This is a genomic window from Lutibacter sp. HS1-25 (genome assembly GCF_004121075.1).
Classification (GTDB): domain Bacteria; phylum Bacteroidota; class Bacteroidia; order Flavobacteriales; family Flavobacteriaceae; genus Lutibacter.
The window spans coordinates 57,672-115,342 of sequence record NZ_RHLN01000002.1; the positions used below are offsets into that span (position 1 = coordinate 57,672).

Annotated in this window: 55 protein-coding genes (2 of these 55 cut by a window edge); 40 read left to right on the forward strand and 15 right to left on the reverse strand. The window is 29.6% G+C overall.

What is annotated here, in order from left to right; translation table 11 throughout:
- The 6 genes from EC396_RS01695 to EC396_RS01720 all read left to right on the forward strand — a co-directional run.
- Nucleotides 1–323, forward strand: the 3' portion of a protein-coding gene (locus tag EC396_RS01695; RefSeq protein ID WP_129364972.1) for a MarR family winged helix-turn-helix transcriptional regulator. Its footprint begins 130 nt before the window's first position; only the last 323 of its 453 coding nucleotides appear in the window; its start codon lies off the left edge, out of view; its stop codon occupies nucleotides 321–323.
- Nucleotides 324–330: 7 nt separating this feature from the next.
- Nucleotides 331–2,730, forward strand: coding sequence for a 3-hydroxyacyl-CoA dehydrogenase/enoyl-CoA hydratase family protein (locus EC396_RS01700; RefSeq protein WP_129364973.1), 2,400 nt, complete (start codon nucleotides 331–333; stop codon nucleotides 2,728–2,730).
- 115 nt (nucleotides 2,731–2,845) lie between these two features.
- The gene (locus tag EC396_RS01705) at nucleotides 2,846–4,030 is read left to right on the forward strand and encodes an acetyl-CoA C-acyltransferase (RefSeq protein ID WP_129364974.1); all 1,185 of its coding nucleotides are present in this window, start codon (nucleotides 2,846–2,848) and stop codon (nucleotides 4,028–4,030) included.
- A 108-nt stretch (nucleotides 4,031–4,138) separates the two neighbouring features.
- Nucleotides 4,139–5,932, forward strand: a complete 1,794-nt coding sequence (locus EC396_RS01710; RefSeq protein WP_129364975.1) for an acyl-CoA dehydrogenase family protein — start codon at nucleotides 4,139–4,141, stop codon at nucleotides 5,930–5,932.
- 155 nt (nucleotides 5,933–6,087) lie between these two features.
- Nucleotides 6,088–6,495, forward strand: coding sequence for a hypothetical protein (locus EC396_RS01715; protein ID WP_129364976.1), 408 nt, complete (start codon nucleotides 6,088–6,090; stop codon nucleotides 6,493–6,495).
- A 62-nt stretch (nucleotides 6,496–6,557) separates the two neighbouring features.
- The gene (locus EC396_RS01720) at nucleotides 6,558–7,313 is read left to right on the forward strand and encodes an MBL fold metallo-hydrolase (RefSeq protein WP_129364977.1); all 756 of its coding nucleotides are present in this window, start codon (nucleotides 6,558–6,560) and stop codon (nucleotides 7,311–7,313) included.
- A gap of 362 nt (nucleotides 7,314–7,675) precedes the next feature.
- On the opposite strand, the gene EC396_RS01725 is transcribed toward EC396_RS01720, so the two are convergent.
- A complete protein-coding gene (locus EC396_RS01725; protein ID WP_129364978.1) occupies nucleotides 7,676–8,947 on the reverse strand; it encodes a DUF2851 family protein in 1,272 nt (423 codons plus the stop codon).
- Nucleotides 8,948–9,066: 119 nt separating this feature from the next.
- On the opposite strand from EC396_RS01725, the gene EC396_RS01730 reads away from it, so the two are divergent.
- The 11 genes from EC396_RS01730 to EC396_RS01780 all read left to right on the forward strand — a co-directional run bounded on the left by EC396_RS01730 (nucleotide 9,067) and on the right by EC396_RS01780 (nucleotide 19,030).
- Nucleotides 9,067–9,699, forward strand: coding sequence for an NAD(P)H-dependent oxidoreductase (locus EC396_RS01730; protein ID WP_129364979.1), 633 nt, complete (start codon nucleotides 9,067–9,069; stop codon nucleotides 9,697–9,699).
- A gap of 20 nt (nucleotides 9,700–9,719) precedes the next feature.
- A complete protein-coding gene (locus EC396_RS01735) occupies nucleotides 9,720–11,177 on the forward strand; it encodes an aminoacyl-histidine dipeptidase (protein WP_129364980.1) in 1,458 nt (485 codons plus the stop codon).
- 134 nt (nucleotides 11,178–11,311) lie between these two features.
- Nucleotides 11,312–12,091 carry a ParA family protein gene (locus EC396_RS01740; protein ID WP_129364981.1) on the forward strand — a complete coding sequence of 260 codons (780 nt, stop codon included), beginning with the start codon at nucleotides 11,312–11,314 and terminating at the stop codon, nucleotides 12,089–12,091.
- Nucleotides 12,075–12,974, forward strand: a complete 900-nt coding sequence (locus EC396_RS01745) for a ParB/RepB/Spo0J family partition protein (RefSeq protein WP_129364982.1) — start codon at nucleotides 12,075–12,077, stop codon at nucleotides 12,972–12,974. Before EC396_RS01740 ends, EC396_RS01745 begins: the two co-directional genes overlap by 17 nt.
- Entirely contained in the window at nucleotides 12,974–13,558 is a 585-nt protein-coding gene (locus EC396_RS01750; RefSeq protein ID WP_164975179.1) for a DUF5683 domain-containing protein, read from the forward strand. The genes EC396_RS01745 and EC396_RS01750 overlap by 1 nt, the downstream gene beginning before the upstream one ends.
- A 2-nt stretch (nucleotides 13,559–13,560) precedes the next feature.
- On the forward strand, nucleotides 13,561–14,265 hold the full coding sequence (gene dapB, locus EC396_RS01755; protein ID WP_129364983.1) for a 4-hydroxy-tetrahydrodipicolinate reductase: 705 nt from the start codon (nucleotides 13,561–13,563) through the stop codon (nucleotides 14,263–14,265).
- 15 nt (nucleotides 14,266–14,280) lie between these two features.
- Nucleotides 14,281–15,822, forward strand: a complete 1,542-nt coding sequence (gene lepB, locus EC396_RS01760; protein ID WP_129364984.1) for a signal peptidase I — start codon at nucleotides 14,281–14,283, stop codon at nucleotides 15,820–15,822.
- Nucleotides 15,823–15,888: 66 nt separating this feature from the next.
- Entirely contained in the window at nucleotides 15,889–16,503 is a 615-nt protein-coding gene (locus tag EC396_RS01765; protein ID WP_129364985.1) for a WbqC family protein, read from the forward strand.
- A gap of 2 nt (nucleotides 16,504–16,505) precedes the next feature.
- A complete protein-coding gene (locus tag EC396_RS01770) occupies nucleotides 16,506–16,823 on the forward strand; it encodes a DUF6122 family protein (protein ID WP_129364986.1) in 318 nt (105 codons plus the stop codon).
- 62 nt (nucleotides 16,824–16,885) lie between these two features.
- Nucleotides 16,886–17,563 (forward strand): iron-sulfur cluster repair di-iron protein, encoded by a 678-nt coding sequence (gene ric / locus EC396_RS01775; protein ID WP_129364987.1) that lies wholly within the window; start codon nucleotides 16,886–16,888, stop codon nucleotides 17,561–17,563.
- 171 nt (nucleotides 17,564–17,734) lie between these two features.
- Nucleotides 17,735–19,030 carry an MFS transporter gene (locus EC396_RS01780; protein ID WP_129364988.1) on the forward strand — a complete coding sequence of 432 codons (1,296 nt, stop codon included), beginning with the start codon at nucleotides 17,735–17,737 and terminating at the stop codon, nucleotides 19,028–19,030.
- Nucleotides 19,031–19,158: 128 nt separating this feature from the next.
- Here the strand turns inward: EC396_RS01780 and folE are convergent, their stop codons facing one another.
- Genes folE through EC396_RS01795 form a run of 3 tightly spaced genes read right to left on the reverse strand, consistent with a single transcriptional unit; the run spans nucleotide 19,159 to nucleotide 21,779 of the window.
- A complete protein-coding gene (gene folE / locus EC396_RS01785; protein ID WP_129364989.1) occupies nucleotides 19,159–19,851 on the reverse strand; it encodes a GTP cyclohydrolase I FolE in 693 nt (230 codons plus the stop codon).
- Nucleotides 19,852–19,885: 34 nt separating this feature from the next.
- Nucleotides 19,886–21,262 (reverse strand): histidine--tRNA ligase, encoded by a 1,377-nt coding sequence (hisS, locus tag EC396_RS01790; protein WP_129364990.1) that lies wholly within the window; start codon nucleotides 21,260–21,262, stop codon nucleotides 19,886–19,888.
- 43 nt (nucleotides 21,263–21,305) lie between these two features.
- Nucleotides 21,306–21,779, reverse strand: a complete 474-nt coding sequence (locus EC396_RS01795) for a hypothetical protein (protein ID WP_129364991.1) — start codon at nucleotides 21,777–21,779, stop codon at nucleotides 21,306–21,308.
- Nucleotides 21,780–22,212: 433 nt separating this feature from the next.
- On the opposite strand from EC396_RS01795, the gene EC396_RS01800 reads away from it, so the two are divergent.
- The 6 genes from EC396_RS01800 to EC396_RS01825 are packed head-to-tail and all read left to right on the forward strand — an operon-like array spanning nucleotide 22,213 to nucleotide 31,189.
- Nucleotides 22,213–24,540 (forward strand): ATP-binding protein, encoded by a 2,328-nt coding sequence (locus EC396_RS01800; RefSeq protein ID WP_129364992.1) that lies wholly within the window; start codon nucleotides 22,213–22,215, stop codon nucleotides 24,538–24,540.
- Entirely contained in the window at nucleotides 24,533–24,901 is a 369-nt protein-coding gene (locus tag EC396_RS01805) for a response regulator transcription factor (RefSeq protein WP_129364993.1), read from the forward strand. Before EC396_RS01800 ends, EC396_RS01805 begins: the two co-directional genes overlap by 8 nt.
- A 35-nt stretch (nucleotides 24,902–24,936) precedes the next feature.
- Nucleotides 24,937–26,040 carry a HEAT repeat domain-containing protein gene (locus EC396_RS01810; protein WP_129364994.1) on the forward strand — a complete coding sequence of 368 codons (1,104 nt, stop codon included), beginning with the start codon at nucleotides 24,937–24,939 and terminating at the stop codon, nucleotides 26,038–26,040.
- 3 nt (nucleotides 26,041–26,043) lie between these two features.
- Nucleotides 26,044–27,480 (forward strand): glycosyltransferase family 2 protein, encoded by a 1,437-nt coding sequence (locus tag EC396_RS01815; RefSeq protein ID WP_129364995.1) that lies wholly within the window; start codon nucleotides 26,044–26,046, stop codon nucleotides 27,478–27,480.
- 15 nt (nucleotides 27,481–27,495) lie between these two features.
- The gene (locus tag EC396_RS01820; RefSeq protein ID WP_129364996.1) at nucleotides 27,496–29,922 is read left to right on the forward strand and encodes an LTA synthase family protein; all 2,427 of its coding nucleotides are present in this window, start codon (nucleotides 27,496–27,498) and stop codon (nucleotides 29,920–29,922) included.
- A 1-nt stretch (nucleotide 29,923) separates the two neighbouring features.
- Nucleotides 29,924–31,189: a YaiO family outer membrane beta-barrel protein gene (locus EC396_RS01825; protein WP_129364997.1), complete on the forward strand. Its 1,266-nt coding sequence runs from the start codon at nucleotides 29,924–29,926 to the stop codon at nucleotides 31,187–31,189.
- Nucleotides 31,190–31,267: 78 nt separating this feature from the next.
- Here the strand turns inward: EC396_RS01825 and EC396_RS01830 are convergent, their stop codons facing one another.
- From EC396_RS01830 to EC396_RS17810, 3 genes are all read right to left on the reverse strand, one after another.
- On the reverse strand, nucleotides 31,268–32,032 hold the full coding sequence (locus tag EC396_RS01830; protein ID WP_129364998.1) for a hypothetical protein: 765 nt from the start codon (nucleotides 32,030–32,032) through the stop codon (nucleotides 31,268–31,270).
- Nucleotides 32,033–32,251: 219 nt separating this feature from the next.
- Nucleotides 32,252–33,943 carry an energy-dependent translational throttle protein EttA gene (gene ettA, locus EC396_RS01835; RefSeq protein WP_129364999.1) on the reverse strand — a complete coding sequence of 564 codons (1,692 nt, stop codon included), beginning with the start codon at nucleotides 33,941–33,943 and terminating at the stop codon, nucleotides 32,252–32,254.
- 79 nt (nucleotides 33,944–34,022) lie between these two features.
- A complete protein-coding gene (locus tag EC396_RS17810; RefSeq protein ID WP_164975180.1) occupies nucleotides 34,023–34,199 on the reverse strand; it encodes a CAL67264 family membrane protein in 177 nt (58 codons plus the stop codon).
- A 198-nt stretch (nucleotides 34,200–34,397) separates the two neighbouring features.
- Between EC396_RS17810 and EC396_RS01840 the strand changes: the two genes are divergently transcribed.
- The gene (locus tag EC396_RS01840; protein ID WP_129365000.1) at nucleotides 34,398–36,410 is read left to right on the forward strand and encodes an ATP-binding protein; all 2,013 of its coding nucleotides are present in this window, start codon (nucleotides 34,398–34,400) and stop codon (nucleotides 36,408–36,410) included.
- Nucleotides 36,411–36,455: 45 nt separating this feature from the next.
- Here the strand turns inward: EC396_RS01840 and EC396_RS01845 are convergent, their stop codons facing one another.
- Nucleotides 36,456–37,205 (reverse strand): hypothetical protein, encoded by a 750-nt coding sequence (locus EC396_RS01845; protein WP_129365001.1) that lies wholly within the window; start codon nucleotides 37,203–37,205, stop codon nucleotides 36,456–36,458.
- Nucleotides 37,206–37,614: 409 nt separating this feature from the next.
- Nucleotides 37,615–38,040, reverse strand: a complete 426-nt coding sequence (locus tag EC396_RS01850) for an HPP family protein (RefSeq protein ID WP_129365002.1) — start codon at nucleotides 38,038–38,040, stop codon at nucleotides 37,615–37,617.
- 123 nt (nucleotides 38,041–38,163) lie between these two features.
- Here EC396_RS01850 and EC396_RS01855 point away from each other — a divergent pair, with 123 nt between their 5' ends.
- Together EC396_RS01855 and EC396_RS01860 are read left to right on the forward strand one after the other, a co-directional pair.
- On the forward strand, nucleotides 38,164–38,535 hold the full coding sequence (locus EC396_RS01855; protein WP_129365003.1) for a hypothetical protein: 372 nt from the start codon (nucleotides 38,164–38,166) through the stop codon (nucleotides 38,533–38,535).
- Between the two features lies 1 nt (nucleotide 38,536).
- The gene (locus EC396_RS01860) at nucleotides 38,537–40,240 is read left to right on the forward strand and encodes an AarF/ABC1/UbiB kinase family protein (protein WP_129365004.1); all 1,704 of its coding nucleotides are present in this window, start codon (nucleotides 38,537–38,539) and stop codon (nucleotides 40,238–40,240) included.
- Between the two features lie 68 nt (nucleotides 40,241–40,308).
- On the opposite strand, the gene EC396_RS01865 is transcribed toward EC396_RS01860, so the two are convergent.
- The 5 genes from EC396_RS01865 to EC396_RS01885 form a co-directional block, all read right to left on the reverse strand.
- Nucleotides 40,309–40,911, reverse strand: coding sequence for a hypothetical protein (locus EC396_RS01865; RefSeq protein WP_129365005.1), 603 nt, complete (start codon nucleotides 40,909–40,911; stop codon nucleotides 40,309–40,311).
- A gap of 197 nt (nucleotides 40,912–41,108) precedes the next feature.
- Entirely contained in the window at nucleotides 41,109–41,549 is a 441-nt protein-coding gene (locus tag EC396_RS01870) for an Hsp20/alpha crystallin family protein (protein WP_129365006.1), read from the reverse strand.
- A 667-nt stretch (nucleotides 41,550–42,216) separates the two neighbouring features.
- On the reverse strand, nucleotides 42,217–42,423 hold the full coding sequence (locus tag EC396_RS01875; protein WP_129365007.1) for a dodecin family protein: 207 nt from the start codon (nucleotides 42,421–42,423) through the stop codon (nucleotides 42,217–42,219).
- A gap of 110 nt (nucleotides 42,424–42,533) precedes the next feature.
- Nucleotides 42,534–43,703, reverse strand: a complete 1,170-nt coding sequence (locus tag EC396_RS01880) for a hypothetical protein (protein ID WP_129365008.1) — start codon at nucleotides 43,701–43,703, stop codon at nucleotides 42,534–42,536.
- A gap of 98 nt (nucleotides 43,704–43,801) precedes the next feature.
- Complete coding sequence (locus tag EC396_RS01885; protein ID WP_129365009.1) at nucleotides 43,802–44,656, reverse strand: universal stress protein; 855 nt, start codon at nucleotides 44,654–44,656, stop codon at nucleotides 43,802–43,804.
- A gap of 171 nt (nucleotides 44,657–44,827) precedes the next feature.
- On the opposite strand from EC396_RS01885, the gene EC396_RS01890 reads away from it, so the two are divergent.
- From EC396_RS01890 to EC396_RS01945, 12 genes are all read left to right on the forward strand, one after another.
- Nucleotides 44,828–46,045 carry an efflux RND transporter periplasmic adaptor subunit gene (locus EC396_RS01890; RefSeq protein ID WP_129365010.1) on the forward strand — a complete coding sequence of 406 codons (1,218 nt, stop codon included), beginning with the start codon at nucleotides 44,828–44,830 and terminating at the stop codon, nucleotides 46,043–46,045.
- The gene (locus EC396_RS01895) at nucleotides 46,042–46,785 is read left to right on the forward strand and encodes an ABC transporter ATP-binding protein (RefSeq protein WP_129365011.1); all 744 of its coding nucleotides are present in this window, start codon (nucleotides 46,042–46,044) and stop codon (nucleotides 46,783–46,785) included. The genes EC396_RS01890 and EC396_RS01895 overlap by 4 nt, the downstream gene beginning before the upstream one ends.
- Nucleotides 46,786–46,796: 11 nt before the next feature.
- Nucleotides 46,797–48,014, forward strand: a complete 1,218-nt coding sequence (locus EC396_RS01900) for an ABC transporter permease (protein ID WP_129365012.1) — start codon at nucleotides 46,797–46,799, stop codon at nucleotides 48,012–48,014.
- Nucleotides 48,015–48,170: 156 nt separating this feature from the next.
- Nucleotides 48,171–48,680 carry a nicotinate-nucleotide adenylyltransferase gene (locus tag EC396_RS01905; protein ID WP_129365013.1) on the forward strand — a complete coding sequence of 170 codons (510 nt, stop codon included), beginning with the start codon at nucleotides 48,171–48,173 and terminating at the stop codon, nucleotides 48,678–48,680.
- A gap of 149 nt (nucleotides 48,681–48,829) precedes the next feature.
- The gene (locus tag EC396_RS01910; protein WP_129365014.1) at nucleotides 48,830–49,612 is read left to right on the forward strand and encodes an ABC transporter permease; all 783 of its coding nucleotides are present in this window, start codon (nucleotides 48,830–48,832) and stop codon (nucleotides 49,610–49,612) included.
- Between the two features lies 1 nt (nucleotide 49,613).
- Entirely contained in the window at nucleotides 49,614–50,354 is a 741-nt protein-coding gene (locus EC396_RS01915) for an ABC transporter ATP-binding protein (protein WP_129365015.1), read from the forward strand.
- Nucleotides 50,355–50,362: 8 nt separating this feature from the next.
- A complete protein-coding gene (locus tag EC396_RS01920; protein WP_129365016.1) occupies nucleotides 50,363–51,349 on the forward strand; it encodes an MlaD family protein in 987 nt (328 codons plus the stop codon).
- Nucleotides 51,350–51,400: 51 nt separating this feature from the next.
- Nucleotides 51,401–51,904 (forward strand): hypothetical protein, encoded by a 504-nt coding sequence (locus EC396_RS01925; protein ID WP_164975181.1) that lies wholly within the window; start codon nucleotides 51,401–51,403, stop codon nucleotides 51,902–51,904.
- Nucleotides 51,905–52,163: 259 nt separating this feature from the next.
- A complete protein-coding gene (locus EC396_RS01930; protein WP_129365018.1) occupies nucleotides 52,164–53,405 on the forward strand; it encodes an ATP-binding protein in 1,242 nt (413 codons plus the stop codon).
- Nucleotides 53,405–54,463 (forward strand): response regulator, encoded by a 1,059-nt coding sequence (locus EC396_RS01935; RefSeq protein ID WP_129365019.1) that lies wholly within the window; start codon nucleotides 53,405–53,407, stop codon nucleotides 54,461–54,463. The genes EC396_RS01930 and EC396_RS01935 overlap by 1 nt, the downstream gene beginning before the upstream one ends.
- A gap of 89 nt (nucleotides 54,464–54,552) precedes the next feature.
- Nucleotides 54,553–55,401, forward strand: a complete 849-nt coding sequence (locus EC396_RS01940; RefSeq protein WP_129365020.1) for a universal stress protein — start codon at nucleotides 54,553–54,555, stop codon at nucleotides 55,399–55,401.
- 3 nt (nucleotides 55,402–55,404) lie between these two features.
- Nucleotides 55,405–55,794, forward strand: coding sequence for a hypothetical protein (locus EC396_RS01945; protein ID WP_129365021.1), 390 nt, complete (start codon nucleotides 55,405–55,407; stop codon nucleotides 55,792–55,794).
- A gap of 274 nt (nucleotides 55,795–56,068) precedes the next feature.
- Here the strand turns inward: EC396_RS01945 and EC396_RS01950 are convergent, their stop codons facing one another.
- Complete coding sequence (locus EC396_RS01950; protein ID WP_129365022.1) at nucleotides 56,069–56,512, reverse strand: DUF2267 domain-containing protein; 444 nt, start codon at nucleotides 56,510–56,512, stop codon at nucleotides 56,069–56,071.
- A gap of 271 nt (nucleotides 56,513–56,783) precedes the next feature.
- Between EC396_RS01950 and EC396_RS01955 the strand changes: the two genes are divergently transcribed.
- Nucleotides 56,784–57,197, forward strand: coding sequence for a hypothetical protein (locus tag EC396_RS01955; RefSeq protein ID WP_129365023.1), 414 nt, complete (start codon nucleotides 56,784–56,786; stop codon nucleotides 57,195–57,197).
- Nucleotides 57,198–57,291: 94 nt separating this feature from the next.
- Nucleotides 57,292–57,671, forward strand: the 5' portion of a protein-coding gene (locus EC396_RS01960) for a hypothetical protein (RefSeq protein WP_129365024.1). The gene runs 58 nt beyond the window's last position; 380 of the gene's 438 nt are visible here — the first part of the coding sequence; it begins with the start codon at nucleotides 57,292–57,294; its stop codon lies beyond the right edge, outside the window.

Sequence of the window (57,671 nt, forward strand, 5' to 3'; positions counted from 1 at the left end):
TTGAACATGGAACACCTTCTACATCATTGGGTCCGCTTATGGGAATGGAGCCAACCAGCTTATCTCGAATTTTAAAAAACATGGAAGAAAAGGGCGCTATTTATAGAGAAAAAAACCCAAATGACGGCAGAGGTGTATTGATAAAGTTAACTGAATTTGGCATTGAAAAAAGAAACATTTCTAAAGCCCATGTATTGCAGTTTAATGAAAAAGTAAGAGAACATATTTCTGAAGAAAAAATAAATCACTTTTTTGAAGTGACACAAACTATTAATAAATTAATTGCAGATAAATCAATTTTTGAATTAGAAACTACTAAATAAATATAATATGAAACGACCAATTAAAAAAGTTGCAGTTATAGGTTCTGGAATTATGGGATCAGGTATTGCATGCCATTTTGCAAATATTGGTGTAGAAGTTTTGTTACTCGACATTGTTCCCCGTGAATTAAATGATGTTGAAAAAGCAAAAGGACTTACAATTGAAAGCAAAATTGTTCGCAATAGATTGGTGAACGACAGTTTAACCGCTGCACTAAAATCAAAACCTTCACCAATTTACAATCAAAAATTTACAGCTAGAATTACAACTGGAAATTTAGAAGACGATATACAAAACATTAAAAATGTTGACTGGATTATTGAGGTGGTTATTGAGCGTTTAGATATTAAAAAATCGGTTTTTGAAAAAATTGAAAAACACAGAACACCTGGTACTTTAATAACATCAAACACATCTGGTATTCCTATTAAATTTATGAATGAAGGTCGAAGTGAAGATTTTCAACAGCATTTTGCCGTAACTCATTTTTTTAACCCACCTCGTTATTTAAAATTATTTGAAGTAGTTCCTGGTCCAAATTGCAAAGCTGAAGTTACCGACTTTTTAATGAAATATGGTGAAAAGTTTTTGGGTAAAACGTCGGTTTTAGCAAAAGACACACCTGCTTTTATTGGAAACAGAGTAGGAATTTTTGGTATTATGAGTTTATTTCATCAGGTAAAAGAATTGGGTTTAACTGTTGAAGAAGTAGATAAATTAACCGGACCTGTTATTGGACGACCAAAATCTGCCACTTTTAGAACCGTTGATGTTGTTGGTTTAGATACCTTAGTTCATGTTGCAAACGGTATTTACGAAAATTGCCCAAATGACGAAGCCCATGAATTGTTTAAGCTCCCAACTTTCATTGATAAAATGATGGAAAACAAGTTATTGGGAAGTAAAACCAAACAAGGTTTTTACAAAATGGTTGTTGAAAACGGCAAAAAAAACATCCTTTCTTTAGATTTAGAAACCTTAACATATCGCTCAAATAAAAGAGCAAAATTTGCCACTTTAGAAATGACCAAAACCATTGATAAAGTTATTGACCGATTTAAAATTTTGATAAAAGGAAAAGACAAAGCTGGCGAATTTTACAGAAAGAATTTTGCAGCAATGTTTGGTTATGTTCAAAATAGAATTCCTGAAATTTCTGATGAATTGTACCGTTTAGATGATGCTATGAAAGCTGGTTTTGGCTGGGAACACGGACCTTTTCAAATTTGGGACGCCATTGGTGTTGAAAAAGGAATTGAACTCATGCAAGCCGAAAACATTCCTGTTGCCAATTGGGTAACTGAAATGTTGGCTGCAGGAAATAAATCGTTTTACACTGTTAAAGAAGGTGCTAAATATTATTATGCAATTCCTTCAAAAAAACAAGAAAAAATTCCTGGTCAGGATAGTTTTATTATTTTAGACAATATAAGAGAAGCCAAAACCATTTGGTCAAATGCAGGTGCTTCTATTCAACATTTAGGAAATGGTGTGTTAAATGTAGAATTTCAATCTAAAATGAACACTTTGGGTGGCGAAGTTTTACAAGCTATTAACAAAGGTATTGATTTAGCCGAAACCGAATATGATGCCGTAATTTTAGGAAATCAAGGTCCAAACTTCTCTGTTGGTGCCAACTTAGCCATGGCTTTTATGATGGCTGTTGAACAAGAATATGACGAATTAAATTTCTCTGTAAAATATTTTCAAGACACCGTAATGCGCCTGCGTTACTCATCTTGCCCTACTATTATTGCCCCACACGGATATACTTTTGGTGGTGCTTGTGAAATGAGTATGCACGCTGACAAAGTTATTGCGGCTGCCGAAACTTATATTGGTTTGGTTGAATTTGGGGTTGGAATTATTCCAGGTGGCGCTGGTTCAAAAGAAATGGCTTTAAGAGCTTCTGAAGGATTGTTAAAAGATGATGTTAAATTGAATAAACTACGTGATTATTTTATAAACGTAGCTATGGCAAAAGTAGCAACTTCGGCACATGAGGCTTATGATTTAGGATTTTTTAAAGAACATAAAGACATTGTAGTTGTTAATAAAGACCGACAAATTGCCACAGCAAAACGCCATGCAATTCAAATGTTGGAAGATGGTTATACCCAACCAACACCTAAAAAGGTATTGGTTTACGGTCAGCAAGCTTTGGGAATGTTTTTAGTGGGAACAGATAGTTTACAAAAAGGTCATTATGCATCTGAACACGATAAAAAAATAGCGAATAAATTAGGGTACGTTATGTCTGGTGGCGATTTATCCGAACCAACTTATGTATCTGAACAATATTTACTAGACCTAGAACGCGAAGCTTTTATGAGTTTAATGACTGAGCGAAAAACACTGGAACGTATTGAACATATGTTAAAAACAGGGAAACCGTTACGTAACTAAGTTTCCCATCCCAGCCTTCCCGAAGGGAAGGAGTTAATAAGGATATAATGTATAACTACTAAAAAAATAACCCATAAAATTCCCTTTCCTTAGGAAAGGGTTAGGGATAGGAAAGATGAAAACAGCATATATAGTACAAGGATACAGAACAGCAGTTGGCAAAGCGCCAAAAGGGGTTTTTAGGTTTAAAAGACCTGATGAACTGGCTGCTGAAACTATTGAATATTTATTAAAAGATTTTCCACAATTAGACAAAAAACGTATAGACGATGTTATTGTTGGAAACGCAATGCCTGAAGCTGAACAAGGCTTAAATATGGGGCGATTAGTTTCATTAATGGGATTAAAAATTGAGGATGTTCCAGGAATGACAGTCAATAGATATTGTGCTTCAGGATTGGAAACAGTTGCCATTGCAGCGGCTAAAATACAAAGCGGAATGGCAGATTGCATTATTGCAGGTGGGGTTGAAAGTATGAGTTATATTCCTATGGGTGGTTACCGCCCTGTTCCAAATTATAAATCGGCCAAAGAAGGACACGAAGATTATTATTGGGGAATGGGTTTAACAGCCGAAGCAGTTGCAAAACAATTCAATGTTTCTAGAGAAGATCAAGACGAATTTTCTTTTAAATCTCATATGAAAGCATTGGAAGCACAAGCCCAAAATAAATTTGAAAAGGATATTGTTCCAATTACTATTGAAAATATTTTTTTAGATGAAAACGGTAAAAAACAAACTAAAAATTATACTGTTTCTGTTGATGAAGGCCCAAGAAAAGGAACTTCATTAGAAGCATTGGCAAAATTAAGACCTGTTTTTGCTGCAGACGGAAGTGTAACTGCTGGAAACTCATCTCAAATGAGTGATGGCGCAGCCTTTTTATTGGTCATGAGCGAAGAAATGGTAAAGGAATTAAATATTGAACCTATTGCGCGTTTGGTTTCTTTTGCTGCAGTGGGTGTTGAGCCTCGTATTATGGGGATTGGTCCTGTAAAAGCCATTCCTAAGGCATTAAAACAAGCCAATTTAAATTTAAACGATATTGACTTAATTGAATTAAACGAAGCTTTTGCATCGCAATCACTGGCAGTTATACGCGAGTTAAATATCAACCTAGAAATTGTAAATGTTAATGGTGGCGCAATTGCCTTAGGGCATCCACTTGGTTGTACAGGTGCTAAATTATCGGTTCAGTTATTAAATGAAATGCGCAGACGCAAAAACAAATATGGTATTGTAACCATGTGTGTTGGAACGGGACAAGGCGCGGCTGGTGTTTATGAGTTGTTGAAATAATCCCACCCTAACCCTCCCAAAGGGAGGGAATTAAATAAAAGTCTAACTAAAAAAACTACTTTTCTCCTGTAGAAATTTTCCCAATTCGGGAATAAAAGGAGACTAAAAATGGCAACAATTAAAGGAGGAGAATTCCTAATCAAAGAAATTAAATCGGATCATATTTTTATTTCCGAAGATTTTACTGAAGAACAAAAAATGATGAAAGAAGCGGTCGTTGATTTTGTAGATCGTGAAATTTGGCCAAATAAAGAACGTTTTGAAAATAAAGATTATGCCCTAACTGAAGAAGTAATGCGTAAAGCTGGTGACATGGGCTTTTTGGGCGTTTCTATTCCTGAACAATATGGCGGCATTGGTATGGGATTTGTTTCAACAATTTTGGTTACAGATTATATTTCATCAGCAACAGGCTCTGTTGGTACAGCTTATGGCGCACATACAGGTATTGGAACTATGCCAATATTTTTATACGGTACTGAAGATCAAAAACAAAAATATTTGCCAATATTAACTGCTGGCCAAAAATTTGGTGCTTATTGTTTAACCGAACCTGGTGCTGGTAGCGATGCCAATTCTGGAAAAACCACTGCAACTTTAAGTGACGATGGGAAATCTTACAAAATTAACGGTCAAAAAATGTGGATTTCAAATGCTGGTTTTGCTGAAATTTTTATTGTTTTTGCACGTATTGAAAATGATAAAAATATTACTGCTTTTATTATGGAATTCGACAAAAACAATCCAAATGGTGTTACACTTGGCGAAGAAGAAAAAAAACTTGGTATTCACGCATCATCAACACGACAAGTATTTTTTAATGATACAGTAATTCCGGTTGAGAATATGTTATCAACACGTGGTCAAGGTTTTAAAATTGCCATGAACTCATTAAATGTTGGTCGTATAAAATTGGGAGCCGCTTGTTTAGATGCCAGCAGAAGAATTGTTACGCAATCGGTTAAATATGCCAATGAACGTAAACAATTTAACACTGCTATTGCTAGTTTTGGTGCTATTCAAAAAAAATTAGGCGAAATGAGTACAAAATCATTTACCATTGATGCAGGTGTTTACAGAGCAGCAAAAGACATACAAAATATGATTGATGCTTTATTAGCCGAAGGAAAACCACATCAAGAAGCTGAATTGGCCGCATTTCAAGAATATGCAATTGAGTGTGCCATTTTAAAAGTTTATGGTTCTGAAGTTTCTCAATTTGTTTCAGATGAAGGTATACAAATATTTGGAGGTATGGGATTTTCAAAAGATACTCCTATGGAAAGTGCCTGGAGAGATGCCCGTATCACAAGAATTTACGAAGGAACCAATGAAATAAACAGATTATTAACTGTTGGAATGTTACTTAAAAAAGCCATGAAAGGAGAAATGGATTTAATTACTCCTGCTATGGAAGTTGGTAAAAGTTTAATGGGAATACCATCATTTGATATACCTGATTTTTCAGAAGTACTTTCGGAAGAAAAGGCAATGATTGACAAATTGAAAAAGTTATTTTTAATGATTACTGGTAAAGCTGTTGAAAATTACGGAATGGATTTAGAAAATCATCAACAATTGGTATTGGCTTCCGCTGAAATTTTAATTGAGATTTACATGGCTGAATCTGCCATCTTAAAAGCTGAAAAATTAGCGAAATTAACTTCAGAAAAAGAAGCTGAATATCAAATTGCAATGGCTAAATTAAACTTATACAATGCTGTAGAAAAATCTGCAAATATGGGTAAAGAAGCTATTTTATACTTCTCAGAAGGAGATGAACAACGTATGTTACTTATGGGATTAAAACGTTTTACAAAATATGTAAACAATCCAAATCCAATAATTTTAAGAAATTTTATTGCACAAAAAGTTATTAGCGAAAACAAATATTGTTTTTAAAAAACAATTTAAAAATTCTTTAAAAAAAGGTTGTAACAAAATTGTTACAACCTTTTTTTAATTAACTAAAAATCAGTCGTTTTTTTTTGTAACTTTAATAAGCAGTTCAAGACCAAACTTTTACCTCAATTGTAAAATCATTAAAATCTTCAATTATGAAAAAAAATATTGGAATTTGGATAGACTCAAATCAAGCGATAATCGTAAAACTTTCATCAAAAGAACCTTCAATAAAAAAAATTGAATCTAACATTGATTTTAGAGAAAGAATTCCTGGCGAAAGCAAAAAATACGGAAGGTTTGGCGGGCAATACATTACTTATGAAAAAAACAAAGAGAATCGGCAAAAAGAGCAAACCAATTTGTATTTTAAAAATTTATTAAAAGAAATTTCCAATTGCAACTCGGTAGTACTTTTTGGACCTTCAACTATGAAAATTCAATTTCAAACAGAGATTCAAAACAACAAACAAATAGCCGATAAATTGTTAGGTGTTTTTAATTCAGACAGCATTTCTGAAAATCAAATAGTTGCTTGGGTAAAAGATTTTTATAATAACTAATTTTAATTTCAAACTTAAGTTTTTAAAAAAAAATCTATTTTAGTGAAAAATTACATCTTTTTATGAAAGCAATTTTCACTTTATTATTTTTATTTTCATTCAAATTTTTAATGCTTTCTCAAAATGTTAGTGTTTTAAATACAAAAAATGGAAGTGTTCAAATTCAACCAATTTTACATGGAAGTTTGGTTTTAACATACCAAAATACGACTATTTATATAGACCCATACGGAGGTGAAAAAAATTATGAAAACATCAAATCACCAGATATTATTTTAATAACAGACATTCACCGTGATCATTTAGATGAAACTACCTTAGATTCTATAGACACTTCAAAAACTATTTTTATTACACCACAGGCTGTTTATGATCAAATTTCTGAAAAATACAAATCGAAAATTACAGTTTTAAATAACGGTCAGGGTGTGCATAGATTTGATATTTTTATAGAAGCGCTGCCAATGTATAATTTACCCGAAAACCCACCAAGTAAAAAGCATCCGAAAGGACGAGGAAATGGATACATTTTAACCATAGACAATGCCAAAATTTACATTTCGGGCGATACAGAAGATATTATAGAAATGCGAAATTTACAAAATATTGATGTTGCTTTTGTTTGTATGAATTTACCTTATACAATGACAATTGAACAAGCTGCAAGTGCTGTTTTAGCATTTCAACCAAAAATTGTTTATCCATACCATTACCGAGGAAGCGATGGATTTAGCAATATTGAAGCATTTAAAAAAATGGTAAACGATCAAAACAAAAATATTGAAGTTAGATTAAGCGATTGGTATCCAAAAGGTTAGTTTTGGTTTTCACTTCAACAATGCTCAATTCAGCTCTTAAGATTGGACTTTTGTTAGCTATACTGAAAATTGATTTAGAACACTAAGGAACAGATCTCGCATCAAGTGCGAGATGACGTAGTTTTTGTTATTCTCTTTTAATTATTCATTTTTCATTAGTGATAGAGCCAAATGACACGTGGGTTAAAATTAGCACAAAACTTCAATTAAAAAGATCTCGCATCAAGTGCGAGATGACGGTGCTTTTCTTACTCTCTTTTAATCATTAATCATTAATTTTTCATTATTCATTATTCATTATTCACTATTGATAAGTATCACTTCAACTTAAGTCAACAGACTTCCTACTTCAAAAGTAAACCCTATCTTTCTAGCAACTCCTTACCTATTTCACATTCTAAACAAAGTTGATTGTTACAATATTCATTTTTTAATTGCAATAAAGCCTGCGTTTCAAAAGCACTTTTTGATTTAATTTTTAACTCATTAAAATTAGAAATAATCGTATTTTTTTCGGGTTTAATATGTTCTAAAACGGTTAGTAAATCGCTAAAATCTGTTTCACCCATTTTTTTTAAATACATAAATTTTATTGGAAGTATGGTATTTATCAATAGCAAATCAACAAAAGATTTAGATAATTTTTTGATACTTTTTTTAGATTCCTTCCCAAAAGTGTAATGCGTTTCCCAAAATGTAGAAGTTGAAACATTGAACAAACTGTAAAAATCGTCAATAGCTTTAACTTCAATTATTTTCGAAAATAAATTTTGTTGTAAATGGTATAATAACGCCAATTGAGACAACCTAATTGTTGGGAAATTTGGCGGTCGCAGTCTAAAAAATTGTATTTGTCCCTTTGCAATTGGTTTTAATTGAAATTTTACTTGTAAATATTCGTAATTGTATTTCAACTTTTTAAAATACTCCGATTCCACATTTTCTTGCAACAAACTTGCTTGTCCAAATAACAAAGCCTCTAACTGTGCTGGATCATTAGCCAGTTTTCTAACAATTGAAAAATCAAAAGAAGATGCAATATCATTAAAAGCTTCACCATTAATTTTTAATCCAAAATTTTTAGCCAACAATATAAACAATACAGCCTCCCAATTATTTTTTGTAATTTCTAAAAGTTGATTAATTCGTTCCGATTTTTGTTCTAAACGTTCAAAATACAAACGCTCATACCAATGAGAAAGCTTAAAATTATCAATACTAGAAATGGACGATTCACAAAACAACCATTTTTTATTTTTATTAAACAAATCGTTGTAATTTTCTAAAACCTTTTTTGAAATAATATTTTTTAACTCTAAAGTAGGCAAAGCCATATTTGATTTATTAAAAACAGCTACATCATGCTCCCAAACAACGTGTAAAATTACAGAATCATAATTTTCATCCATTTCGTGATTGTGCGCATACCAATCGGAAGAATTTATATGAATTTCTACATTTCCTGCCCAAAGTTGTCCATCAATTTCAATTTTGGCATTTAAAAAATCTGGACCAGAATTTAAATTGTGTAAACCCGCAGCAATTATATAAATACTTTTATTTTTTGTACATTGTAATTTGTTAGATGAAAACAATTGAAGTTTCCATATAAAATGAAGTAAATTTTCTTTCATAGCATTTAAATAACAAAATAAAGGTAGAAAATTACTTTAACTTACGAAAATAGTACCATAATTTTACTCAAATTTTATCATATTTAGCCTAAATTTGTAGGCTTAAATTATCAAAATAAATGAACATAATTAATTGCTTAGAATGGAGATATGCTACAAAAAAGTTTGACCCGTCTAAAACATTATCAAATCTACAAATTGAAACTTTAAAAAAAGCTTTTAATTTAACCGCAACCTCATTTGGTTTACAGCCCATAAAAATGATTGTAATTCAAAATAAAGAATTACAAGAAAAATTTGTTGAACATTGCTATTTTCAAGGTCAGGTTGCTAGTGCTTCTCATCTTTTGGTTTTATGTATTGAAAACGACACCACTTCCAAAGACATTAACAACTATTTTGATTTTGAAAAAGAAGTTAGAGGTGTAGATGAATCTACAATTGCAAATTTTAGAGCGCAATTGTTAGCTATGTATAACAACAAAACCATTGAAGATAAACAATTATCTGCCAAACACCAAGCGTATATTGCATTGGGAAATTTAATGACCGTTTGTGCTTTAGAAAAAATAGACTGTTGCCCACTAGAAGGCTTTGTGCCTGCTAAAATTGATGAATTATTAAATTTAACTGCCCAAAACTTAACTTCTGTTTTGTTACTACCTGTTGGGTTTAGAGCAAGCGATGATTTAATGAGCACCATGAAGAAAGTTAGAAAACCCCTTAATGAAACTGTGATAGAAATATCATAATAATTTTAAAGAATTAAAATATGAATAAAGAAATTCGTGCACTTGAACCAACAGCTCTTTGGAATAATTTTGCTGATTTAAATGCTGTTCCAAGAGGCTCAAAAAAGGAAGAAAAAGTAATACAGTTTATGGTTGACTTTGGAAAAAAGTTAAACCTTGAAACCATTGTTGACTCCGTTGGAAATGTTATTATAAAAAAACCTGCCTTTAAAGGTATGGAAAACCGAAAAACCATTGTATTGCAATCGCATTTAGACATGGTTCATCAAAAAAATTCAGATACTGTTTTTGATTTTGATACGCAAGGTATTGAAATGAAAATTGATGGTGAATGGGTAAAAGCTAAAGGAACTACACTTGGTGCAGACAACGGTTTGGGAGTTGCTGCAATTATGAGTATTTTAGAAGCTAAAGACATTAAACACCCTGCTATTGAAGCGCTATTTACCATTGATGAAGAAACTGGTATGACAGGTGCTATGGGACTACAAGCTGGTTATTTAAACGGCGAAATTTTATTAAATTTAGATACTGAAGATGATGATGAGATTGACATAGGTTGTGCCGGAGGTATTGATATTACTGCTAAAAACTCATTTAATGAAGTAAATACACCAACAAACAGCACTGGTTATACAATTGCTGTAACTGGTTTAAATGGCGGGCATTCTGGTATGGACATTCATAAAGGCTTAGGAAATGCCAACAAAATTATGAATCGTTTTTTATATGAAAATCAGGCATTTTTGCGCATTTCAGAAATAAATGGTGGCAGCCTTAGAAATGCTATTCCACGAGAAAGTTTCGCAATTATATCAGTGTACAATTCAACCAAATCTGCATTTTTAAAGAAAGCTAAAAATATTATTAAAGATATTAAAGCCGAATTAAAAACTGTAGATCCTAATGTAGAAATTACGATTACTGAGTGTAAAAACCCAGAAAAAGTAATGACAACTATTAGTCAAACAAATTTATTAAAAGTTATTTACTCGACTCATAATGGTGTTTATAGAATGAGTAATGACATGAAAGGATTGGTTGAAACTTCTAATAATTTAGCCAGAGTAATTGTAAATAATGAATTGATTGAGATTAAGTGTTTAACACGCTCATCCGTAGAATCGGGTAAAATGGATTTGGCAAATTCATTAACCGCCACTTTTGAATTAGCAGGTTATAGCGTAACAAAGGGAGGTTCATATCCTGGATGGAAACCAAATATAGACTCTCCTATTTTAAAAGTTTTAAGTAACTCTTACGAAAAACTTTTTGAAAACAAAGCAAATATTGTAGCTTGTCACGCTGGTTTAGAATGTGGAATTTTAGGAACTAATTATCCTGAAATGGACATGATTTCATTTGGACCAACCATAAAAGGAGCTCATTCTCCAGATGAAAGAGCAAATATTAAATCATCGCAAAAGTTTTGGAAATTTTTATTAGAAATTTTAGAAAATATTCCAGTAAAAAAATAAAAAAATCACTAAAAAGCTGCCTAAAACACTCAAAATTAAGGCAGCTTTTCTTTTATATCTTTGTTAACATAATTCCCTTTTAAAAACCATAAATAATTGTATTTTTACAGCTTAAAATAATTCGATAGAATTTTATGGGAAAAATTATTGCAATCGCCAATCAAAAAGGAGGAGTTGGTAAAACTACAACCACAGTAAATCTAGCTGCAGCCTTAGGTGTTTTGGAAAAAAAAGTATTATTAATTGATGCCGATCCACAAGCAAATGCAAGTTCTGGGTTGGGTATAATTGTTGATGAAGTTGAAATTGGAACCTATCAATTATTAGAACATGCTGCAACAGCAAAAGAAGCTATTGTTGCAACTACGTCTCCAAATGTAGATATTATTCCTGCGCATATTGATTTGGTAGCCATTGAAATTGAATTGGTTGACAAAAACAATAGAGAATTTATGCTTAAAGAAATATTGCAAGAAATTAAAGATGATTACGATTATATTTTAATTGATTGCGCCCCTTCTTTAGGCTTAATAACTTTAAATGCACTAGTTGCTGCAGACTCAGTTATTATTCCTATTCAATGCGAATATTTTGCTTTGGAAGGTTTGGGTAAATTGTTAAATACTATTAAAAGTATTCAAAAAATTCACAATCCAGATTTAGATATTGAAGGTTTGTTACTAACCATGTACGACTCTCGTTTACGTCTTTCAAACCAAGTTGTTGAAGAGGTATCTAAACATTTTCAAGATATGGTATTTAAAACCATTATTCAACGAAATGTACGTTTAAGCGAGGCTCCAAGTTATGGCGAAAGCATTATTGCCTACGATGCAACTAGTAAAGGTGCTGTTAATTATATTAATTTAGCAAACGAAATATTAAAACAAAATAGTAATGGCAAAGGCAATTAAAAAACAAGCTTTAGGAAGAGGATTATCTGCCTTATTAAGTGAAACTAAATCTGACATAACTTCAGCAAGCGATAAAAACGCCGATAAAGTTGTTGGAAATATTCTTGAAATTGAACTGGATTTTATTGAGGTAAACCCCTATCAACCAAGAACTTACTTTAACGAAGAAGCACTTAGAGAATTGGCTAGTTCTATTCAAGAGTTAGGTGTAATTCAACCAATTACCGTACGTAAATTAGAAGGAAATAGATTTCAGTTGGTTTCTGGAGAACGAAGATTTAGAGCTTCAAAATTAATTGGAAACACTACAATTCCTGCATATATTAGAATTGCCAACGACCAAGAAATGCTTGAAATGGCATTGGTTGAAAACATTCAACGTAAAGATTTAGACCCTATTGAAGTAGCGCTAACTTACCAACGTTTGATTGATGAAATTGATTTAACGCAAGAAGAAATGAGTAAGCGTGTTGGTAAAAAACGCTCAACAATAACCAACTATTTGCGTTTATTAAAATTAGATCCAATTGTACAAACTGGTATGAGAGATGGATTTTTGTCTATGGGACACGGTAGAGCAATTATTAATGTTGAAAATCCTGAAGACCAGTTAGCTGTTTACGAACAAATAATTGAACAAAAATTATCTGTTCGTCAAACCGAAGAATTGGTTAAAAACTTAAAAGAAGGAACCGTTGTTAAAGAGAAAAAAACTATTAAAGAAGTAAAAGTACCTGAATTTGTAAATACTGGTATCAAATCGTTTAGTGAGTATTTTGGACATAAAATTGACGTAAAATTATCGGGTAACGACAAGGGAAAAATTATCATTCCTTTTCATTCTGAAGAAGATTTTAACCGTCTAAAAAAATTATTGAAATAGTGTTAAAAAAACAACTATATCTATTTTTTATTGCAACTACTTTAGCTATTTTCAATTGCTTTTCTCAAGACAATTTAAAAATAAAAGTAAAAGACACCATTGCAAAAGTAAAAATAGCTCGAGAGTTTAATCCACTTTCACCAGCTAAAGCATCCTTTTATTCTGCTGTTTTACCTGGATTAGGACAAGCATATAACAGAAAATATTGGAAAATTCCAATTGTATATGCTGCCTTAGGAACTGGTGTTTATTTTGTTGTTTGGAACAACCAAAATTACGACAAGTACTACACTGCATACAAATTAAGACTTAATGGAAAACCTGATGATTATGATGGATTGAATGGAAATCCATTTTTATCGTCGTCTACACTAGAAAACGCACAAGAATCCTATAAAAGTGACCGAGATTTGTCAATTTTAATTACCATAGGTATGTACGTTTTACAAATTATTGAGGCAAGTGTAAACGCACATTTATTAATGCACAATATAGACGATAACTTATCATTTAGACCCGAATTAATAAAAAACGAGGTTACCAACAAAACAGTTGCAGGAGCCTCATTTAAATTTAAATTTTAAACATGAAAATAGCGTTATTAGGATACGGTAAAATGGGTAAAACAATTGAACAAATTGCTTTACAAAAAGGGCATGAAATTGTATTAAGAGTTGATGAAAACACAGAGAGTTACGACATTACTTTAGCCGATGTTGCCATAGATTTTAGTATCCCTTCAGTAGCTTTTAACAATATTTCAAATTGCTTAAAAAACAATGTACCCGTAGTAAGTGGAACAACAGGTTGGTTAGATAAATTTTCAGAAGCTACAGATTTGTGTAAACAAAATAATGGTGGTTTTATTTATGCTTCAAACTTTAGTTTGGGTGTAAATATCTTTTTTGAATTGAATGAATATTTGGCAAAAATGATGCGTAATTTAAGTCAGTATGAAATTTCAATGGAAGAAATTCATCATACACAAAAATTAGACGCACCAAGTGGTACTGCCATTACTTTAGCCGAAGGAATTATTGAAAACAGCAATAAAAAAGGTTGGGCTTTAGATGTAACAAATAACAATTCAGAGATACCAATAATTGCTAAACGTATTCCTGATGTTCCTGGAACACATACTGTTGAATACATTTCAGAAGTTGACACCATTGAAATTAAACATACCGCACACAACAGAAGTGGATTTGCCTTAGGTGCTGTAACAGCGGCCGAATGGTTGGTTGGAAAACACGGTATTTTTACAATGAGAGACGTTTTAGGCTTAAAATAATATTAAAAAAAAATTATGTCAGTAGTAGAATTATTTATCTTTTTTCTTGTTGTACAGCTAGTTCATTTTGCTGGAACGTGGAAATTATACCTAAAAGCAGGTAGAAAACCTTGGGAAGCAATTGTACCAATTTACAATGCAATTGTATTGATGAAAATAATTAACAGACCAACTTGGTGGGTTATTTTATTATTTATCCCTGTAATAAACCTACTGATGTTTCCTGTAATTTGGATAGAAACAGCCAGAAGTTTTGGAAAAAACTCTAGACTTGATACTGTTTTAGCTGTGGTAACTTTAGGATTTTACAATTACTATTTAAACTATGTAGCCAACGTTACTTATATTGAAGATCGAAGTTTAAAACCAAGAACTGAGTTGGGTGAATGGGTTAGCTCCATTGCATTTGCCATTATTGCAGCTACAATTGTGCACACTTATGTAATGCAACCATATACCATTCCTACTTCTTCTTTAGAAAAATCGTTGTTAATTGGTGATTTCTTATTTGTAAGTAAATTTCATTACGGAGCCAGAGCACCTATGACAACTATTGCTGCACCTATGGTTCATGATTCTTTGCCTTTTGTTGGTACAAAATCATATTTAAGCAAACCTCAACTTCCTTATTTTAGAATCCCTGGATTTCAAGATATTAAACGCAATGAAATAGTTGTATTTAACTGGCCTGTTGATACGGTTCGCTTTTTTAGAGACCGTTCTAAAATTCATATAGACAAGCCAATAGACAAAAAATCTAATTACGTAAAACGTTGTGTTGGAATTGCAGGTGATTCTTTAGAAATTAAAGATGGCTATATTTTTATCAACGGAAAACAAACCGTTTTACCAGATAGAACAAAAACGCAATACATTCATAAAGTTGTTACTGCAGAAGGACAACAATTAAGCCCTACTTTATTAAAAAGACTTGAAATTACTGAGGGCAGTTACCAAGCAGATTATTACATACTTAATTTAACCGATGAAAGTGCAGCAAAATTAAGAAACAATCCTGTTGTAAAAAGTGTTACAAAACAATTAACACCTGGAGGCGATTATGATGCTTCAATTTTCCCTCACGACCCACAATATCCGTGGTCTGTAGATAATTTTGGTCCAATTTATATTCCTGAAGCAGGTAAAACTGTTGCTTTAAATTCAAAATCATTGCCTTTTTATAAAAGAATTATTGAAGAATATGAAAAAAACGATTTAACTGTTAATGGCGATGAAATTTATATCAACGGAAAATTAGCAGATTCTTATACTTTTCAACAAAATTACTATTGGATGATGGGTGACAATCGTCACAACTCTGAAGATGCTCGTTATTGGGGATATGTACCTTTTGACCATGTTGTTGGAAAACCTGTATTTATTTGGTTTAGCTGGGATACAAATGGTGAAGGCATTGCAAATAAAATTAGATGGGATCGTATTTTTACAACTGTTCACGGCAGTGGAAAACCAGTATCGTATTTGTACTACTTTCTTGGTGCAATGATACTTTGGTACGGATTTAGCATTTACCGAAAACGTAAAAAAGGCGAATAAAACTATTTATTAAAACAGTTTCATTTTGAAAATACTTTCATTTTGAAACTGTTTTAAATTTTAATTATGACATTATTTCAACCAACTTATTTCCCTCCAATTATTCAGTATGTTGGCATTGCTAAATCTTCAGAAATAATTTTTGAAGTCGAAGACAATTTTCAAAAACAAACTTATAGAAATCGCTGTTATATTTATACTTCTTTTGGAAAACACACATTAATTGTGCCTGTTCAACACAACAAAAAAGAAAAACAAAAAACAAAAGATATTAAGATTGATTATAAAGATGGTTGGCAACAACTTCACCTACGCACACTAATTACAGCTTATAATTCTTCACCTTTTTTTGAATTTTATATAGATGATTTATTACCCATTTTTGAAAAACAAACTACCTTTTTGTTAGATTTAAATTTAAAGTGTCACGCGTTTTTAATGGATGCTTTGCAACTTGAAATTCCTTCGACAAAAACTATTGAATACCATACAGAACCAACAATTTTAGATCTACGCAAATTAGCCATTGCCAAAGGTGAAAATATTTTTCAACTAGACAAATACTATCAGATTTTTGAAGAAAACCATGGATTTATCCCTAACCTTAGTATGTTAGATTTGCTATTTATGGAAGGTCCAAATGCATTGAATTACTTAGAAAGTCAAAAAATACAATTTTAAAAATGGAAACTGTACGATTTATAGTTCATTACGGAATGCATTTTTTGGTTCCTGGAGCTATAGCGTATTTGTTTTTTAAAGAAAATTGGAAAAAAGTTTGGCTTATTTTTATCTTAACAATGTTAATTGATGTTGATCATATTTTGGCAACTCCTTTATTTGATGCAAATCGTTGCAGTATTAACTTTCACCCATTACATACTTATTATGCCATCGCAATTTATGTAGCATTATTGCTTCCAAAAAAAACACGAATTGTAGCAATTGCACTACTCTATCATATACTTACCGATTATATTGACTGTTTTTGGATAAAATAATAAAAGACAAAGTTATCTTTTATTATTTTTTTTTATATCTTTGTATTCTAAAATAATACAAAATGTTAGAAATTAAAGATAAAACAATTGCTGAAATTGTAAGCGACGATATTAGCAATGCAGCCATTTTTAAAAAATACAATTTAGATTTTTGTTGTGGTGGTGGAACAACTGTAGCAAAAGCTTGTGAAAAAGCTGGCATTGATGCTGCTGAAGTAATCAAAGATTTACAAAATAACACAACACAAAGTTCAGTACCAAATTTAAATTTTAAAGATTGGAGCGCCGATTTTTTAGTTGATTACATTGTAAATGTACATCATACTTATGTAAAAGAACATTTAACTATTATCAATGAATTTTCGAGTAAAGTAGCAAGAGTTCATGGAGAACACGCACCCGAAAATATTGAAATCGACAATCTGTTTACAGAACTTTCTAATGAATTGATAAGTCATTTAGACAAAGAAGAAAATATTTTATTTCCAGCAATAAAAGCAAAAATTGCAGATCCAAGTTTTGTTTATGATGAAGAGGTTATAAAAATATTAGAAGATGAACACGACCATGCAGGTACAATTGTAAAACGCATACAATTAATAAGTAACAATTTTACACCTCCAGAATGGGCTTGTAATACTTACAAGGCATTGTACCATATGTTAGATGAATTTATAAACGATTTATACCAACACATTCATTTAGAAAACAATATTTTATTTCAAAAAATAAAAGCATAACATTTATGCAATACCTAATTAATAAACCCAAAATCATCATAAATGGTTTTGGGTTTTTACTTTTAAACTAGGTTAAAATAATAATTGTAATAAAAAATTGCCATAAAATCTAACTAACATATTTTTAAGTATCTTGAAACAAATTTAAAATAGATACATACAAATAAAACTATGCTAGAAAAAAACAATAAAAAACTTATAAATGCCTGGGCTTCTTTTGATTGGGCTAACTCTGTTTACAACCTTATAGTAACTACTGCAATTTTTCCTATTTACTATTTATCCACAACAAAAGCCGCTTACGGAGGTGAGATGATTCCTTTCTTTAATTTCACTATTAAAAATTCGGTGCTTTACTCTTATGCAATCTCATTTTCATTTTTAATTATTGTTTTTATATCACCTGTTTTATCTGGAATTGCAGATTATAGCGGATTGAAAAAACGGTTTATGCAATTTTTTACCTATTTGGGATCTTTATCATGTATAGGTCTATATTTTTTTACTGGTGAAAATGTTGAATATGGCATTGCTTGTTCTGTAATGGCAAGTATTGGTTATGCAGGATCTTTGGTTTTTTACAATAGTTTTTTACCCGAAGTTGCTTCCAATGATTTTATGGATAAAGTGAGTGCTAAAGGATTTTCAATGGGTTATATTGGAAGTGTAATTTTATTAATTTTTAACCTGGTTTTATACGAAAAATATGACTTATTTGGTTTTGAAAGCGGAGGTTCTGCAACAAGATTTGGATTTATTTTAGTCGGAATTTGGTGGGTAGGATTTGCGCAAATTTCATTTTATTATTTAAAAGATCGCGGAGAACGCAAAAAAATAACCAAAGATATTTTAGGAAACGGTATTAAAGAACTGAAAAAAGTTTTTAAAACCGTAAAAGACAAGTTGGTTATGAACCGTTTTTTAACTTCGTTTTTTCTTTTTAGCATGGGTGTTCAAACAGTTTTATTATTGGCACCACTATTTGCTGATAAGGAAATTGGAATGGAGGCTGATGAAATGATTATTGTTGTTCTAATTATTCAAATAATCGCAATTTTGGGTGCTTATTTCTTTGCTTTTTTATCCAATTTAAAAGGCAATGGATTTGCAATTAGCACTACCCTACTTATTTGGATACTTATTTGTATTACTGGCTATTTTTTAAAAGACAAAGTAACTTTTTATGCCTTGGCTGCATTTTTAGGATTTGTAATGGGCGGTATTCAATCTATTTCTAGATCTACGTATTCAAAATTAATACCTGTAAAAACCATTGATACTGCATCTTATTTTAGCTTTTATGATATTACTGAAAAACTGGCTATTGTTATTGGCTCTTTATCATACGGATTAATAGATCAAATTACGGGCAGTATGCGAAATAGTATGTTGTTTATGTCATTATTTTTTATTGGTGGTTTTGTACTACTTCAAATGGCAAATCTTAAAAAAAATATGAATAGTTAAGTGTTTAAATTTAAGATTTCAAAAGTTGAAATACCAAACTAAGACAACTATGGTTTTAAACTAAAAAAGTTCAGCCAATTTTAATTAAAACTGGCTGAACTTTTTACTTTATAATACTTTTAGGATGATTACAATTTCTCGAAATCTGTTTCCATTTTAATATAATCTAAAAATTCTTGTTTTGTAGCAGCATCTTTAAATATACCTCCAAATTCTGAAGTAACTGTACTACTTTCAATATCTCTAACTCCACGAGAATTTACACATAAATGTTTGGCATCTATAACACAAGCTACATCTTGCGTACCTAAAGCTTCCTGTAAAGCCTGCACAACCTGCATTGTTAAACGCTCTTGTACTTGTGGACGCTTGGCGTAATAATCTACAATACGATTCATTTTTGATAAGCCAATTACATTACCATTTGAAACATACGCAACATGAGCGCGCCCAACAATTGGCAATAAATGATGTTCGCAAGTAGAATATACCGTAATATTTTTTTCTACCAACATTTCACCATACTTATAATTGTTATCAAAAGTTGATAATTTTGGTTTATGCGCTGGGTTTAAACCTGCAAATAATTCGTTTACAAAAGATTTTGCCACTCTTTTTGGCGTACCTTTTAAACTATCATCATCTAAATCCATTCCCAAAGTATTCAAAATATCTTTTACACTTTCTTGAATACGTGCTATTTTTTCTTGATCAGAAATATCAAATGCATCAGCTCTTAATGGCGTTTTTGCCGAAGAACCAATATGATCATCTCCCAATTCGTCTATTTTATCTATCATGTTATCTTTTACTTCAAACATTTTACTAATTAGCCTGCAAATTTACACTTTTGTTTTAAAGTTTCGCCGTGATTTTAAGTAATTCTTTTAAACTACATTCTTGCTGATCACCCGATTGCATATTTTTTAGTGTAAACTTGTTATTTTCTATTTCAGATGAACCTACCAAAACAACAAAAGGAATTTCTCTTTTATTGGCATAATTCATTTGTTTTTTCATTTTAGCAGCTTCAGGATACAGCTCAGATTTTATATTTAATTTACGCAATTCAGACAAAGCTTTCATACAATATGAAGCCTCAGCTTCGCCAAAATTTATAAATAATACTGTAGGCCTTGGCAATGCAACTTCATTAAATAAATTTAATTCTTCCAACACCAAATAAATACGATCCAAACCAAATGAGATACCAACACCACTTACATCTTTTAACCCAAAAATCCCAGTTAAATCGTCGTATCTACCACCTCCACCAATAGATCCCATGCTAACACCTTTTGGCGCTGAAACCTCGTAAATAGCACCCGTGTAATAATTTAAACCACGAGCCAAAGTAACATCTATATCTAAATTAGCAGACATTAAGCCAATTTTTTCAATAGCATTAATTACAAATCTTAGATCGTTAACACCTTTGGTTCCTTCTTCAGAATTTGCCAATAAACCTTGTAATTGATTTAATTTCTCCTGGTTAGTTCCATTAAAACTAAACAAAGGTTGTACTTTTTCAATTGCTGCTTCAGAAATACCTTTTGACAACATTTCATTGGTAACTCCTTCAGCACCAATTTTATCTAATTTATCCAAAGCAACTGTAAAATCTATCAATTTATCAGCTTCGCCAATAATTTCAGCAATACCAGCCAAAATTTTACGATTGTTTAGTTTAATTGTTGTACCCGTAAGTTTTAACTTACTAAAAACGGCATCATACAATTGCACAAATTCAACTTCTTGCCACAAACCTTTGCTTCCAACTACATCAGCATCGCATTGAAAAAATTCTCTAAAACGCCCCTTTTGAGGTCTGTCTGCACGCCAAACTGGTTGCATTTGATATCTTTTAAATGGAAACTCAATTTCATTTTGATGTTGCACTACATAACGTGCAAAAGGCACTGTTAAGTCATAACGCAAAGCTTTTTCTGAAATTGAAGGCGTAATTTTTAAGCTGTCTTTTGAATTTAACAAAGTCTCATCAACTTTTGAAAGATAGTCGCCGGAATTTAATATTTTAAAAATCAAGCGATCACCTTCTTCACCATATTTCCCCATTAAGGTATCCGAATTTTCAAAACTTGGTGTTTCAATAGGCTGAAAACCATAGGTTTCAAAAACTTGTTTTATGGTCGAAAAGATATAGTTTCTTTTAGCTATTTCGCTAGGTGAAAAATCACGTGTTCCTTTTGGTATGCTTGGTTTTTGTGCCATTTTTTAAAATTAGTTTGCAAATATCCGAAATTTTAAAAACTAATTAAAGCTTTTCTAGCATTGATTTTTCTTTATCTGTAAGCTCCAATTCTTTGCTTAATTTATATTTTATTGGAAAAAGTACCAACATTATAACTGACAAAATACCAACTAAAATAAAATAGAAACTGTTATTAGAGTATAAAACAAAAATACAACACATTAATGCAGGAAACTCTAACATTGCAATTCTAAAAATATGAGCCGTACTGTATTTAACCAATTTTTCATTCAAATTAACATCAACAGGAATTTGCTTTAACAATTTACCAAACAAAGTCTTACTTGACAAATTACCAATAAATGAGATTAAAATTGCCAAATATAAAAATGCTTTATCTTGTGAATACGAAAAAAACACTTGTTCTTTTACACTAAAAGCAACATACGATGCAAATATTAAAACGCCTAACAATAATACAAGGTGAATAATTTGTAAAGTTTTGATGAAATTTTTTGGAGGATTTGATGAATTCATTTTTTTAAATTTTATAAAGAGTTTTTATTGAAATAAACTATTTTTATTTTAATGCTTAGCTTAAACTAACTAATTGGTAAAATTATACATTTTTAATAAACAGCTTACAAAAGTAAGATGCATATTCATTTAATTTCATTTTAAATTTTTAACAAAACTATTGAATAAACTTTTATATAATTTTTCAATATAATAACACAATTAATTTTAAGCCTACACTTTAAATGCAAAAAGAAAACAAACGTAAGGTTAAAGCTATTTCTCAATTAATTAACAAACATTCATAGAAAAAAAATAATGATAATTGTCATTGTATTTTTAAGCGTTTATGCCTACTTTGGATTAACTTAAAACCCCTAATAAAAAATCAAATATAATTTCCAATATTCTTTTTTGTTGAATAACTTTAAGTTTAAATAAAAAGCTACGCTTAGTGAAAAATAAAGATCTAGAAAAATTAAAATTTTCAGAGTTGCTATTAAATGAAATCAATCTAATTGTAATTTCTTGTGATACAACAGGTGATGTAAATTACGTTTCAAGTGCAACTGAGAAAATTTCAGGATATAGCATTGATAACTTAATTGGTAATCTTTGGTGGGAAAACGCATTTTTCTCAAAGGAAGAAGGTCAACTTTACAAAAAAAATGTTATTGATATACTTAAAGGAAACGCAACCATAAGCACTAAACCTTACGAACGAAAATTAAAATGTAAAGATGGAAGCTACAGGTGGATTGAATGGCGAGATTCTATAACTGACAACAATAAATTTATTTCTATTGGTGTTGATATTTCTGATTGGAAAAAAACAGAAATCATAAAAATCCAATCTGAAACCATTATTAAAAGTGTAGATTTAATGATTATTGTAAGTAATAAAGAAGGAAATGTTCTTTTTGCTTCGCCTGCTGTTGAAAAAATGCTGGGATATACTGTTGAAGAAATTTTAGGAGATAAATGGTGGAAAGTTATTTATGATAATCCTTTCCAAGCGCTTAAAATTAAAAATGCGATAATTGATTATGTATTTTTATATACTAAAGAATTTACAGACATTTCAAAAAGTAAAATCAAAACAAAAAATGGAGATTTTAAATGGATTGAGTGGCAATATTCTAAAGGTTTAGATGATACTTATATTTCAATTGGTACAGATATTACAAATAGAATTAACGAACAAATAGAGTTAAAAAAAGCTAAAGAAACTGCTGAGAAATCTTTAAAAGTTAAAGATGAGTTTATAGCAAATATGAGCCATGAAATTAGAACTCCATTAAACGCGGTTATTGGCTTTACCGACTTACTTTTAGAAACGGGTCTAAGTACTGAACAAAGAGAGTATTTAGAAATCATGAAAAATTCTGGAGAAATCTTAAATTCACTAATAAGCAATGTGCTTGATCTTGCAAAATTAGATTCAAATAAGCTCGAAATCGAAAATATTTCATTTAATCTTCATAAAAACATTTATGATATTATTAAATTAATGAAAATAAGAGCTGATGAAAAAAGTATTGAATTAAATTTAATTATTGACCCAAATACACCCACACAAGTTTTTGGAGATCCAACCAGACTAAATCAAATTTTACTAAATTTAATTGGGAACGCAATCAAATTTACAAACGAAGGGTCTGTTACCGTTACCATAAAATACATTGAAGAAACCAAAGATAATACACTAATTAGTTTTGAAATATTAGATACAGGTATAGGTATAATGTCTAATAAAATAAATACTGTATTTGGCGCATTTACCCAGGCAAAAAGCGATACTTCAAGAATATATGGAGGTACTGGATTAGGCTTAACAATTGTAAAAAAATTAATAAAACTTTTAAATGGTGATATTACTGTTAAAAGTAAGTTTGGCGAAGGAAGTGTTTTTACTTTAAATCTACCATTTAAAAAAGACCATAAAACTATTTCCTTATCTGAAATTGAAAACGGAATATCTACAGACAATAAACTTGGATTGAAAATTTTATTGGTTGAAGACAATAAAACAAATCAAATATTAGCCAAAACAAGATTAGAAAGATGGAACTGTAAGGTTGATATTGCAAACAATGGTATTGAAGGCGTTAAAAAAGTACAAAAAAATATGTACAATATTATTTTAATGGACATTCAAATGCCCGTAATGGACGGATATGAAGCCACAGAAATTATTAAAAATGATCTTTCTAAAAATAAATCTAAAATTCCAATAATCGCAATGACAGCTTACACATCAAAAAAAGACATTCAAAGAGCATTTGATGTTGGTATGAGCGATTATATTTTTAAACCATTTAAAACTAGTGACTTATTCTCAATATTGGTAAAATACGGCGGATCTAAAAGCAACTTAATTGAAAACGAGCCGCAAATAGTTGAAGAAAAAAATGAACAACCTAACAAAGAAAAATATACAGACCTTAAATATTTAAAAGAAGAATCTTTTAATGAAAATGCCATATTAAAATTGTTAATAGAACAGTTTTTAAAAGATTTAAATGATTTTTTAATTGTTTTAGATTTAGGATTGGAAGAAAAAAATTGGGACTTATTACATGGGGCAACTCATAAAATAAAACCAAGTATAAGTATGTTTGGAATTTCAAAATTAGAGCCTATCATACACGATTTAACCAATAGATTTCGCCATAAAGTAAATTTAGATGACATTCACAAATTAACAAGTTCGTGTGTCGAAATTATAGGTTACGTAAAAATTGAACTAGAAAATGAACTTAAATTAATAATAAATGAGTAACAAGAAAAAAATAGTATTGGCTGAAGATAACTCAACACTTTCATTATTGTTGAAGTTTAGACTACAGAAAGAAGGATACGACTTATTTATTGCTGCAAATGGTAAAGAAGCAATTGAATTAATTGAAGAGCATCAACCCGAATTAATTTTATCAGATATTATGATGCCTTACATAAGCGGTTTAGAAGTAATTAGCCATGTTAGAAACAAGCTGGAAATGAAAGTGCCTATTATTGTTTTTTCAGCAGCAGGGCAAGAAGAAATGGTTTTAAAAGCCTTTAGTTTAGGCGCTAACGATTTTATGGGCAAACCATTTAGCCCTAATGAGTTGGTAATTAGAGTTAAAAGGTTACTTAGTTAACAACTAATATTTAAATAAATGATTTAACTTATTATATGAATAATTCCCAAAGTGTTTTAGAATATTTTATGCAATTACCAACACTTGTTAAGGCTGTTTGGCTTATTAGTATTGTTTTATTCATACTTATTTTGGGACTTATTTTGTATTTAAAAATATTGCGAATTTACTTGCGTAAGAATGAAAAAGAACAAATAAAATATCAAAAAATATATGAAGAAAATTTGATAAATTATTTGTATGCTGGCGACGATGTAAATGAAATTAGTGAAGAACAACAACTTTTTATAAACAAAACAAAAATAGAAATATTAAATACGTTTAATAGAAAAGTCCTAATTTCTGTTATGTCAAAATTAGTTAATGATATCTCTGGAGAAATAGCCGTATCTATTCATAAATTTTATTATGAAACTGGATTGATCAACTATTCATTAAAAAAAATAAAAGCAAGAAAATGGGAAATTATAGCCTCAGGAATTGATGAATTAACTCAATTTGAAGTTAAACAAGCACATAATAAAATTGAAAAACTAATAAAACATCCACACAAAGAAGTAAGAAATCAAGCTCAACTGTATTTGGTTAATTTATTTCAATTTCAAGGTTTAAATTTCTTAAATAATTTAGAATATCAATTGTCTGAATGGAATCAAATACAATTGCTGGAAATTCTTCAAAAGTTTGACAATCAAGAAATAACAAACATTTCTAATTGGTTAAAATCAAATAACATTTCAGTGGTTATGTTTGCGCTAAAACTCGCAAAAGTATACAATCAGTTCGAGTCTAAAGATGCACTTTTAGACTTATTAAAACATCCTAATGAAGAAATTAGAGTTCAAACCATAGATGTATTGAGTTATTTTTTTGATACTGAATGCAAAGAATATTTAAAATCTAACTTTAATAATAGTAGTAAAAGCGAACAAATAGCTTTTTTAAAACTTTTAGAAAATACTGGAGACGCATCGGATGAAAATTTTATTTTAGAAAACATCAATCATCCTAATTTTAAAATAAAATTAGCTTCATTAAAAATATTAAAAGAGATCAATCCAACAAAATTTAATAATTTAGAAATATCAGAAAGTGATACAGCATCTAAACGTATTGTTGAATTTATTAATAACAACTAATTTATGGATAGTAGCACCGTAAGACTAATTTTACTTATAATTCATATATTGTTTTTTATATATGCATTTTCTGTAATTTTCTCCTATGTATTTTTATCTTTTATTTCGGCTCTGGAATCCAGTCAATATATTAAAAGAAATAGTTTTGTAAATTACAACGAAATACTTTCTTCAACAGTCTCTCCTTCAATTTCAATTATAGCTCCGGCTTATAATGAAAGCTTAAACATTATTGAAAATGTACGATCGTTACTTTCTAGCCATTACGTAAATTACGATGTAATTATTGTTAATGATGGTAGTAAAGACGATAGCTTAGAAAAATTAATAAAAGCTTACGATTTGGTTAAAGTAAATTATTTAATTAATTATCAGGTACCAACAAAACCACTAAGGCAAGGCGTATTTAAATCTACAAATCCGGCTTTTGAAAAATTAATTGTTGTAGATAAAGAAAACGGCGGAAAAGCAGATGCGCTAAATTGTGGCTTAAATATTAGTCAAAGTAAATATGTGGCTTGTATAGATGTAGATTGCTTATTACTTGAAGACTCTCTGCAAAAAATGATCAAGCCTTTTTTAGAATTAACAGATGTAAAAGTAATTGCATCGGGCGGAGTTATAAGAATTGCCAATGCTTGTGAAATAAAAGAAGGTAAATTAATAAACATTAACTTACCTAGTAAATTTATTGAAATTGCTCAAATTTTAGAATATTTAAGATCGTTTTTATTAGGTCGAATGGCTTGGAGTCGTTTAAATGGCTTGTTAGTAATTTCAGGAGCTTTTGGAATGTTCGATAAAAAAATAGCTATTGAAGTTGGTGGCTATAACACCAAAACAGTTGGTGAAGATATGGAAATTATTGTGCGAATGAGAAGGCGAATGGAAGAAGAAAACATAAAATACAAAGTTGCTTATATCCCAGATCCTCTTTGTTGGACCGAAGCTCCAGACAACTATAAAATTTTAATCTCTCAAAGAAACAGATGGACAAGAGGTACTATTGAAGTTCTTAAAATACATCGTAAAATTGGTTTTAACCCTAAGTACAGACTATTAGGTATGTTAAGTTATCCATACTGGTTTTTTTACGAAAGATTAGCCCCAATTATTGAAGTAATTGGCATACTTTACTTTATAGTTTTAATAGCCCTTGACAATGTAAGATGGGATTATGCACTTGCTTTTTTTCTTTCAGCCTATCTATTTACAATCATGTTTACAATTATTGCCATATTTTCTGAAGAACTTACTTACCATCAGTACACCAAAAAAGGCACAGGATTTAAACTATTACTAGTAACATTGTTAGAACCCTTTGTATTGCATCCATTTATTTTATACGCCGCAATTAAAGGAAATATCGATTATTACTTTAATAAAAAAATAAAATGGGGCGAAATGACAAGGAAAGGATTGTCTAAAACAGAATCGTAATGAAGAACTAAACTTATGAAAATACAATATTCAACAAAAGAATTAATAAATTACGTTTACCTAATTGTTGCCTTAATTTTAACATTTTGGCTTACTAGTTTATTTGAAATTTTTACAACAATTTCAAGAGGCATTAAAGTACCTAATATTGGAGTTGTTGTTTTATACAAAATGCTAAACGACTTTTGGACAAGTTTATTAATAGGAACTTTACTTTTTCCTATCCATTGGATTTTAACTGTATTTACAAAAAAATACAACCAAATAATTGTTCAAATTTTATTGGCAATTTTGGTATTAATACAATTTTCATTGGCAAAATACAGTGCTACAACATTGCTAAATTTAGGTGCAGATTTGTTAGGGTATTCATTTAATGATATCACTGTGACCGTTTCCTCATCAGAATCTTTGTCTGTTCTATATTTTATTCCTTTTATTGTTGCCGTCTCAATGTTTTTTGTAATTAATGTAATTTTTACAAAATACATTTCTAGCAGATCTTTAATTGCTAGTTTATTTATTTTTGTTTTAATTTTTGGAGGACTTAAATTGGTCATGTCCCAATCTTCTGAAAACGATTATCAAAACAAATTAAATTATTTAGTTTCAGATATTTTAAAGTATAAGTACGAACAATACCAACTAAATTCATACGATTTATCTAACAAAAATAGTTATCCTCTTTTAAAATCTTTTTCTGAAACAAAAGATGTCTTGTCTCCTTTTTTCAATATTAATGAAGAAAAACCCAATATGGTTTTTATTATTGTTGAAGGCTTAGGAGCCGAATTTGTGGGTAAAAATGCATATAGCGGATTTACTCCATTTATAGATTCTTTAGCAACACAATCATTGTATTGGGAAAATTTTGCAAGTACAGCAGGTAGAACTTTTGGCGTTTTACCAGCCTTATTTGGATCGCTTCCTTATGGTGATAAAGGATTTATGGAAATACAAAAAATACCTTCACACATATCGTTAATAAGTGTTTTAAAAGCAAATGGATATACCACATCATTTTACACAGGCGACCCATCAAGTTTTGATAGAAAAATAAATTTTTTAGAATATAACAATATCGATAATATTATAGATGAAGATAAATTTGGACCCGATTTTGAAAAAACACAAGCCAACGCTGGTGGTTTTTCATGGGGATATCCTGATGCTGAAATTTTCAAAAAAGTAGCTTCTGTATTAAACCCTGAAAAACAACCTAGGTTAGATATTATAATGACCTTAACAAACCATGAACCTTTTGATTTTCCTTCAAAAGAAATTTACAAAACAAAAGTAGATAGCATTTTAAACGCAAAAAATAGCTCAAGTGATTTTATAGAAGAAGTGAAATCTTACGAGGATATTTTTGCAAGTATTCTATACTCTGACACAGCTATAAAAAACTTTATAAATAGTTATAAAACACGACCAGAATTTGCCAATACTATTTTTGTAATAACAGGAGATCACAGGTTAATACCAATCAATCAAAAAGACAAATTATGTAGGTTTCATGTACCTTTTTTAATTTACAGTCCTTTATTAAATAAAACAAAATCTATAAAATCAATATCTTCTCATTTAGATGTAACACCAAGTTTACTGTCATTTTTAATAAACAACTATACTTTTAATAAATTAGAAAAAACGGCTTGGATGAGCGAAGGTTTAGACACTGCTCAACAGTTTAGAAATATTCATAAAATACCACTAATGCGATACAAAGGAAGTATTAACGACTATATTTTTAACGATTATTTATTGTCTGATGGTGCTCTGTATAAAATAAATGAAAACTTCGGAATTAATAAAGTAATTGAAAAAGAACTTATTAAAAGCATTTCAGATTCATTAATGGAATTTAAAAAATTAAACCGCTATACCATTCAAAAAAACAGAATTTTCCCTGATTCACTAAATATTTATAGAAATTCGATTGTTGAATTTTCTGATGAAGAACTGGTATTATTAAAAGACCTAACACGTAATTTAACTTTTGACGAATGTTTTAATTTGGCAAGAGAAACTGCCTTTAAAAAAGATTATAAAAAAGCGCGATTGCTGTGTGATTATATTATAAATGAACTACCCAATCATGCCGATGCCCGAACACTTAAAGGAAGAACTTTAGCTTGGGAAGGCAGGTATAAAGAAGCTGAAGTAGAATTATTAAGCGTAGTTAAAAGAGCTCCTTTTTATTATGACAGTTATTTGGCTTTGCTAGATTTATATTGGTGGTCTAAACAAGATGAAAAATCAATTGAGATTACACAAAAAGCTTTCAACAACGAATTAGAAAATAGTGACATTAGCTTTAAGCTCGCAAAAGCTTATTTTAGAATGAACAACAAATTAAAATCTGAACAAATAATGGATAGCTTGGTAAAAATATATCCAGAAAATCAAGAATATTTAACCTTTAAACAATCTTTAAAATAATATGTTAAAGTTTATATTTAAATTCACTTCAATAGCATTTATGCTAATAAGTAGCGTCCTTTATTCTCAGCAAAAAAGTTTTAATGGTGATCCAGATGCTGCTTTTGAAACTGCACGAAAAATGGCCTTTGATGGACAACGAAAACAAGCTCAAGACACTTTACTATTGCTTTTAACAAAGTACCCAGATTATCTTGATATTCGCGACTTTTTAGCAAGCACCTATGCTTGGGATGGAAATTATGAAAGTGCTAGAAAAGAGTTTAAGTACGTTTTGCAAAAAGATTCAGATAGGCAAACAACTTGGGTGGCTGCAATTAACAATGAATTATGGGCTGAAGTTCCGTTTTCTGCTTTAAAAATGACCAAGGAAGCATTGACTTATTTTCCAAATGATGAAGAACTTTTACTTTTAAAAGCCAGAGCTGAAGCAAATTCACTAAATCCAAAAGAAGCATTAATAACAGTAGATGCGCTTTTAAAAAGCAATCCAAACAACCAAAAAGCCATTGAATATAAAGAGAGTTTATCGCAAGAATTAAGATTTAATGCTATTGGATTTACATATAATATTGATTTGTATTCTGAAGTTTTTGACCCAATGCAATATTATACCTTGGATTACAGCAGACAAACTAAATATGGAAGTATTATTGCCAGGGTAAATTTTAACAGAAGATTTCAAAACAACGGTTTACAGTTTGAAGTTGATTTGTACCCAAGAATAATGGAAGGCTTATATGCTTATTTAAACTTTGGATTTTCAGATTCATATTTATTTCCAAAGTTTAGATTTGGAGCCGAATTATACAAATCTTTACCGCGTAGTTTTGAAGTTTCTTTAGGTCTTAGGACTTTAAAATACAGTTCAACTACAAATATCTACACTGGCTCGGTAGGTTGGTATACAGGTAACAGCTATCTTTCATTAAGACCTTATATTACACCTGGTGATACTGGCACTAGTATTTCTGGTACACTTACATATAGATTGTACCGAAGCGATGCCAATAATTATTTTGGAGTAGCAGGTTCTATGGGTTACTCTCCTGACGACTATGAGCAATTTAATGATGGTAATACTGGAAATAAAAAAGCAAATTTTGATTCTCAACGAATTAGGTTTGGTTATTATTTCACATCAAATAACCGTAAAAATGCTTGGGGAGCTCAGGCTGGTGTTACACATCAAGAAATTTCTTTTGATCAAGGTAATTTCTTCTGGATTTATTCATTGGGTGTTTCTTGGGAACTAAAATTTAAATAACTAATAGCAACAGTTTTGTAATCTTCACCAAAAATGAGCATTAAAAAAATGTTGCTAAAAAAATTTACAGCTAAATATTTAATATGTCATCACATTGTTTTTAATAAAATCTTTCTTTAAAAACGAAGGTGTAAATATCACAATCCCTAATTCAAACCCAGCTCCTTTATTACCGTTTAAAGCTGCTCCATAAGTACCTGCTAGAACAATCCATGAGTTTGGTTCCCAACGCAAACCAACTTTATATTCTGGTTGTGAATATGCTTTACCTTCAGTTCCAAAAATTTCACCTACTATCGCAGTCTCAGGAATCACTTTATAAATCGCAAGTCTTGTGCTATACGTAAAACCCCAAGCTGTAGTTCTTACATTTTCATCATTATAATCAAAATTAACCATAGCTCCGGGCATAATATCCCAAAAAACAGTATTTAAAAATGGTATAGATACAGGAACTGCAGTCCAGTAATTTTTTTGCATATCCGAATATTTATCTATGGTGAAATAACCTGGAGATTTACCTATTCCTAAAAAAACTGCAGCACCACCATTCTTTTGTTTATTTTCCCAAAACATATATTTACCAAAAACATTTGTAGTATAACGATTTGGTATGTTATTGGCTCTATCTTCCCAATACAAATTGGCTTGAATATTAAATTCAAAGTTTTTAAGCAAGGTAAAAACTGTTGAAATCATAGCATCTCTTTCACCAGTTGTGATTACAAAAGTACCTGTACCATGTGGCATTGTAACATAATTATCAGAATTAAATTGCTGAGCCTTTATAAAATTGCTTGTAATTATAAATAGAATAACAACAGTGATTTTTTTAAGTTTCATAGATTTGAGTTTAATATCAATTATTATAGTTCAATAAAGTTGCATTTTTATACAAATATATTATTTACAACAAATCAAAAGTAATTAATTTAAAGGTCTTAAAAGGTAATTTTTAACCAGACATTTACGAATAAAAAAAGGACTTTATCGCTAAAGTCCTTTTTTTATTCGTAAAATATATCTTACAATCCTTAACTAAGGATTTATTTCCAACAATATTTATCGCACTAATTTTTTATATTTCAAACGTTTAGGCGTTAAATCACCACCCAAACGCTTCTTCTTATTTTCTTCATAATCAGAAAAAGAACCTTCAAAGAAATACAATTGAGAATCACCTTCAAAAGCCAAAATATGTGTACAAATTCTATCTAAAAACCAACGGTCGTGACTAATTACAACGGCACAGCCTGCAAAGTTTTCCAAACCTTCTTCCAAAGCACGTAAAGTATTCACATCCAAATCATTGGTTGGCTCATCTAACAACAACACGTTACCTTCTTCACGCAAAGTCATAGCCAAATGCAAACGGTTACGCTCACCACCAGACAAAGTACTTACCTTTTTATTTTGATCGCTTCCTGCAAAATTAAATCGGCTTAAATAAGCCCTAGAATTTACTTGTTTTCCACCCATCATAATCAACTCTTGCTCATCACAAAAGTTTTGCCAAATGGTTTTTTCAGGATCTATGTTTGAATGGCTTTGGTCTACATAAGATACTTTTGCAGTATCACCCACTTTAAATTCGCCTTTATCAGGAGCCAATTCGTTCATAATCATTTTAAAAATAGTGGTTTTACCAGCACCATTTGGACCAATAATACCTACAATTCCAGCTTGAGGTAAACTAAAGTTTAAATCTTCATACAATAATTTATCACCAAAAGCCTTAGAAACACCTATAGCATCAATAACATTGGTTCCCAAGCGAGGACCATTAGGAATGTAAATTTCTAATTTTTCATCCAATTGATTTTGATCCTGACTCATTAATTTGTCGTAGTTTTTCAAACGCGCTTTTTGCTTAGTTTGACGACCTTTTGCTCCTTGTCGCACCCATTCTAACTCGCGCTCTAATGTTTTTTGACGTTTTGATGCAGTTTTAGATTCTTGTGCCAAACGTTTTGATTTTTGATCTAACCAAGATGAATAATTTCCTTTCCAAGGAATACCTTCACCTCTATCCAATTCTAAAATCCAACCAGCCACATTGTCTAAGAAATACCTATCGTGCGTTACCGCAATAACAGTTCCTTTATATTGTTGTAAATGATGCTCTAACCAATGTACAGATTCTGCATCTAAATGGTTGGTTGGCTCATCCAATAATAAAACATCTGGTTCTTGCAACAACAAACGGCACAAAGCAACTCTTCTACGTTCTCCACCCGACAAATGTTTGATAGGTGTATCGCCTTCAGGTGTGCGCAAAGCATCCATTGCAATTTCTAATTTGGTATCTAATTCCCAAGCGTTTGCAGCATCAATTTTATCTTGTAAAACAGCTTGTTGCGCCATTAACTTATCCATTTTATCAGCATCAGAATACACTTCTTCCAAACCAAACATATCATTTATTTTGTTGTATTCATCTAAAATTGCCACAGTTTCTGCAACACCTTCTTTTACAATTTCTAATACCGTTTTTGTTTCATCCAATTCTGGTTCTTGTGATAAAAAACCAACTGAATATCCAGGAGCAAAAACAATGTCTCCCTGATAGTTTTTTTCTAGACCTGCAATAATCTTCAATAAAGTTGACTTACCCGATCCGTTTAAACCTAAAATTCCAATTTTAGCTCCATAAAAAAAGCTTAAATAAATATCTTTTAAAACAGGTTTATTGGCGCCTTGATAGGTTTTTGTTAAACCTGACATTGAAAAAATTACTTTCTTATCGTCTGACATATATATGTTTTATTATTTGTGTGTTATAATTGTTGAATGGTTAAGAAAACTTTGCACTTTTAACTTTCTACTGAAAAAATTACATTCTTCCTTTTAATGCGTTAAAAACCCAAGCAATGGCAAAAAAACCAATTCCAACCGAGGCAAATCCCCAACCAGCAACTTCATTATATCTAAATGCTCCAAGCCCTATCAATGCCAATCCAACTAAAATCATAATTCCTGTTGCCCAAGCTAATACTGTATTTTTATTCATTTTATTAATTATTAATTATGGTTAATCATAAATTAAGCGGTGCGCAAATATCGTAAAATTAATTGTTTTTATAAAACAACTTTTATTGTCTAACATATTTAAGCAAAAAACAATATAATAAAAGCATTATTCGCTAATTATAAAGCAATTAATTATTAAATTAGCACTTATAAAATATTTTAACAAAAAATATTCGCAATGAAAAAGCGTAATAAAATCTCCAAAAAAAAACTATTACCATTTATTTATGCTTTTGCCACTTTTATAATTTTATTTATTTTAACAATAAGTTATACTCGTTATGCTAAAGGTCAATGGGAAAAAGACGAAAGAGCAAACCTATATGATTTGATGACTAGCAAAAAATCTAATTTAGAAAAAGCTTTATATTCTAGAATCTATTATACACGAGGAGTTGCTGCGTATGTTGGACTAAATCCTGATATTTCAAATACCGAATTTAATGAATTGGCAAAAGAATACATTAAAAATGACTCTGTTATTAGTTCAATGGCATTATCAAAAAATTGTGTTTTAAATGCCATTTTTCCGCTTAAAAATCATGAATCTGCTATAGGTTTAGATTTACTTAAACACCCTGAAAGAAAAGAAATTGTTGAAAAAACCATAGAAACCCGACTTACCTTTGTTGCTGGCCCTGTTGAACTGGTTGAAGGCGGTAGTGCTTTTGTTAGCTACACTCCTATTTTTAATAAGAAATACAACGAATTAAATGATTTTTGGGGAGTTACTGATATTGTAATTAAAAAAGATAAATTATTAGAAGAAGCCGGTTTAAATAACAAGGAAGCTGGCTTTATATTCTCACTAAGAGGTTATAATGGTACTGGAAAAAATGGAAGTGTTTTTTGGGGAGATGCATCTATTTTTAATAAAAATCCTGTAATTACAGCTATAAATTTACCTATTGGAAATTGGGAACTAGCAGCTATACCTATAGTTGGCTGGGATAATTATTTGGACCAAGATAAAGCACTTTTAACCATTTTAATAATCAGCATCTTCATTATCAGCTTGTTAATTTTAATAATTTCAAAAGCACTATTAAAAATTAGGTATAATGAAAGAGAAATGAAAGCCATTTTAAATTCTATAGACAGCGTTATTGTTGAATTTAGTTTTGAAGGTGAGTATTTAAACATCAGTTATACAAATAAAGATTTATTATATCTTCCTGAAGAAGAAATTATAGGTAAAAATATATTTGAAATATTTAACAAAAAACAAGCTACCCAATTTAAAAATGCAATTGAAAAATGCGTAAATGAACAGCGCTTAGTAAATATAGAGTATCAACTTGAAATTAAAAATAAACAATATTGGTTTTCGGCTCGAATAACTCCAAAATCAAAAAACACTGTAATTTTAAATGCGTATGATATTACTGAAAAAAAACAGCAAGAAAAATTACTAATTGAATCTGAACAAAAATTAAAAAAACTGAACGAAATGAAAGATCAGTTTTTTTCTATAATTGCACACGATTTAAAAAATCCACTTGGGTCGCAAAAAGCACTTTTAGACTTAATTATTGAAGAATATGACTTAATGGACGATGAAAAAAGAATAAATCTTTTAAAAGCCACTCAAAAATCTTCAGAACAATTAAATCATTTATTGACCGATTTACTAAAATGGGCGATGTCGCAATCTGGAAAAATCATTCTGCACAAAAACACCTTAAATGTTGGTAAAACTTTTGATGAACTGTTTGAACAATTGGGTAATATGGCTAAATTAAAAGACATAAACTTTGTAAATGCTATCGCCAAAAATTCAATTATTATTGGAGACCCAGATCTAACTGCTATTGTACTTAGAAATTTAGTTTCAAATGCTATAAAATTTACAGAAAGAAAAGGTCAAGTTAAAATTTATTCGGAATCCATTTTTTATAATGGAAAATGTTTTCAAAAAATAACTATTGCAGATAATGGAATAGGCATACATCCAGATAAACTAAACAATCTTTTTAGAATTGATAAAACGGAATCAGTTCCAGGAACTGAAAATGAAAAAGGTACAGGCTTGGGTTTATTACTTTGTCAAGAATTTATAGAAAAACAAGGTGGCAAAATATTTGTAGAAAGCACTTTTGGAAAAGGAAGTGAATTTTCATTTATTTTACCCACTTCCCAATCTTTTTGTTTCTCTAACGAAAATGATGGCTCGAATTTTAGTTCAAATTAAAATTTACTAAAATATTTAAACCAAACTATATTTAAAATTGTGATATTATTTTAAAAATTCCTTTAAAAGATCTTGAAGTATTTCAATATCTTTTTCTTTGTTGCGAACAATGTTAGACTCACTATTATATTCAAAAGCATAGAAATTAACCTCAACCAAATTGATATCTTTTCTTTCTAAAACATCTCTTTTACGTTGATTGTATAATTTATATTGTTGCTCTCGTGAAACGCCACTAACTGTTTTTGCTTCAGATTTATCAACATTAGAAACTTCTTCAACAGGTTGTTTTTCTCTATATTCTATTACTAAGTTTAAATTTTCATAGTAACCATCTACAGGAAGTTTGGTTCTACTTTTTTTATCTTTATGAAAATCACCTAATAAAAATGAAAACCTATGCTGACGAGATGCTGTTTCCTTCAATAGTTCATCGCATAAATTTAAAATATAGTGTTCGTCACTATTTATTCTTTTGTTAATTCCAAGTTGCTTTTTTGATACCGTAGCCACTTCTTGAGTAGGCTTGTATTTTTTACCTGTTCTGACCAAATACCAATAAATATTTTTTTCTACTCGTTCTGCGTGTACAAAAGGTATTTTATCTAGTGCATTTTCTTCGTCTAATTGCCTTAAAACTTTTCTAAATGGCAAACCTTTTTTAATGTCTTTTGTAAAAACACCGGCACTAATTAATGCTGGCATGATATCTTTAATTGCAATGTAATCTTCCTTATGTGTATTAAAATATTCAGCAATTACTTCATTTATTTGAGCTAAGTTTATGTTACTCATATGTGTGTTTTTTACTTGTTTATAATATGTAGATTTTTAGCTATTGGTTTAAAAACCTAAAATAATCCTCTTTTGTTTTAACTTATAATGTCTTTAAAAATAAGTTTAACTCTTTTAATTTTTTCAGTTTCGGGACTTTGGAATGAGAAATAAACATACTTAACAATTGCTTAAATCACCTATAGCTGCTTCTATTTTTGGAAATGGAGTATTTTTATTACTGATAAATTGCATTTAAGTAACACAATTATTTCGGCCTGCAAATGTATGAAATTTAGCTATACTAAAAATAAAAAAAGCGATTTAGTAAATTCCAAATCGCTTGGTATTAAATACTTGTTTTTAAGGCTAAACCGATTGTTATTTTATTTTCAAGTATTAAAAAAATATAGAAACATTATTTATAGTTCTAAATTATTTTTGAAGTACTATGCGCTGTTAATAAAAATTTTATCACATCAGCAGTTGACACAATACCTACTATTTTTTTATCTTCTTCTACAATAGGAACTGCATGATAATTGCCTTTTGCTAACACTTCAGAAACATCTTTAATTGTGGCATTGGTCGTTAAATAAAACGGATGTTTGGTCATTATATCTTTCACTTTTAATTTACTGTAAACAATATTATCATCGCTAAGTCCAGCACCTGCAATGTTATACATAAAATCTATCAAACTAACTATACCCACCAATTTTTCGTTTTCTGTTACAGGAATATGATGATGAAATTCTTTTTTTTCATAAATATGCTTAACATCCAAAAGGCTTTGTTCCGGCGAAACACAAACAACATTTTTGGTCATAATTTTTGTTACCAGATTTGATTTCATGACTTTAATTTTTAGCGTTATTCATTAAAATTATAACAACAATCTAAAGCTCAAAATGATATTAATCATTTTACACAACATTATTTCGTCATAAATTTAATAGAGGTATTTAAATTTTTAATTATGAAAGCCAAGTCAATATTAGAATTACTTACACTAAGCTCTAGTTTATACGTTTTAGCTAGAGACACCGAACTTTTAGAAAAAATTAAAGAATTATCTGAAAAAGGAAAAGATGAAATTGATAAAATAATTTCAGAATCTAAATTAGATGAAAATGGCAATGAATTGGAATTTGTAGATAAAATAATTCTTAAAACTCAAGAACTTAAAGACGAATTAGACAAAAAAGTTGAAGAACTGGTTATTAAATTTTATAAAAAAATACATGTAGCGCATGTTGATGAAATTAAAGCATTGAATGAAAAGATTGAAAAAGCCGACATGGCTATTGCACTATTAGAAGCTAGATTAAACAAGTTAGACCTCAAATAAAATGGGACTTTTAACGGGCATTAGAAATAATTTTAGATCTATCTCTAGATACAATCAAATTTTAAAGGTTTTATTAAAATATGGCTTTGAAGATTTGGTTTACTATTTGGATGAAAGCAAGCGTTATAAATTTATTCAAAAGCTAATTCCTAAAACTTCAAAAAAACATGCATTGTTGTATACCAAATGGGCTAAAATGAGATTGGTTTGCGAAGAATTGGGTCCTACTTTTGTAAAATTCGGACAAATATTAAGCAATAGAGCCGACTTAATACCTTTAGAACTAACGTTTGAGTTGGAAAAACTTCAGGACAATGTGCCTCCTATGCCTCAAAATGTTGCAAAAGAAATTGTTGAATTAGAACTAAAAGATACTGTTGAAAATTTATTTGCCTGGTTTGACCCACGCCCTTTTGCCTCTGCTTCTATGGCTCAGGTACATAAAGCAACCTTACATTCGGGCAAACGAATTGTTTTAAAAATACAACGCGCTGGCATATATGATGTTATTGTTGAAGACATAAAGGTAATGTACAAAATTGCCGAAGTTTTAGAAAATAGAATCCCTTCATTAAAAAGTTTTGACCCTGTTGGACTGGTTAAAAATTTTGAATATTCTATTTTAAAAGAACTCGATTTTATTAATGAGTCTATCAATGTAGAACGTTTTTACAACAATTTAAAAAAAGATGATATTACAAACCATTACGCCTACTCACCTAAAGTTTATCACGAATTTACCACCTCAAAAGTGTTGGCTTTAGAGTTTATTTCAGGTATTAAAATTGATAAATTAGACAAACTAATTGAAAAAGGTTTTGACACTAAAATAATTGCCCGACGGTTGGCTATATGCTATTACAAACAAATTTTTGAATATGGATTTTTCCATGCCGATCCTCATCCCGGAAATTTATTGGTACTTCCAAATGGACATATTGCTTATTTAGATTTTGGTATGATGGGCAGTATGTTACCAAGAGATATTTCGGTATTTGGAAAATTATTTATTGCCGTTACAAACAAAAATGTGAATGAAATTATAAAAGCACTTCAAAAATTATCGAACAATGTTGTTGTGCCAAATATAAGAGATTTAGAATTTGATATTAATGAGTTTGTTGAAAAATATTATGTGAGAACCATTCATAAAAATGAAATGAGCACCATTTTACTTGAACTTAAAGACATTATTGTTATTCATGGTTTACAAGTGCCTACCTACTTCTTCCTTTTTGCAAGATCACTTGTAACGCTTGAAGGTGTAATTGAAAAACTAGACCCTGATTTTGAACATCTTGAAATCGTTAGTCCGTATTTAACCAAAAGTGTTACAAAAAAATTCAACCCTATAATTATGGGAAAAAAGGTGATAAATTCTATGGTTGAAATAACCGATTATATGGAAGATTTTCCTGCTGATTTAAAAAATGCCATCAGAAAAATAAATGCAGGTAAAGTAAAAGTTGACTTAACGCACAAAGGCATAGACCCTATGGTGCATACGCTTATACGCTTAACTAAACAACTAATTACTGCTTTTATAATGGTAGCTTTAATTATAAGTGCGGCGCTATTTATTATTTATGAAATACATCCGCTTTGGCGAAATATTTCTTTAATAGGAATTGTCAGTTTTTTATTAGCCGCAATTTTAGGCTTTAGAATTGTAATTAATATTAGTAAAGGTGATTACGATTATTAATTACAAATGAGGTTGTATAAATAAATGCTGAATGACGTATTTTAAACAACCTCATTATAGTAATTTACCTAGGAATTTGAAAAAGCTTTTTTGAAATGAGTAAATGCTTCTGAAATTTCGTTTTGAAAATGTTCCAATTTTGTTTCTTCTTTCTTCTTGCTGTATTTCTTTTTCAACTTTTCAATAAAGGAGTTAAATTCTGAATTCCCTTTTTCAAAAGATTCTTTGGTTTCCTTTTTATCAGTCTTGTATTTTTTTTCTAATATTTCGAGCTGAATTTTAAACTGTTCAATTTCAATAAGTGTTAGGGCATACATTCTACATAAAGTTTCATTGGTTTTAATTTTAACTTCAATTTCATGTAAGGTTAGCAATAATTGTTTTTTTTGATTTTTATACACCTCAATTGTTTCCGCTTTACCCAAGGCCAATTGCACACGAAGTTCATCAAACTTAGCTTTCAATTCCTCAATATTTTCTTTAACCTGATTTATTTTAAATTCACTATCGTGAATAAACAAGTTAAATTCTTTTTTAACATCTTCATATTTATCTTTAGCATCAGCTTTACCTAAAGCAACTTTTACTTGAAATTCTTCTAAGTTAACAGCCGTTTTTCTAAGTGCTTCAATAACTTTATCAATAAATGGAAGGTCGTGTTTAGTTTTCATGATATTTTGATTTTTGGTTAAACTAAAGTTCAATACAATTGTTTAAAAACACAATGAGGAATATCAATTACACACAAGAATTATATCATTTAAAAAGTTATTTTTCAATAGATTTTACTTTTATATAAATAAAAATATCGAGGTAAAAACCTCGATATCTTTATTATTTCATACAAAATTTCCCCATTTTAAATTCCTTAAGAAATTTCAATAACTTTAGGTTTCATTTTTTTGGATTCTTCTTTTTTAGCAAGGCTAAATTTTAAAATTCCATTGTCGTATTTTGCTTTGATTTTTTCGTCAGCAACATTTTCAGGCAATTGCAAAGATCTTTCAAAAGCATTGTAGCTAAACTCTTTTCGAGTATAATCTTCTTCTTTTTCTTCTTTAGATATTTCCTTTTTTGCTGAAATATTTAAACAACCGTTATCAATGGTAACTTCAAAATCTTTTTTACTAAATCCAGGAGCTGCCAATTCAATTTCAAATTCATCCTTTTTTTCTTTGATATTCAAAGCTGGTTCATTCATTTTTTTTAACCAAACCCTATCGTTAAGTAGGCTATTTGCGTTAAAATCTAAAAAATCTGGTGCTAACAAATTTTCTAACGGACTTTTTCTAAATTTTACGAGTGACATAATTTTATGGTTTTAAATTAAACAATCTAATTAATTACTCAAATTTATCTCTAATAACAATCCCACAAAATGATTTCCCTCAATTTCAGACAATTAACTAACATTTTTAACATAATATTCATAAAAAAAAGGAAGTAAATACTTCCTTTTTTTAGAGAGTTTAAGCTATTATTTAAAAACTAAACAACTTCTTATGTTATTTTTAAATTAATAAAACTGAAATTAGTTTGTGTTTATAAAACATTTAAACCCTTCTTTTTTAACCTTCATGTTTTTTAACAACAAAGACCTATTTTTTAGAAACAGGAAGCCTAAACTTCCTGTTTCATCCTGAAAAGACTTTGGTAACTTATTGATATTGAAACAATCTTTCAAAAAACTTTTATTTCTAAAAATTAGAATAATAAACCATAACTTCCATCAAAAAGTATCTAAACCCTTTCAGTATAATTTAACTTGTTTATAAGAACTTTAATTAATACAACAAATTTATGCTCTAAATATTTTTTACTATATGATTACCATCATTTTAAGATATGATTGTTATCACAAAAGGCTTTTCTTTTTCATAAAATAAAATAGGCTATGTAAAAAGTTCACTTTTCAGACAGCCTATTTTTAAATTATATTTTAAAATTCGCCACCAAAATAAAGTATATACACCTATTTATCCATCTAAAATTCCAAAACAAACTTTGGTATTAACTCTGTATTCTGTAATCATATTATCATTCACTTTTACCTGCATATTTTCTATATAAACAGATTTGATGTTTTTAACTGATTTTGATGCTTCATTTACTACATTTTGTACTGCATCCTCAAAACTAACGGTAGAATTTCCTAAAACTTCTATAACTTTTAAAACTGACATAATTTGTTGTTTTTATGATTAATATAATGTGAAATTAGGAACGAATCTTGAGTTTCCAAATGATTTTCATCAATTTAAAAACCTCTTAAAAATCACTAACAAACTGAATTTCAATACCTAAAAACCGCATTTAACAACCTTCCTTTTACAGGCATTTCGTCATGGTTTAGCACATAAACTTTACCTTGGTTTAAAAAAGTTTGTACAGCAGCTAAGTTAATAAGCGAACTATTTTGAATTTCTTTTTCACTTCCTAAGGTTAGCTTACCATTTTCTTTATTAAACACTCCAAATTCATCCAGGTCTTTTTCAACAAATAAAGTTTCAATTTTTCCTGAAATAGCAGCAGGGATAATTTCATTTAACTGGTATGAAATTTTAGGAGTGTGGTATAGTTCCTGAAATTTAGTTAGTTGTTGTTTTTTTGTTGCTGAAAAATACGGTTTTATCAACTTAAAAGAAACTTCGTGCAGCTTGGTTTTATTAATAAATTCAGGGTCTCCTTTACAATTTTCTCCATAAAGATTTGGATAGGTATTTATTTGTTTATAGGTGTTAAATACATTATTTGTGCTTGCAATAACCAAAGGTGCTTTGTTGTTTTTAATAGATTTATTCACCGCTTTGTCTATAGCCCTAAAAAAAGTAATGATTTCTTTTTGTTCGTCATCAATACCTTCACCATGTCCGTGAAAAGATCCAGCATTAAATGCCGCCTTACCACTTCTAAATTGTAACATTTTTTGTTTAAAATCAAATCCAACAGCTTTTTCTAAGGTATCGGGTGCTAAATCTTTAATATGAAGATTGGTTAATCCGTATTTTGAAGCTTCGTATAATTTAACATAATCCTGACTTAGTTCTAATAAAAAATACATTTCATCATCTTGAAATAAAGGAAATAAAGGTGTTAAATAAAAGGAACTTGCAACATGTGTTTTGGCTTCAAATTTAATAGGTAGTGCGTAATATTGCAATCCATTTTTGTCTAAAAAAATAGCCAAACCATCAGCCGAATTTCTCCACAACTCAGCATTAAAAATTAGTTTTTCAATGGGTTTTAAATAAGTGATTATTTCAGCATCACTTAGTTGGTATTCTTGCAATGTTTTGTGCACATTTTTAATACAGTTTTTCAATGTTTCTTGTGCCAAATGCTCGTTTTGTTCTTTACCCGATTTGTACAAAGGAAGATAAATTGAAACACAATGCATATCGTGATTTGCTGCCAGCACTTCAAAAGTTTTTAAAGGTAGCGGATAAAATTTAGAAGTATACATAATTAGTTTTTTTAAGTTAATAATAGAAATTAACATACAAGTTTTCCCTTTTAAAAATTCATAATTCCACCAAAAAAAACCAATCAAAATATTAAATATCAATTACTTAACATATTTATTTGATTGTAACTTAGTAAAGGTATAGCACTTGTATATTCCATTTTTTTAACCAAATCTTGATGAAATATTTTTTTGATAAAATCTTTTTTTGATCTTTCAAGCATTGCCAATAAATCGGCATTTATTTTTGTTAAATAGATTTTTAAAATATCATAAATATCTTCAGAAAATATCAAATCAAAATCTAATTTATCATAGGTAATTTTTTCGTTTATCAATTCTTTAAACCATTCCATTTCTTGTTGTCCGTAACTTTCGTTTTTAGATGAAACATGTACAATTTTAATAGTAGCATCAAAAATTTTAGCTATTTGACTTAGTTTAAAAATTGCATTGATATCTTCTTCTTCAAAATCTGTTGCATAAACAAGTGTTTCCAATTGATTTAATGTTATATCTTTTGGAATTGTAAGTACCGGAAACGGTGCTTTTTCAATTAGTTGTTTAACGGTATTATTTCCCGTTAAAAGTTCTTCAAAAGTGCTTTCTCCCTTTGCTCCAGTTACTATTAATGAAGGATTGATTTCTAAAGCTTTTGATATAATTCCGGTTGCACTATTTTTGTTTTCAACAGCAATCATTTTTAATTGTTTTGTTAAATCCTGATTTTCTAAATGAGTTTTACAAAACTGCTTTAATTTTTCTCTTTTCTGCTCAAAAGTAGCTTTGGGAGGTAACAAAAAATCACTGTTTAAATCTGAACTTAACGATGACATATCAAAAACATGAATCACATATAAACTAGCATTGGTTTTTAAACTTAATGCATGTGCATATTTTAATGCAGCAATTGCATTTTCTGAAAAATCGGTGGCATGCAAAATAGTGTTCATATTTATTTTATTTAAAATCAACTAAATAAGCAACTTAAAAGTAGTGACCTATGTTAAATAAATAAATGACATCTCTCAATTTACAGCTATTTAGAGATGAGTATCATCATTTCATTTTTTAAGGTTCCTTTCTAATTTTAACCATCAAAAAAGTTTTAAAATCTTTTAATTATGAAAAAGTGGAGATGGATTGTTTTTGGAGTTTTATGTATTTCTGCAATTGTATATTTTAAATTTAAACCAGCTTTAAAAGCAAAGAATTTAGAATTTACCTATACTTTTTTAGAAAAAGGAAATATAGAAACTATCGTCTCTAGCACAGGTACTTTAGAGGCCATAAATACTGTTGAAGTTGGTACACAAATTTCTGGAACCATTAAAAAAATATATGTAGACTATAATGACAAAGTTACTGCCGGTCAACTTTTAGCTGAAATGGATTTAAAATTATTGAAAACCAATTTAAGCAGTGCGCAAGCAAATTTAGCGGTAAGTTTAGCACAACTAAATCACGCTAGAGACGAACTTGAACGTGATAAAAAGCAATTTGATTTTGGGGTTATTTCAGACAAAGAATTTCAAAATTCAAAATACAATTTTGAACAGGCTGAAAGTGCCCATAAAGCAGCATTGGCTGCTGTAAAAAATATTGAAGTTTCTATAGGCTACGCACATATTACTTCGCCTATAAGTGGCACCATAACCGAAAGAAGTGTTGAAGAAGGTCAAACCGTAGCTGCCTCTTTTGCCACACCAACTATGTTTATTATTGCTGAAGATCTGTCTAAAATGCAAATATTAGCCGATGTTGATGAAAGTGACATCGGTTATATTAAAAATGGCTTAAAAGCACGATTTACAGTACAAACTTATCCTAAAAAAATATTTTACGGACAAGTAAGTCAAATTAGAATGCAACCCATAAAAATAAACAATATAGTTAATTATCAGGTAGTTATTGATGTTAACAATGAAGAAAAATTGCTACTTCCAGGAATGACAGCAAGTATAGAATTTATTATTAAAGTTGCAAATAACGTTTTACTTGTTAACAACTCTACATTGCGTTTTAGACCTAATGAAGTTATGTTAGCTGAAATAAAACCGCTGCTTCTAACTAAAGGAAAAGCTTATTTACCAGATTCTATTCAACCAAGTTTTATACATGCAATTAATACCGAAGAATTATATACTTCAGAAAATTTCAAAAAAAAATTACCCCCAGAAATTGATGGTTTTTTTATAAAAAATGAAAAAGGAAAACTAGAATTTAAATTTATAGCAATTGGTATAAAAACCGGATTGCAGTCTGAAATAAAAAGTTTTTTAGACAGCATTCCTTTAAAAGAAGGCACAAAAATAATTAACGGTATAAAATCAAAAAAATGACTTCAAAAAAAGTGATAGAAACCATTAATTTATGCCGCATTTTTAAAAATGGAGACATTGAAGTTCACGCTGTTTCAAATGTAAATATTACCATAAAAGAGGGCGAATTTGTAGCCATAATGGGCGCTTCTGGATCTGGAAAATCTACATTGTTAAATATTTTAGGCTGTTTAGATAAACCAACTTCAGGAGATTATTTTTTGGATGAAATTCATGTTAATAAGCTAAATAAAAATGAATTGGCCGATATAAGAAATCAGAAAATCGGATTTATATTTCAAAATTACAATTTATTATCTCGCACTTCTGCAATTGAAAATGTTGAATTACCACTAATTTACAGCAAATCAGGTAAATTTTCCAATCCTAAAGAGCTTGCAAAAAAAGCTTTGGAACAAGTTGGTTTAAAAGATCGCATTTACCATAAAACAAATCAACTTTCGGGTGGAGAACAACAACGTGTAGCCATTGCAAGAGCCTTGGTAAACGATCCTGCTTTAATTCTATCAGACGAAGCTACCGGAAATTTGGACAGCAAAACAAGTATTGATGTAGCCGATTTGTTTGTAAAATTAAACAATGAAGGCAAAACTATTTTAATGATTACGCATGAACCAGATATTGCTCAGTTTGCAAAACGCATCATTTATTTAAGAGATGGTGCTGTTTTAACAGATGAACTTATAAAAAATAGAAGCACCAAAGAAAGTGCTTTAAAAGAGCTGGCTTTAACCACTTAATTAACAATAAAATGCGACAATTTTTTAAAACATTTAAGGTCGCCTTTCAGGCAATTAATAAAAACAGATCGCGTAGTTTACTAACGGTATTAGGCATTATTATTGGCGTTGCTGCTGTAATTATGACCATTTCTGCAGGTGAAGGTGCAACACTTGAAGTTCAAAAACAAATATCTGGTTTGGGTACAAATTTATTAATGATTTATACAAAAACCGAACACAGGGCTGGCGCTCATGTGAGAATGGGAAAACCCATCAACAAAAAAGATTTTGACCTGCTGCAAAACAACGCTGTTTGGATTTCAAAATTATCGCCTTTAATTGTAGAAGTCGCACAGGCTATTGGTCCTAATGGCTATAAATCAATTGCTATTTACGGTGTTAATGATCAGTATTTTGACATTTTAAGTAGAGATTTATCTACAGGTGATTTTTTTAAAGATGAAGATGTAAAAACAGCCGGTAAAGTATGTGTTATAGGTAAAACCTTAAAAGACGAATTGTTTTCAGATTTAGATCCTAATGGCCGACAAATTAGGATAGATAAAATTCCGTTTACTGTTGTTGGTTTGCTTAAAGAAGAAGGAAAAGGTGCAATGGGACAAGATCAGGACGATATTATTTTGGCACCCTACACAACCATTCAAAACCGATTACACGGACATAGAAGTGGTTATGATATTATTATGGCAAGCGCCATTAATGAAGATCATATTGTTGATGCTGAAATTGAAGCGACTGAGTTAATGCGAGAATCTCACAAAATTTTAGAAGGTGAAGAAGATGATTTTGAAATTACAACACAAATAGAATTGCAGGAAATTACAGGAAATGTTACTGGTATTTTAACCATTTTATTGGGTGCTGTTGCAAGCATTTCATTAATAGTTGGTGGTATTGGTATTATGAATATTATGTTGGTTTCAGTAACCGAAAGAACACGTGAAATTGGAACCAGGCTAGCCATTGGCGCCCGAGAAAGCGATATTTTAACCCAGTTTTTAATTGAAGCAATTGTTTTGAGTTTGTCGGGTGGTGTTTTGGGAGTTGCTTTAGGTGTGGTTGGAAATCTGTTGATTTACAAATTCACCAACTTTTTTATTCCAACAGCGCCCTACTCTATTGTAATTGGTTTTGGTTTTGCAGCTTTGGTTGGTATTGCATTTGGATATTTTCCTGCAAAAAAAGCCGCAAAATTAAACCCAATAGATGCTTTGCGATACGAATAACTATTTCAATTGCGCTATAAACAAAAATACTACAAACCAAATACATCTCATAAAACAAACTGACCAATCTCATTGTCAACAAATTAGCAACCAACTAATTTAGGTACAATAAAGATAAAGTGTTATCTATAAACGTATTAATTTAAATTTACTATCATGAAAAAATTAATCTTTGGTTTAATAATTCTTGGATTAACCATCCATACTTACGCTCAGGAAATTAAAACAATCGAATTATCTGAAGTCGTAATTTCTGCCACAAATTATAAATATTTAAACAAAACAGGTCTTGAAAATGCGTCTATACCAGTTGCTTTATTAGAACAAAAAGTGGCAAGCTATGATATTGCAAGTTCCGAATTTTATGATGATGAGTATGATTCTTATATTATCTCATTTTATATTCCTGAAGGAAGTATACTTGCTACTTATGATAAAGAAGGTACTATTTTACGAACTGCTGAAAGATTTAAAGATGTAACGCTTCCAATTGAAGTTCGCAACAGCATAGCAAAACAATATCCTAATTGGAGTTTTGAAAAAGATTTATATTTGGTTAACTACTACGACAAGTCTGGAAATATCACCAAAAAATATAAAATTACTTTGATTAATGGTGACAAACGTATTAAAGTTAAATGTGATGCTGAAGGAAACATACTTTAGTTTTTTCACAAAAACATAATAAAAAGGCTGTCGAAACTGACAGCTTTTTTTATGTTTAACTGCTTTATACATTTAAATTGATGGATATCATTTTTATACCAAATTAACATTTCTAAATTAGATAAGTGAATCTTGACAAAAACTACTTTATGGCAATTTCACTTAAAATATCAAAAAACATTCAATCATTTTTACTTGAAATAGGTGAACTAACTTATTTTGCAAAACGCTTTTTTAAAGAAGCTTTTACAAGACCTTTTGAATTTAAGGAATTGCTTCGTCAATGTTTCAATATGGGAAATCGGTCTTTGCTATTGGTTGGTGTAACAGGATTTATTTTAGGACTTGTTTTTACACTACAATCTAGACCTACTTTAATGGAATTTGGTGCAGCATCCTGGATGCCATCAATGGTTAGTATTTCAATAGTACGCGAAATTGGCCCAGTAATTATAGCGCTAATTTGTGCTGGTAAAATAAGTTCTGGCATAGGTGCCGAGTTGGGTTCTATGCGTGTAACAGAGCAAATTGATGCTATGGAAGTTTCTGGTACAAATCCGTTTAAATATTTAGTTGTAACACGTATTATGGCTGCAACTTTAATGTTGCCATTGCTTATTATTTTTGGTGATGCAATTGCTTTGGTTGGCTCAGCTCTTATTGAAAATTTAAAAGGAGATGTTTCGTTTTTACTGTATTTCAACAAAGTAATTGAAGCTTTAAAATTTTCAGACGTAATACCTGCAACTACAAAATCTTTCCTTTTCGGATTTGCAATTGGACTGGTAGGTTGTTTTAAGGGATATAATTGTAAAAAAGGAACAGTTGGCGTTGGTGAAGCTTCAAACTCTGCAGTAGTATATGCTTCTATGTTGTTGTTTATTATCGATTTTATAGCGGTATTTATTTCTGATATTTTCTTTGAAATTTAGTATGAAAACAACTAAAAACATAAAGCCCGTTTTAAAAATTAAAGACCTTAAAAAAAGCTTTGGAGACAATCATGTGCTTAATGGTTTTTCAATGGAATTGTTTGAAGGTGAAAATTTAGTAATCATGGGAAAATCAGGATCCGGAAAATCGGTCATGATAAAATGCTTGGTTGGACTTATGCAGCCCGACAGCGGTTTTATTGAAATTGAAGGACGAAATTTAACAGATTTAAAACAACAAGAACTCAACATTTTAAGAACCGAAATTGGCTTTCTTTTTCAGGGAAGTGCATTGTACGACTCTATGACTGTGCGCGAAAATTTAGAATTTCCTTTGAGAAAACAAAAGATCAATGCAATAGATTTAGAAAACTTGGTTGTTGAAACATTAGACAGTGTAGGACTTAAATCGGCAATAGATTTAATGCCCGAAGAACTTTCTGGAGGAATGAAAAGAAGAGTTGCCCTAGCAAGAGCATTAATTTTAAAACCAAAAATTATTATTTATGATGAACCCACAACAGGTTTAGATCCAATAACTGCCAAAGAAATTATTGAATTGATGAAAGATATTCAACTAAAATACAGAACCTCATCACTTATAATAACCCATGATATAGATTGTGCCAGGGTAATTTCAAACAGAATGATTTTATTAATTGATGGTATTAATTATGCTGAAGGCACTTTTAACGAACTCTTGGCAAATAAGGATAAAAAAATTCAGGCATTTTTTAAATAGATATTCTCATGGAAAAGTCAAACTCACAAAAAATAAGATTGGGCATATTTGTTATTATTAGCACATTGCTATTAATTTCTTTGCTTTATTTTATAGGAAACAAACAAAATCTTTTTGGAAAAACCTTTAGAATAAGTGCCGTTTTTAACAATGTTAATGGTTTAATATTGGGCAATAACGTTCGCTATTCTGGTATTAATGTTGGAACCGTTAAAAAAATAAACATGATTAACGACACAACTATTTGTGTTGATATGGTTATTGAAGATAAATTTTTGAAACACCTTAAAAAGAATGCCATTGCAGCTATTGGATCAGATGGTTTGGTAGGAAGTATGGTTATTAATATTGTGCCAAGTAAAGACAGTTCTTTCACTTTAATTCCGGGAGATACCATCAAATCTTTTTCTAAAATTAGTACAAATGATATGCTTTCAACTTTAAATACAACCAATGAAAATGCCGCAATCCTTACTTCCGACTTGCTAAAAATAACCACAGCAATCAACCAAGGAAAAGGCACGTTGGGCTTGTTAATAAATGATACAGAAATGGCTTCAAATTTAAAAAACACCACCTTAAATTTAAAAAATGCTAGTGCAAATGCGTCCATTGCAATAAACGATATAAAAAATATGATTGCAGCCATTAATTACGATGAAAGCTTTGCGGCAGTATTGCTAAGCGATTCCATTTCAGCAAATCAACTTAAAGAAATTATAACAAATTTAGAAAAAGCAAGTAGTAAAATCGATTCATTAGTTTCAAATATTAATGATGTTGTAGCATTGGTAAAAAACGGTAATGGTACTATAAATTATATGTTAAATGATACAACCTTGGTTGAAAATATTGATACCACTATGAAAAATATTAAAGAAGGAAGTGTATTGCTAAACGAAAATTTAGAGGCGCTTAAACATAATTTTTTAACCAAAGGATATTTTAAAAAATTGGAAAAACAAAAAGCTAAAGAAGAAAAACAAAAAGAATAGTTTAAAATTTTAATATCCAGCATAATTTTTCAATTAATCCAAAAACATTGAATGATGAAAACAGAACATTTAGAGGAGCGAATTAACGACTATAAAGCATCTATTAAAACAGTTGTTGAAAAAAAGATTTATTGGAAAACTCATACCCGAGACTTATTACTTAAAGTTTTAAATGCCACTGTTGAACAGTACAATATTGGTTGGCGGGTACAAGAATTGAGCTGGATAAATACCAATGAAGCAGTAAACATTACATTCGATTCTTTTCCACCAGATTTAATTGAAAAAACCAATCAAATTCCAACCTATCAATTTTTACAGGGTGGCGCATTGGTTTTTTCACAAACTTATAATGGCGATGTAAATGTATTTGTATTATATCCGGTTTCGGGTTTAAATGATGATGCCAATACAAGTACAGACAGTGATTTGACAATTTACACACCTCAAGAAATTACTGAAAAGGTTATTGTTGAAGAAGTAGATGCGTTTTTAAAAAAAATGATTGAATGGGAAGTTCCATCATTAAAAAATAAGGTTGGCTTTCAAAAGTGATTTAAAAAAGTTTAAAATTGATTACAGATATTTTAATTATTACCAATAAAAAACTTCAAAAGCATTTTTTTATTTTATAAAATAATACATACAATAAACCCTGTAAAGTATTGTATTTAAAATAATTATTCCCTAAATTTATAAGAAATTAATATTCATAAATACTTGATTAAGTAAGAACTATTAATTCTAACTTCCTGTTTTAAGCCCTTTGAAATTAATTTTATTTTTATAGTTAAACATTGGTAAATAATTATTTATGTTTCATCAAAATAAAAATATTTTCGACATTTTATTTAAGGCTATGCCTGAAGGTGTAATTGTGGTTAATAATACCCAAATTATTGTTGCTGCAAACCCTTCTGCCGAAAAAATGTTTGGATATAACACCAATGAACTTAACAACTTACATCTTTCAGTTTTAATTCCTAAAAGATATGCCGTAAATCATAACCGTTATTTTAATACTTTCATTAAAAATAACAATGTTCGAAAAGTTGATCACTCTTCCAATTTATATGGGATAACAAAAAACAACAAAGAATTCCCTTTAGAAATTGGTTTAAATCCATTTACGGTGAATAATGAAATTTATGTAATTGCTTTAATTATTGATATTACAACACGAAAGGAAGCCGAAAAAAAAATTGAAAATTTAAATAGAGATTTAGATAAAAAAATTTCAGAAAGAACTGCTCAACTAAACAATACAATTAAGCAGTTAAAAGAATTAAATATTAATTATAAAAAAGAAATTTCCCAAAGACTGGAAGCTGAGCATAAAATTAAAATTGCACTAAAAAAAGAAATGGAATTGAACGAGTTAAAAACAAAATTTTTATCGCTTGTTTCCCATGAATTTAAAACTCCTTTAAGTGGTATTTTAACATCTGCAATATTACTTGGCAAGTATCATTCAAACCAACATCAAGAAAAAAGGCAAAAACACATCGAAACAATAATTGGTAAGGTAAACTATCTTAACAATATTTTAAACGATTTTTTATCAATTGAACGTTTGGACTCTAACAATGTAAACTATAAGTTTAACACTTTTAATTTAAGCAAAATTGTTAATGAAGTAGTTTACAATGCCAATATGCTTTTAAAAAATGGCCAAAAAATAAACACACCAAATAACACTGATGAATTTGTACTTTACCAAGATGAAAAATTTTTAGAACTGGCATTGTCTAATGTAATTTACAATGCCATAAAATATTCTCCACAAGATGCTACCATTGATTTAGAGATCTATAAAAAACAACAAAACATTGTATTTAAAGTTACAGATCAAGGGATTGGTATACCTGAAAAAGAACAGAAATTTATATTTAAACGTTATTTTAGAGCTGAAAATGTTTTAAATGAACAAGGTACTGGAATAGGATTAAATATTGTAAAATCACATTTAGAGAATTTAGGCGGAAACATTTATTTTACCAGTGAAGAAAATAAAGGTTCTGTTTTTACATTTGAATTACCCATAAATCACAAATAATGAAAAAAATATTATTAATCGAAGATGACAAAGTGGTTCGTGAAAATACTGCTGAACTTTTAGAATTGGCAAACTATCATGTTGTAACAGCAAACAATGGCAAAACCGGATTGATTGAAGCAAAAAAACACATGCCTGATCTTATTATTTGTGATATTATGATGCCTGAGTTAAACGGTTTTGGAGTACTACAAATACTTTCTAAAGATATTATTACCAAACACATTCCTTTTATTTTTTTATCAGCAAAAACAGAACATAAAGATGTTAGAAAAGGCATGAATTTAGGTGCCGATGATTATATTACAAAACCTTTTGATGAGTCTGAATTGTTTAGCGCTATTGAAAGTCGATTGGCCAAGGTTGCCATACTTAAAGAAAATTTAGAAATACAATCCGCAGGAGAAATTAAAAAAGATTTTGATGAACCCATTAAAAATTTAGAAAACCTTAAAACCTATTTTAATCAAAATGTTGAAGGATTTTCATACCAAACAAATGAAACTATATACCAACAAGGCGACAACTCCAATTATGTATTTTTAATCAAACAAGGCGTTGTAAAAACATATAAAATTGATGAGCAGGGAAAAGAGCTAATTACTGCTCTGCACAAAGAAAATGATTTTTTTGGCTTTACCTCCTTTTCGCAAAATATTCCTTATCAAGAATTTGCAACAGCCATAGAAAACACGCAGGTTTTTAGGTTATCTAAACGAGATTTAAAACAAATCTTAGCCGAAAACCCAAATGTAACCCTTGAATTGATCGATTTTCTTACAGACAATGTTTCTGATTTTAAAAATCAATTATTACAAATGGCTTACAGCTCTGTTCGTAAAAAAACAGCCAATACAATTCTTCAGTTTACTGAAAAAATGAAAAAACGCCCCAATGAAAATATTAAAATTTCGAGAAGCGATTTAGCCAGTATTGCAGGTATTGCTACTGAAACTTTTATAAGAACTTTATCTGATTTTAAAAAAGATGGAATTATAGATTTTAAAGGAAGTAATATTGAAATTATTGACCTAAACAAGCTAAAAAAAATGAATTAATACTAGCTAATTTCTTAAATTGATTTATATCATTTTGCCTTTGAACATCACATATTAAATTAGTTAATAATTTTAATCCAAATGTTCAAATGAAGAATATTTTACTTCCTACCGACTTTTCAGAAAATTCTTGGAACGCAATAAAATATGCTTTGGCATTTTTTAAAGATACTCCTTGTGATTTTTATTTACTGCACGTTACATTAATAAGTAATTATACAAGCGGCGAATTTACAATATATCCTACAACTGAAGTTTTGGATAAAACTTTACTAAAAAAAGCTAAAACAGATTTGAAAAAATTTTTAGATAAAGTAAAAAAGCACCCGCTTAGTGCTACTCATAAATTCTTTGATATAAATAGTTATAATTATTTTGTTGATGCCATAAGAGAACAAATCAAAGAAAATTTTATTGACTTAATTGTTATGGGTACAAAGGGCGCTTCAGGTTTAAACGAAATTATACTTGGCAGCAACACAGGAGATTTAATTACACAAGTAAAATGCCCTGTACTTGTGGTTCCTGAAAAAGCTGTTTTTAGTACACCTAAAGAAATAGCTTTTCCTACAGATTATAATATTTTTTATCCAACTGCTATTTTAAACAGTATTGCCGAAATTGCTAAAATGTTTAGATCGGCTATCCGTATTTTACACGTAGTAAGAAAAGATGAAGAACTAACCAGTTTTCAACAAGATAATAAAAACTATTTACACGATTTTTTTATAAACAGAAAACATAGTTTTCATAGAATTACAAATAAAAAAATTGAAAACGGCATACAATGTTTTGTCGAAAGCAGAAACATCAATATGATTGTAATGGTTGCAAAAAACATCAACCTTTTTCAACGTATTTTATTTAGACCAACCGTTGAAGAAATTAGCTATCATATTGAAATACCTTTTTTAGTAGTACATGAACAAAACAATTAAATTATGGAAAACATTTCAATCTTTTTATCGAAATTTTGGGGCTGGTATTTAATCATATTTTTTACAATATTAACTTTTAACCCCAAAAGAATATTACAACTTTTAAAAGACCTTAAAGATCAAAAATTTGTAATCTTAATCTCGTTTATTGCTATAATTGTAGGACTTTTAAATATTTTATCACACAATGTTTGGGAAAATGATTGGCGTTTGATAATTACACTTATTGGCTGGAGCGCTCTTTTTATTGGCTTATCTTTATTTATTTTTCCAATTAAAACTTCAAAATTTTTAGAATACATCAACATAAAATTTGTACAACTTATTTATATGCTGCTTTTTATAATAGGTGTATTTTTATTAAGTAAAGCCTATGGCTTTATATACAATTAAAACAGGTCAAAATTATGACATCAATCATTAGCTCAATTGACTCAAGTCATTTAAATACTAAAATTTAGCAACTACATTTACACTATCAATTTAAAGTTCTTTAATTTAAATAAGATAAAACCAGCATAAAGAGGGTGATATGTCTAAGTTTAAGAAATTATTTTTAGGTTTATTTTAGCAGTAAAATATATTTAAAAACAAAATTAAACTAAAACAAAAACCCCTCTTAACGAAACAGGAAGTCTAGGCTTCCTGTTTCTATTTTAAACATAGTTTAAATTAAATATTCTTCAAAAATTAATGATTTCAATTCTTTTGGAAGCTCAGTTCTTATATCATTTAACTCTCCAAACGACACGTATTTTCGCAATGCTAAAAAAGTTATTTTAATATACTTTGTTGTAATTTCATCCGATTCAAAATCATGTACTGCTGTATTGCCATCATACCTGTTTATCAAATCAATAAACTCAATCAAGGTTTTAATTTTTTGTTTTTTATGTCCAGACCACCCGTTTACATAAACTGCTTTTAAAAACATTGGTAATTGAGCTATTAATTGTAAAGATTCTTCGGTTGAAATTACCTCTCTTAATCCGTGTAAAACGGACGATAAAATACGACCTGCTTTGTCTTTATCTGTAATATTTAATTTTTCAGCATACACTTTCATAAAAGAGTTTGCCTCTACTGCAAATTGATTAAAATTTAGTGCCATGATATTATATTTTTAAATTAAAATTGATAAATATCCCATTTCTAAAAACTTGAAATCACTTGATTATTTAAACCATTTTTATTTGATTTTATAAAGCTATTGATTGATGGTTATTTGCAAAATGATTTTGCTCATTATTCCGTAATTCATCATTATAAAAAACAATAAAAAAATAAATTTTCATTAAAAATAAACACCTAATCAATTGATATTAATCATTTTACAATCTTGAAAATAACACTTAATTGCAGGTAATAAAATAAGATGAGATATGAATCCAACAATTTCTTATATGGCATTTAGTACCAATAAAAGTTGCAAAGAAGTGCTTTACAATACTAATCTTTGGATTTCAGATTTTGATTGTTTTGAAATTGAATTGCTTTTTTTAAAATCACTTACCCTATTAAATGTGTTCAAATCAAATATTCCTAATTTATTTGAAAGACTTCAATTGATTATAAAAGAAATTGAACAACTTAGAGCCGAAAATGCAGTTTTAAATAAAAAAGTAAAACAGTACAACAATTATGTAGATAGTATCTTAAAAAAAGATGTTTTTAAGTTAAGTGATGATTATTTAGAAAAGTACCACAATTTAGCAAAAGACGTTTTTTTGTTCACTCAAAAATATAAAAATTTTAAACTGGAATTGTATGAGTTTCTTACAGGAATAATTTTGTAATCAAAATACGAACTGTTACAGGTTATTTGTGTAAAGTAAAAAATTGGAATTCTAAATAAAACATATTTAAAATAACCTTTTAAATTTCTTAAAAATGAAAAACAAGATTATTAAAGATTGGCAAAATAGAGAAAAAAGTGTGCAAGAGCTACACAACGATTCTATAGAATGGATTTCGGAAATAAATTTTATTAATGATGAAATACGTTTTTTAGAACATTTATTAAGTGCTAAATATATTGATTGTTTGGCTGCTGGTTTGTACAAAAAAATAGATGAATTTGTAGACAAATTAAAAGAACAAAAAACAATTGGTAAAACACTTAAAGTCATTATCCGTGAACAAGAAGCTATCTTATTAAATTTGATAAATAATGATAGTGTGTCTAGTAATAAAAACTACTTAGAAAACAATAAAAAATTAGAATTTGAGATGGATAATTATATAAAAAAATACAGGCGTCTTAAAAAACA

What these genes read in the sequence shown, in the direction of transcription:
- EC396_RS01925 (WP_164975181.1), top strand. Translation starts at nt 51,401, where the DNA reads ATGATGAAAACAGAACATTTAGAGGAGCGAATTAACGACTATAAAGCA.
- EC396_RS01805 (WP_129364993.1), top strand. Translation starts at nt 24,533, where the DNA reads ATGAGTAACAAGAAAAAAATAGTATTGGCTGAAGATAACTCAACACTT.
- EC396_RS01860 (WP_129365004.1), top strand. Translation starts at nt 38,537, where the DNA reads ATGGGACTTTTAACGGGCATTAGAAATAATTTTAGATCTATCTCTAGA.
- EC396_RS01745 (WP_129364982.1), top strand. Translation starts at nt 12,075, where the DNA reads ATGGCAAAGGCAATTAAAAAACAAGCTTTAGGAAGAGGATTATCTGCC.
- EC396_RS01875 (WP_129365007.1), bottom strand. Translation starts at nt 42,423, where the DNA reads ATGTCAGTTTTAAAAGTTATAGAAGTTTTAGGAAATTCTACCGTTAGT.
- EC396_RS01840 (WP_129365000.1), top strand. Translation starts at nt 34,398, where the DNA reads ATGAAAAAGCGTAATAAAATCTCCAAAAAAAAACTATTACCATTTATT.
- EC396_RS01830 (WP_129364998.1), bottom strand. Translation starts at nt 32,032, where the DNA reads ATGAAACTTAAAAAAATCACTGTTGTTATTCTATTTATAATTACAAGC.
- EC396_RS01765 (WP_129364985.1), top strand. Translation starts at nt 15,889, where the DNA reads ATGACATTATTTCAACCAACTTATTTCCCTCCAATTATTCAGTATGTT.
- EC396_RS17810 (WP_164975180.1), bottom strand. Translation starts at nt 34,199, where the DNA reads ATGAATAAAAATACAGTATTAGCTTGGGCAACAGGAATTATGATTTTA.
- EC396_RS01865 (WP_129365005.1), bottom strand. Translation starts at nt 40,911, where the DNA reads ATGAAAACTAAACACGACCTTCCATTTATTGATAAAGTTATTGAAGCA.
- hisS (WP_129364990.1), bottom strand. Translation starts at nt 21,262, where the DNA reads ATGGCACAAAAACCAAGCATACCAAAAGGAACACGTGATTTTTCACCT.
- EC396_RS01730 (WP_129364979.1), top strand. Translation starts at nt 9,067, where the DNA reads ATGAACATAATTAATTGCTTAGAATGGAGATATGCTACAAAAAAGTTT.
- EC396_RS01850 (WP_129365002.1), bottom strand. Translation starts at nt 38,040, where the DNA reads ATGAAATCAAATCTGGTAACAAAAATTATGACCAAAAATGTTGTTTGT.
- EC396_RS01825 (WP_129364997.1), top strand. Translation starts at nt 29,924, where the DNA reads ATGTTAAAGTTTATATTTAAATTCACTTCAATAGCATTTATGCTAATA.
- EC396_RS01735 (WP_129364980.1), top strand. Translation starts at nt 9,720, where the DNA reads ATGAATAAAGAAATTCGTGCACTTGAACCAACAGCTCTTTGGAATAAT.
- EC396_RS01890 (WP_129365010.1), top strand. Translation starts at nt 44,828, where the DNA reads ATGAAAAAGTGGAGATGGATTGTTTTTGGAGTTTTATGTATTTCTGCA.
- EC396_RS01715 (WP_129364976.1), top strand. Translation starts at nt 6,088, where the DNA reads ATGAAAAAAAATATTGGAATTTGGATAGACTCAAATCAAGCGATAATC.
- EC396_RS01820 (WP_129364996.1), top strand. Translation starts at nt 27,496, where the DNA reads ATGAAAATACAATATTCAACAAAAGAATTAATAAATTACGTTTACCTA.
- EC396_RS01705 (WP_129364974.1), top strand. Translation starts at nt 2,846, where the DNA reads ATGAAAACAGCATATATAGTACAAGGATACAGAACAGCAGTTGGCAAA.
- EC396_RS01795 (WP_129364991.1), bottom strand. Translation starts at nt 21,779, where the DNA reads ATGAATTCATCAAATCCTCCAAAAAATTTCATCAAAACTTTACAAATT.
- EC396_RS01900 (WP_129365012.1), top strand. Translation starts at nt 46,797, where the DNA reads ATGCGACAATTTTTTAAAACATTTAAGGTCGCCTTTCAGGCAATTAAT.
- folE (WP_129364989.1), bottom strand. Translation starts at nt 19,851, where the DNA reads ATGTTTGAAGTAAAAGATAACATGATAGATAAAATAGACGAATTGGGA.
- EC396_RS01815 (WP_129364995.1), top strand. Translation starts at nt 26,044, where the DNA reads ATGGATAGTAGCACCGTAAGACTAATTTTACTTATAATTCATATATTG.
- EC396_RS01720 (WP_129364977.1), top strand. Translation starts at nt 6,558, where the DNA reads ATGAAAGCAATTTTCACTTTATTATTTTTATTTTCATTCAAATTTTTA.
- dapB (WP_129364983.1), top strand. Translation starts at nt 13,561, where the DNA reads ATGAAAATAGCGTTATTAGGATACGGTAAAATGGGTAAAACAATTGAA.
- EC396_RS01955 (WP_129365023.1), top strand. Translation starts at nt 56,784, where the DNA reads ATGAATCCAACAATTTCTTATATGGCATTTAGTACCAATAAAAGTTGC.
- EC396_RS01770 (WP_129364986.1), top strand. Translation starts at nt 16,506, where the DNA reads ATGGAAACTGTACGATTTATAGTTCATTACGGAATGCATTTTTTGGTT.
- EC396_RS01930 (WP_129365018.1), top strand. Translation starts at nt 52,164, where the DNA reads ATGTTTCATCAAAATAAAAATATTTTCGACATTTTATTTAAGGCTATG.
- EC396_RS01870 (WP_129365006.1), bottom strand. Translation starts at nt 41,549, where the DNA reads ATGTCACTCGTAAAATTTAGAAAAAGTCCGTTAGAAAATTTGTTAGCA.
- EC396_RS01780 (WP_129364988.1), top strand. Translation starts at nt 17,735, where the DNA reads ATGCTAGAAAAAAACAATAAAAAACTTATAAATGCCTGGGCTTCTTTT.
- EC396_RS01905 (WP_129365013.1), top strand. Translation starts at nt 48,171, where the DNA reads ATGAAAAAATTAATCTTTGGTTTAATAATTCTTGGATTAACCATCCAT.
- EC396_RS01940 (WP_129365020.1), top strand. Translation starts at nt 54,553, where the DNA reads ATGAAGAATATTTTACTTCCTACCGACTTTTCAGAAAATTCTTGGAAC.
- EC396_RS01740 (WP_129364981.1), top strand. Translation starts at nt 11,312, where the DNA reads ATGGGAAAAATTATTGCAATCGCCAATCAAAAAGGAGGAGTTGGTAAA.
- EC396_RS01895 (WP_129365011.1), top strand. Translation starts at nt 46,042, where the DNA reads ATGACTTCAAAAAAAGTGATAGAAACCATTAATTTATGCCGCATTTTT.
- EC396_RS01885 (WP_129365009.1), bottom strand. Translation starts at nt 44,656, where the DNA reads ATGAACACTATTTTGCATGCCACCGATTTTTCAGAAAATGCAATTGCT.
- EC396_RS01855 (WP_129365003.1), top strand. Translation starts at nt 38,164, where the DNA reads ATGAAAGCCAAGTCAATATTAGAATTACTTACACTAAGCTCTAGTTTA.
- ettA (WP_129364999.1), bottom strand. Translation starts at nt 33,943, where the DNA reads ATGTCAGACGATAAGAAAGTAATTTTTTCAATGTCAGGTTTAACAAAA.
- EC396_RS01935 (WP_129365019.1), top strand. Translation starts at nt 53,405, where the DNA reads ATGAAAAAAATATTATTAATCGAAGATGACAAAGTGGTTCGTGAAAAT.
- EC396_RS01725 (WP_129364978.1), bottom strand. Translation starts at nt 8,947, where the DNA reads ATGAAAGAAAATTTACTTCATTTTATATGGAAACTTCAATTGTTTTCA.
- EC396_RS01810 (WP_129364994.1), top strand. Translation starts at nt 24,937, where the DNA reads ATGAATAATTCCCAAAGTGTTTTAGAATATTTTATGCAATTACCAACA.
- EC396_RS01950 (WP_129365022.1), bottom strand. Translation starts at nt 56,512, where the DNA reads ATGGCACTAAATTTTAATCAATTTGCAGTAGAGGCAAACTCTTTTATG.
- EC396_RS01845 (WP_129365001.1), bottom strand. Translation starts at nt 37,205, where the DNA reads ATGAGTAACATAAACTTAGCTCAAATAAATGAAGTAATTGCTGAATAT.
- lepB (WP_129364984.1), top strand. Translation starts at nt 14,281, where the DNA reads ATGTCAGTAGTAGAATTATTTATCTTTTTTCTTGTTGTACAGCTAGTT.
- EC396_RS01880 (WP_129365008.1), bottom strand. Translation starts at nt 43,703, where the DNA reads ATGTATACTTCTAAATTTTATCCGCTACCTTTAAAAACTTTTGAAGTG.
- EC396_RS01945 (WP_129365021.1), top strand. Translation starts at nt 55,405, where the DNA reads ATGGAAAACATTTCAATCTTTTTATCGAAATTTTGGGGCTGGTATTTA.
- ric (WP_129364987.1), top strand. Translation starts at nt 16,886, where the DNA reads ATGTTAGAAATTAAAGATAAAACAATTGCTGAAATTGTAAGCGACGAT.
- EC396_RS01700 (WP_129364973.1), top strand. Translation starts at nt 331, where the DNA reads ATGAAACGACCAATTAAAAAAGTTGCAGTTATAGGTTCTGGAATTATG.
- EC396_RS01915 (WP_129365015.1), top strand. Translation starts at nt 49,614, where the DNA reads ATGAAAACAACTAAAAACATAAAGCCCGTTTTAAAAATTAAAGACCTT.
- EC396_RS01920 (WP_129365016.1), top strand. Translation starts at nt 50,363, where the DNA reads ATGGAAAAGTCAAACTCACAAAAAATAAGATTGGGCATATTTGTTATT.
- EC396_RS01910 (WP_129365014.1), top strand. Translation starts at nt 48,830, where the DNA reads ATGGCAATTTCACTTAAAATATCAAAAAACATTCAATCATTTTTACTT.
- EC396_RS01710 (WP_129364975.1), top strand. Translation starts at nt 4,139, where the DNA reads ATGGCAACAATTAAAGGAGGAGAATTCCTAATCAAAGAAATTAAATCG.